Annotated in this window: 50 protein-coding genes, 1 tRNA gene and 1 rRNA gene; 32 read left to right on the forward strand and 20 right to left on the reverse strand. The window is 61.2% G+C overall.

What is annotated here, in order from left to right:
* Positions 1-487: 487 nt before the first annotated feature.
* The 6 genes from HMPREF2674_RS02330 to rrf all read left to right on the forward strand — a co-directional run bounded on the left by HMPREF2674_RS02330 (position 488) and on the right by rrf (position 4146).
* Positions 488-1714 (forward strand): inorganic phosphate transporter, encoded by a 1227-nt coding sequence (locus HMPREF2674_RS02330; RefSeq protein ID WP_070679240.1) that lies wholly within the window; start codon positions 488-490, stop codon positions 1712-1714.
* Positions 1715-1717: 3 nt separating this feature from the next.
* The gene (locus tag HMPREF2674_RS02335) at positions 1718-2023 is read left to right on the forward strand and encodes a hypothetical protein (protein WP_049344507.1); all 306 of its coding nucleotides are present in this window, start codon (positions 1718-1720) and stop codon (positions 2021-2023) included.
* Positions 2024-2076: 53 nt separating this feature from the next.
* A complete protein-coding gene (locus tag HMPREF2674_RS02340) occupies positions 2077-2523 on the forward strand; it encodes a DUF3349 domain-containing protein (RefSeq protein WP_049332253.1) in 447 nt (148 codons plus the stop codon).
* A 185-nt stretch (positions 2524-2708) separates the two neighbouring features.
* Positions 2709-3839: an acetamidase gene (locus HMPREF2674_RS02345; RefSeq protein WP_070824712.1), complete on the forward strand. Its 1131-nt coding sequence runs from the start codon at positions 2709-2711 to the stop codon at positions 3837-3839.
* A gap of 114 nt (positions 3840-3953) precedes the next feature.
* Positions 3954-4026, forward strand: a tRNA-Ala gene (locus HMPREF2674_RS02350).
* Between the two features lie 3 nt (positions 4027-4029).
* Positions 4030-4146 (forward strand): 5S ribosomal RNA (rrf, locus tag HMPREF2674_RS02355).
* 201 nt (positions 4147-4347) lie between these two features.
* On the opposite strand, the gene HMPREF2674_RS02360 is transcribed toward rrf, so the two are convergent.
* Positions 4348-4683 (reverse strand): hypothetical protein, encoded by a 336-nt coding sequence (locus tag HMPREF2674_RS02360; RefSeq protein ID WP_049332256.1) that lies wholly within the window; start codon positions 4681-4683, stop codon positions 4348-4350.
* A gap of 171 nt (positions 4684-4854) precedes the next feature.
* On the opposite strand from HMPREF2674_RS02360, the gene HMPREF2674_RS02365 reads away from it, so the two are divergent.
* The 3 genes from HMPREF2674_RS02365 (at position 4855) to HMPREF2674_RS02375 (ending at position 7238) form a co-directional block, all read left to right on the forward strand.
* Positions 4855-5382, forward strand: a complete 528-nt coding sequence (locus HMPREF2674_RS02365) for a peptidylprolyl isomerase (protein WP_049347600.1) — start codon at positions 4855-4857, stop codon at positions 5380-5382.
* 155 nt (positions 5383-5537) lie between these two features.
* Positions 5538-6368 (forward strand): rhomboid family intramembrane serine protease, encoded by an 831-nt coding sequence (locus HMPREF2674_RS02370; RefSeq protein WP_049347598.1) that lies wholly within the window; start codon positions 5538-5540, stop codon positions 6366-6368.
* A 57-nt stretch (positions 6369-6425) separates the two neighbouring features.
* Positions 6426-7238: a rhomboid family intramembrane serine protease gene (locus tag HMPREF2674_RS02375; RefSeq protein ID WP_049347602.1), complete on the forward strand. Its 813-nt coding sequence runs from the start codon at positions 6426-6428 to the stop codon at positions 7236-7238.
* A 344-nt stretch (positions 7239-7582) separates the two neighbouring features.
* On the opposite strand, the gene HMPREF2674_RS02380 is transcribed toward HMPREF2674_RS02375, so the two are convergent.
* The 5 genes from HMPREF2674_RS02380 to HMPREF2674_RS02400 all read right to left on the reverse strand — a co-directional run bounded on the left by HMPREF2674_RS02380 (position 7583) and on the right by HMPREF2674_RS02400 (position 12176).
* Positions 7583-8401 carry a shikimate 5-dehydrogenase gene (locus HMPREF2674_RS02380; RefSeq protein WP_049347596.1) on the reverse strand — a complete coding sequence of 273 codons (819 nt, stop codon included), beginning with the start codon at positions 8399-8401 and terminating at the stop codon, positions 7583-7585.
* A 1-nt stretch (position 8402) separates the two neighbouring features.
* Complete coding sequence (locus HMPREF2674_RS02385; RefSeq protein ID WP_049332267.1) at positions 8403-8723, reverse strand: glutaredoxin domain-containing protein; 321 nt, start codon at positions 8721-8723, stop codon at positions 8403-8405.
* A gap of 556 nt (positions 8724-9279) precedes the next feature.
* Entirely contained in the window at positions 9280-9483 is a 204-nt protein-coding gene (locus tag HMPREF2674_RS02390) for a hypothetical protein (protein WP_049332269.1), read from the reverse strand.
* Positions 9484-9932: 449 nt separating this feature from the next.
* The gene (locus tag HMPREF2674_RS02395; RefSeq protein WP_049344520.1) at positions 9933-11330 is read right to left on the reverse strand and encodes a galactokinase; all 1398 of its coding nucleotides are present in this window, start codon (positions 11328-11330) and stop codon (positions 9933-9935) included.
* Positions 11331-11573: 243 nt separating this feature from the next.
* Positions 11574-12176, reverse strand: a complete 603-nt coding sequence (locus HMPREF2674_RS02400; protein ID WP_049332271.1) for a TetR/AcrR family transcriptional regulator — start codon at positions 12174-12176, stop codon at positions 11574-11576.
* A gap of 292 nt (positions 12177-12468) precedes the next feature.
* Between HMPREF2674_RS02400 and HMPREF2674_RS02405 the strand changes: the two genes are divergently transcribed.
* From HMPREF2674_RS02405 to HMPREF2674_RS02420, 4 genes are all read left to right on the forward strand, one after another.
* Positions 12469-13413, forward strand: a complete 945-nt coding sequence (locus tag HMPREF2674_RS02405) for a biotin synthase (RefSeq protein WP_070824713.1) — start codon at positions 12469-12471, stop codon at positions 13411-13413.
* A 249-nt stretch (positions 13414-13662) separates the two neighbouring features.
* Positions 13663-15399: a cation:proton antiporter gene (locus tag HMPREF2674_RS02410; RefSeq protein WP_070824714.1), complete on the forward strand. Its 1737-nt coding sequence runs from the start codon at positions 13663-13665 to the stop codon at positions 15397-15399.
* A gap of 174 nt (positions 15400-15573) precedes the next feature.
* Entirely contained in the window at positions 15574-16071 is a 498-nt protein-coding gene (locus HMPREF2674_RS02415) for a hypothetical protein (RefSeq protein WP_049332275.1), read from the forward strand.
* A gap of 9 nt (positions 16072-16080) precedes the next feature.
* Positions 16081-16401 carry an ATPase gene (locus tag HMPREF2674_RS02420; RefSeq protein WP_070483104.1) on the forward strand — a complete coding sequence of 107 codons (321 nt, stop codon included), beginning with the start codon at positions 16081-16083 and terminating at the stop codon, positions 16399-16401.
* 103 nt (positions 16402-16504) lie between these two features.
* On the opposite strand, the gene HMPREF2674_RS02425 is transcribed toward HMPREF2674_RS02420, so the two are convergent.
* The 6 genes from HMPREF2674_RS02425 to HMPREF2674_RS02450 all read right to left on the reverse strand — a co-directional run bounded on the left by HMPREF2674_RS02425 (position 16505) and on the right by HMPREF2674_RS02450 (position 22283).
* Complete coding sequence (locus tag HMPREF2674_RS02425) at positions 16505-17014, reverse strand: hypothetical protein (protein WP_210400118.1); 510 nt, start codon at positions 17012-17014, stop codon at positions 16505-16507.
* Positions 17015-17141: 127 nt separating this feature from the next.
* Positions 17142-17915 (reverse strand): HAD-IIB family hydrolase, encoded by a 774-nt coding sequence (locus HMPREF2674_RS02430; RefSeq protein ID WP_070824715.1) that lies wholly within the window; start codon positions 17913-17915, stop codon positions 17142-17144.
* A gap of 171 nt (positions 17916-18086) precedes the next feature.
* Positions 18087-18941: a PTS system mannose/fructose/sorbose family transporter subunit IID gene (locus HMPREF2674_RS02435; RefSeq protein WP_070824716.1), complete on the reverse strand. Its 855-nt coding sequence runs from the start codon at positions 18939-18941 to the stop codon at positions 18087-18089.
* An 11-nt stretch (positions 18942-18952) separates the two neighbouring features.
* Positions 18953-19819: a PTS mannose/fructose/sorbose transporter subunit IIC gene (locus tag HMPREF2674_RS02440; RefSeq protein ID WP_070680790.1), complete on the reverse strand. Its 867-nt coding sequence runs from the start codon at positions 19817-19819 to the stop codon at positions 18953-18955.
* On the reverse strand, positions 19816-20811 hold the full coding sequence (locus HMPREF2674_RS02445) for a mannose/fructose/sorbose PTS transporter subunit IIA (RefSeq protein WP_070824717.1): 996 nt from the start codon (positions 20809-20811) through the stop codon (positions 19816-19818). The genes HMPREF2674_RS02440 and HMPREF2674_RS02445 overlap by 4 nt, the downstream gene beginning before the upstream one ends.
* A 608-nt stretch (positions 20812-21419) precedes the next feature.
* On the reverse strand, positions 21420-22283 hold the full coding sequence (locus HMPREF2674_RS02450) for a PRD domain-containing protein (protein WP_070824718.1): 864 nt from the start codon (positions 22281-22283) through the stop codon (positions 21420-21422).
* A 285-nt stretch (positions 22284-22568) separates the two neighbouring features.
* Here HMPREF2674_RS02450 and HMPREF2674_RS02455 point away from each other — a divergent pair, with 285 nt between their 5' ends.
* The 8 genes from HMPREF2674_RS02455 to HMPREF2674_RS09235 all read left to right on the forward strand — a co-directional run bounded on the left by HMPREF2674_RS02455 (position 22569) and on the right by HMPREF2674_RS09235 (position 31539).
* Complete coding sequence (locus tag HMPREF2674_RS02455; RefSeq protein ID WP_070483111.1) at positions 22569-23312, forward strand: response regulator transcription factor; 744 nt, start codon at positions 22569-22571, stop codon at positions 23310-23312.
* A gap of 158 nt (positions 23313-23470) precedes the next feature.
* Positions 23471-25132: a sensor histidine kinase gene (locus tag HMPREF2674_RS02460; protein WP_070824719.1), complete on the forward strand. Its 1662-nt coding sequence runs from the start codon at positions 23471-23473 to the stop codon at positions 25130-25132.
* Between the two features lie 153 nt (positions 25133-25285).
* Positions 25286-25987 carry a TetR/AcrR family transcriptional regulator gene (locus tag HMPREF2674_RS02465; protein ID WP_070824720.1) on the forward strand — a complete coding sequence of 234 codons (702 nt, stop codon included), beginning with the start codon at positions 25286-25288 and terminating at the stop codon, positions 25985-25987.
* 210 nt (positions 25988-26197) lie between these two features.
* On the forward strand, positions 26198-28993 hold the full coding sequence (locus tag HMPREF2674_RS02470; protein WP_070824721.1) for an MMPL family transporter: 2796 nt from the start codon (positions 26198-26200) through the stop codon (positions 28991-28993).
* A gap of 93 nt (positions 28994-29086) precedes the next feature.
* Positions 29087-29563, forward strand: coding sequence for a fluoride efflux transporter FluC (locus HMPREF2674_RS02475; protein ID WP_070824722.1), 477 nt, complete (start codon positions 29087-29089; stop codon positions 29561-29563).
* Positions 29563-30015, forward strand: a complete 453-nt coding sequence (locus HMPREF2674_RS02480) for a fluoride efflux transporter FluC (protein WP_070824723.1) — start codon at positions 29563-29565, stop codon at positions 30013-30015. Before HMPREF2674_RS02475 ends, HMPREF2674_RS02480 begins: the two co-directional genes overlap by 1 nt.
* A 223-nt stretch (positions 30016-30238) precedes the next feature.
* Positions 30239-30880: a VanZ family protein gene (locus HMPREF2674_RS02485; protein ID WP_070824724.1), complete on the forward strand. Its 642-nt coding sequence runs from the start codon at positions 30239-30241 to the stop codon at positions 30878-30880.
* Between the two features lie 32 nt (positions 30881-30912).
* Positions 30913-31539: an ArsR family transcriptional regulator gene (locus tag HMPREF2674_RS09235; protein WP_141761786.1), complete on the forward strand. Its 627-nt coding sequence runs from the start codon at positions 30913-30915 to the stop codon at positions 31537-31539.
* Positions 31540-31760: 221 nt separating this feature from the next.
* On the opposite strand, the gene HMPREF2674_RS09500 is transcribed toward HMPREF2674_RS09235, so the two are convergent.
* From HMPREF2674_RS09500 to HMPREF2674_RS02505, 4 genes are all read right to left on the reverse strand, one after another.
* Positions 31761-32048, reverse strand: coding sequence for a hypothetical protein (locus HMPREF2674_RS09500; RefSeq protein WP_246826154.1), 288 nt, complete (start codon positions 32046-32048; stop codon positions 31761-31763).
* A gap of 45 nt (positions 32049-32093) precedes the next feature.
* Positions 32094-32366 carry an aquaporin gene (locus HMPREF2674_RS09505; protein WP_239665959.1) on the reverse strand — a complete coding sequence of 91 codons (273 nt, stop codon included), beginning with the start codon at positions 32364-32366 and terminating at the stop codon, positions 32094-32096.
* Positions 32367-32818: 452 nt separating this feature from the next.
* Positions 32819-34048: an acetylornithine deacetylase gene (argE, locus tag HMPREF2674_RS02500; RefSeq protein ID WP_070824725.1), complete on the reverse strand. Its 1230-nt coding sequence runs from the start codon at positions 34046-34048 to the stop codon at positions 32819-32821.
* Between the two features lie 120 nt (positions 34049-34168).
* Positions 34169-34711 (reverse strand): flavin reductase family protein, encoded by a 543-nt coding sequence (locus HMPREF2674_RS02505; protein WP_070824726.1) that lies wholly within the window; start codon positions 34709-34711, stop codon positions 34169-34171.
* Between the two features lie 407 nt (positions 34712-35118).
* Between HMPREF2674_RS02505 and HMPREF2674_RS02510 the strand changes: the two genes are divergently transcribed.
* The 5 genes from HMPREF2674_RS02510 (at position 35119) to HMPREF2674_RS02530 (ending at position 40904) form a co-directional block, all read left to right on the forward strand.
* Positions 35119-37137: a DUF6541 family protein gene (locus HMPREF2674_RS02510; RefSeq protein WP_070824727.1), complete on the forward strand. Its 2019-nt coding sequence runs from the start codon at positions 35119-35121 to the stop codon at positions 37135-37137.
* A gap of 181 nt (positions 37138-37318) precedes the next feature.
* Positions 37319-38050, forward strand: coding sequence for a glycosyltransferase family 2 protein (locus tag HMPREF2674_RS02515; protein ID WP_049344553.1), 732 nt, complete (start codon positions 37319-37321; stop codon positions 38048-38050).
* A gap of 2 nt (positions 38051-38052) precedes the next feature.
* Complete coding sequence (locus tag HMPREF2674_RS02520) at positions 38053-38430, forward strand: DUF2304 domain-containing protein (protein WP_049332306.1); 378 nt, start codon at positions 38053-38055, stop codon at positions 38428-38430.
* Positions 38431-38480: 50 nt separating this feature from the next.
* Positions 38481-39356, forward strand: coding sequence for a glycosyltransferase family 2 protein (locus tag HMPREF2674_RS02525; RefSeq protein WP_049332308.1), 876 nt, complete (start codon positions 38481-38483; stop codon positions 39354-39356).
* Positions 39357-39458: 102 nt separating this feature from the next.
* Positions 39459-40904 (forward strand): hypothetical protein, encoded by a 1446-nt coding sequence (locus HMPREF2674_RS02530; RefSeq protein ID WP_246826155.1) that lies wholly within the window; start codon positions 39459-39461, stop codon positions 40902-40904.
* Between the two features lie 74 nt (positions 40905-40978).
* Here the strand turns inward: HMPREF2674_RS02530 and HMPREF2674_RS02535 are convergent, their stop codons facing one another.
* The 3 genes from HMPREF2674_RS02535 to HMPREF2674_RS02545 are packed head-to-tail and all read right to left on the reverse strand — an operon-like array spanning position 40979 to position 44180.
* The gene (locus HMPREF2674_RS02535) at positions 40979-42106 is read right to left on the reverse strand and encodes an acyltransferase (protein ID WP_070824728.1); all 1128 of its coding nucleotides are present in this window, start codon (positions 42104-42106) and stop codon (positions 40979-40981) included.
* Between the two features lie 60 nt (positions 42107-42166).
* Complete coding sequence (locus HMPREF2674_RS02540; protein ID WP_049344558.1) at positions 42167-43162, reverse strand: glycosyltransferase family 2 protein; 996 nt, start codon at positions 43160-43162, stop codon at positions 42167-42169.
* Positions 43163-43193: 31 nt separating this feature from the next.
* Positions 43194-44180, reverse strand: a complete 987-nt coding sequence (locus HMPREF2674_RS02545) for a glycosyltransferase family 2 protein (protein ID WP_049347514.1) — start codon at positions 44178-44180, stop codon at positions 43194-43196.
* A gap of 214 nt (positions 44181-44394) precedes the next feature.
* Here HMPREF2674_RS02545 and HMPREF2674_RS02550 point away from each other — a divergent pair, with 214 nt between their 5' ends.
* Positions 44395-45687, forward strand: a complete 1293-nt coding sequence (locus HMPREF2674_RS02550) for an MFS transporter (RefSeq protein WP_070824729.1) — start codon at positions 44395-44397, stop codon at positions 45685-45687.
* Positions 45688-45777: 90 nt separating this feature from the next.
* Here HMPREF2674_RS02550 and HMPREF2674_RS02555 read toward each other — a convergent pair whose 3' ends face one another.
* On the reverse strand, positions 45778-46701 hold the full coding sequence (locus HMPREF2674_RS02555) for a shikimate dehydrogenase (protein ID WP_070824730.1): 924 nt from the start codon (positions 46699-46701) through the stop codon (positions 45778-45780).
* A gap of 314 nt (positions 46702-47015) precedes the next feature.
* Between HMPREF2674_RS02555 and HMPREF2674_RS02560 the strand changes: the two genes are divergently transcribed.
* The 5 genes from HMPREF2674_RS02560 to HMPREF2674_RS02580 all read left to right on the forward strand — a co-directional run bounded on the left by HMPREF2674_RS02560 (position 47016) and on the right by HMPREF2674_RS02580 (position 57446).
* Positions 47016-51887: an NAD-glutamate dehydrogenase gene (locus HMPREF2674_RS02560; RefSeq protein ID WP_070824731.1), complete on the forward strand. Its 4872-nt coding sequence runs from the start codon at positions 47016-47018 to the stop codon at positions 51885-51887.
* Between the two features lie 508 nt (positions 51888-52395).
* A complete protein-coding gene (locus HMPREF2674_RS02565; protein WP_049344570.1) occupies positions 52396-53751 on the forward strand; it encodes a membrane protein in 1356 nt (451 codons plus the stop codon).
* A gap of 89 nt (positions 53752-53840) precedes the next feature.
* Positions 53841-55559 (forward strand): GT4 family glycosyltransferase PelF, encoded by a 1719-nt coding sequence (gene pelF, locus HMPREF2674_RS02570; RefSeq protein WP_070824732.1) that lies wholly within the window; start codon positions 53841-53843, stop codon positions 55557-55559.
* Complete coding sequence (locus HMPREF2674_RS02575) at positions 55546-56742, forward strand: putative glycoside hydrolase (protein WP_070824733.1); 1197 nt, start codon at positions 55546-55548, stop codon at positions 56740-56742. Before pelF ends, HMPREF2674_RS02575 begins: the two co-directional genes overlap by 14 nt.
* Positions 56743-56861: 119 nt before the next feature.
* A complete protein-coding gene (locus tag HMPREF2674_RS02580) occupies positions 56862-57446 on the forward strand; it encodes an NAD(P)H-dependent oxidoreductase (protein ID WP_005504206.1) in 585 nt (194 codons plus the stop codon).
* Positions 57447-57534 lie beyond the last annotated feature (88 nt).

Raw genomic sequence — 57534 nt, forward strand, 5'->3', positions numbered from 1 at the left:
GCACTTTTGTGGGTGTGGGAGAGTAGGTCGTTGCCGGTTTATTTTTTGAGAAAGACCCCGTATCGAGAGATGCGGGGTCTTTTGTTATATATACTGTACCCCTCCTCGGGGCACTCGGTTTAGGGCTTTTGCGGTGGGCTGCTGGGGAATTTGCGGTAAATGCATAACGGGGTACTCAATGCGAGGTGGGTAATAGATGTGCATCACAAATAGAAATCTGGGAACTTCCTGAAGGTGAACACTAGATGAACTCACCTCAGCGTTCAGTGTGTAGTATGTCGCCTACTGCCCCGGTTTAGTGAAGAATCCACATAAAACAACTTAATGATTCTGGTGGGTGCACCCTTTTTGCCTAGTGGTAGCGGGTTTCTCGGGATGATGGACGAACAACCCCACGAAACACGCACCTAATCGTGTGGGTTTGCGTGTTATTTCGTGTTAAAACCGAATACTTTCGATTTTTGGGGAAGCGACAGATAATTCTCTTGTGACTACAGAACTCATTATTCTCGTGATCGTGGTGCTGACCGCGCTCGCCTTCGACTTTACGAACGGCTTTCACGACACCGGCAACGCGATGGCTACGTCCATCGCTACCGGCGCGTTGAAGCCGAAGACAGCCGTGGCTCTCTCCGCATCCCTGAACCTGGTGGGTGCCTTCCTCTCTGTTGAGGTGGCACGCTCGGTCGGTAGCGGCATCGTGAATCTGGACCGTATCGACGTAACCTCGGACGGCCCCGCACTGATGCTCATCGTCTTTACCGGCCTGGTGGGCGGCATCCTCTGGAACGTGCTGACCTGGCTGCTGGGCCTGCCCTCCTCTTCGTCGCACGCACTGTTTGGTGGCCTGATTGGTTCTGCGCTGGTAGCCATCGGCTTCGACGGCGTGCAGTGGATGGGCGTGCTTTCCAAGATTATTGTTCCCGCGGTCCTCTCCCCCGTCATTGCCGCAATCGTGTCGGCAACCGGCACCTGGCTGGTGTACCGCATTGCTGCCCCGGTGGCCGATGAGCGCAAGCACAGCGGCTTCCGCAAGGGCCAGGTGGCTACCGCATCCCTGATGTCTCTGGCGCACGGTACGAACGATGCGCAGAAGACCATGGGCGTCATTTTCTTGGCTCTGGTGGCTTCAGGTTCTCTTAATAGCGACGACGCCATCCCCCTGTGGGTCAAGGCCGCCTGCGCGCTCGCTATCGCCCTGGGAACCTACCTGGGCGGCTGGCGCATCATTCGCACCCTCGGTAAGGGCATCGTTGAGGTGGACACCCCGCAGGGTGTGGCTGCCGACGGTGCCTCCGCCGCGATTATTCTGACCTCTTCCCACTTCGGTATGGCTCTGTCGACCACTCACGTGGCGTCCGGCTCGATTCTGGGTAGTGGCCTGGGCCGTAAGGGTGCCGAGGTACGCTGGTCCGTAGCGGGTCGTATGGTGGTCGCCTGGCTGATTACCCTGCCGGCTGCCGCGATTGTGGGTGCTCTAACCTGGCTGATTGGTCACGGCTTGAATGCTCTGACCGGCACCCAGTTCATTGGCGAAATGACCGTGTTCGCTCTGCTGGTTATCTTCTGCTTCCTGATGTGGCGTCACTCCCAGAAGGACAACATTGACGCTTCGAACGTGACTGGCGACTGGGATGAAAAGGAAGGCGCTGCAGTCACCAGCGCTGAGGCATCCGCAGACCAGACTCTTGCTACTGAGAAGGCAGGTTCGTAAGCCATGGCATATCTGTTGGATATCGTAAACAAGATTATTCCGGTGCTCATGGCCGGTCTCTTCTTCGGTGCGGGTCTTCCGGCGCTGTATGCGCTCGGCCTCCGCCTCATGGCGGGCCGTACCGAGTACACGGCGGATGGTCAGCTGGTGGAGATTGAGCCGCCGAGCACGGTGGCTAAGATTGCCGCCGGGATTGTTTTTGCTATCATCGTAGCAATCGTAATCATCGCCATTCTCTGGGTTGCTAAGGACTTTATTCACCACACGTTCGGCTGGAATATTTTCGGCGTCACCGGTGGAGGTCACTAGAACCGTGAAACACACAGTGAATATGATGATGACAGTATCGAAGGAGGGGCTAAATGCCTGATAAGGGCATCATCTCTCGAGTAATCGACTGGCTGAGCGTTGGGTATCCCAAGGACGTCCCCGTTCAGGACCGTGCAGCCGTGATGGCCATCCTGAAGATGCGTCTGACGGATGAACAGCTGCAGGAAGTGGTCCGCCAGCTTATGCAGTCCCGCGCTGCTCGCGGTGAGGCATACGTGAGTGACCAGCGAATCAACGAGTACATTCGTCGCGTGGTCGACCATACCCCGACCCCGCAGGACATCGACCGAGTAGCTAAAATTCTGGGTGCACACGGCTTCCTGATTGCAGAAAACCATGTGAACGAGGATGCTGAGCCCGCCGGTCGTACGGAGTATGTGCCGTACGAGGACCCGACGACCGGTGAGATTCGTATTGCGGAGCTGGCCGCCGAGTCGGCAAACGTTGCATCACCGCAGATCGCTGAGTCGGATGACTAAAAATTCGAGGGTTGGCTGAATAGACAACCAAGAGGCCTACCGGGCGAATAATTCGTCCGGTAGGCCTCTTCTATGTCCAGGCTCTCGCTCTAGGCTCCGTCACCTTGACGCCCCATCGGTGTATTCTTACTCCGCTATCTCTCACTCTGTGCGGTCCTCGACCGTCGCTCATCCCCGGAGGCTCGATGTCTTCTTCGCAGATTCCCGAATCTCATCAATCGGACAAATCTACCGGCGCGCGAGGCCGCTTCGCGGCCGTAGGAGACGCCGCAAAGCGGCGTGGACGCGACCTGGTGGTTCCCCGACGTTCCCTGCTGCTGACCGGTGGCGTCATCCTGGCGGGTGGTCTTATCGCTACGGCACCGCGCATCGCCGCTACCGGCCTTCTGGGTGAGGATGCCGCCGTCACGGTTTCCGTAGAAAAGTTGCTGGCTCGCCGCGAGCGTCGTGTGCGCGAAAATATCGATACCCGTTACCTGCGCATTGAATCGCTGGAGCGTATTAACGTGGGTAAGGGGAACGAAGAGCAGAATCTGCGACTGGTGGGTTCCCTAGCGCTCACGGAAGCCGCACAAGCGGATTTGCCGGCCGCTGCGGAGGCGCTGGCCCAACTATCGGTTTACGGCTCAATACAGCGTCTGAGCGTCACCTACGGCGGTGTAGACCCGTTTAATGACCCGCATGGGGGTAGCCAGCGCACCAATACTCCGGTCGCCCCGCTGCGTGTGAACGATTCGGCAACCCTTGACCGGGAGCAGTGGCTCAAGCTCCTCAACGCATCAGCCGCGCTGGGAACCAACGCGGACTATACCCAGGGGATCGCCATGGCGGACGAGCTACGCCTAACCGCGGTCATCGAGGAGGGCGAGTATGCCGACGTGGTTCGTCGCTTCCGCGCCCTGGGCAGTCTGGGCACCTCAGAGGAGCGTGTGAAGCAGATACAGCTCTACGCGCAGATTGCCATCTCTAAGGCGGTGAAGGTGCCCTCGGGTGGCGAGACGAAGATTGCTGTGAGCGTTGCGGAACCGGCCCGCGTGGCGGTGGCGGCCGATGCTCTGGATAGGGCGGTCACGCCCGCTGAGTTGAGCACCCTCGCAACTTTCGCGCTAACGTGGAACGCCCGCCAGGAATACCCAGTCGCCGGACGGGACGACGCCCTTAAGCTGGGGTTTAAGAGCCCCTCATCGAAGGATGAGCAGGCAAAAGAGAAGCTGAAGGAAGCCATTCGCCGCTACCTGCAGGAAGAGTCTGGGCCGCTGAACGCGGTGTCCAAGCGTGAGGCGAATGTGCCCGGCGAGGTCATCACGGGAGCGTAGCGCGTCGGCTTCCCTTTGAGGAGGCTTAGCGATGCTGTGATGGGTCTTACGAAAAAAATGTCCGTGAGGATTTGGTGATGTCCGAACCGCTGGTATAGACTGGTAGGGCACCACGGGGGCGTGGCGCAATTGGTAGCGCATCTGCTTTGCAAGCAGAGGGTTAGGGGTTCGAGTCCCCTCGCCTCCACTTTCCGGTGATTATAGCAAGAGGGAAACGCCTGGATCCATTCCGAACCCAGAAGCTAAGACTCTTCGCGCCGATGGTACTGCACTTTTGTGGGTGTGGGAGAGTAGGTCATTGCCGGTTTATTTTTGAACCGAGAACCCCATGTCGAAAGACATGGGGTTCTTCGCGTATCCGGGATATAGCTACGGGGAAGCAAGGTGGCGGCTTCACACGTGACCGCGCCCCCACGCTTATCCCACGCACGCAAAACGGCCGCTCTCCGGAGAATCATCCGGAGAGCGGCCGTTCAAGCTAGATACGCGCTAGAGGCGGGAAGAACGTTTAGGCGTTCTTCCAAGGATCCTCAACGGGGCGAGCAGCGTTGTATGCGGCCGCGCCTGCGACACCCAGCGCCACAACCAGGCCCAGGAAAGCCAGACCCTTGCGGGGGCGCTTACCGCCGTTGCGCTCGATGCGTGCCAGCTCCTTCTCCGCGGCACGAGCGGTCTTTGCGGTGGCCTTGCGGGCCTTCTTCAGGGCGTTCTTCTTGCCGGTCAGCTTCTCGGCGAAAAGCTCAGCAGCCTTGCCCTCAAGCGAGGACTCAGCGGCAGCCAGGGACGAGACGACAGCCTGGGCCTTAGCAGCCTTGCGGGCCTTACGCTTCTTGCAGCAGAACATGGGGTGACCTCCATCGGTTGGGCGCCGCGGCGGTAAGAATCGCCGAGACGCGCGTAGTGTTCACCTCTCAGGATATTCAATTCCGGCCTAAAAAGCCCGCCCGACAGTGCGCCCGGGGCGAAAAAACACGTTGTATGGCGAATGAGCGCCAGCCCGTGCCACAATAGAGCCATGACTAATGCAACTGCTAAGGCAACTATCCACACCAACTACGGTGACATCGTCGTGAACCTGTTCGGTAACCACGCACCCCTGACTGTCGAGAACTTCATCGGCCTGGCCGACGGTTCCCGCCAGTGGAAGCACCCCCGCACCGGTGAAATCATGAACACCCCCCTGTACAAGGACGTCGTGTTCCACCGCATCATCAAGGACTTCATGATTCAGGGTGGCGACCCCCTGGGCATGGGCGTTGGTGGCCCCGGCTACCAGTTCAAGGATGAGATTCACCCCGAGCTCTCCTTCTCCAAGCCCTACCTGCTGGCAATGGCTAACGCAGGCCCCGGCACCAACGGTTCTCAGTTCTTCATCACCACCGTTGAGACCCCCTGGCTGAACGGCCGCCACACCATCTTCGGTGAGGTGACCGACGAGGCGTCCAAGAAGGTTGTTGACGCTATTGAGGGCGTTGAGACCGGCTTCCAGGACCGCCCGGTCAAGGACGTTGTCATCTCCTCGATCGACATCGAAAAGCTCTAATAAACCCCATCAGAAGGCTCATACGAGCATTCTGCTGAAGGTGTTGAGAAAACACGTATAGTTCAGGGGCCCGCCAGGATTCTTCCGGTGGGCCCCTGCGCTTATATGCCCCCACACCACCCCGGTTGATCCGGCACACCACCCCTGGAGGTTCAGTGGAGAACTTTCCCAACTACGCAGGCTACGGGCAGAGCCCTACCGTCTGCGTCAACCACCCCAACCGCGTTAGCTACGCCCAGTGCAAGCGCTGCAACCGCACCGTCTGCGGCGAATGTCAGGTGGCGCTGGATGTGGGCATGGTCTGCCCCGACTGCTACCGCGACCTCACTGATGGCAGCTCGAAAGCACAGGGTTCGAAGGCAAAAGGCTCGTTCCTGGCGCGCCACTGGCACATTACGTACACGCTCATTCTGATTAACGTCGCGGTTTACGGTCTGCAACAGATCATTCCCAACGAATGGGTGGTTAGGCATGGCAACATCTGGTGGCCCTACGTCCAGCACGGCGAGTACTACCGCATCATCAGCTACGGTTTTCTGCACATGCAGAACGACCCGATGCACCTGGTGTGGAACATGATTAACCTCTTCATCTACGGTGTTTCCCTCGAGCGCATGATGGGGCGCTGGAAGTTCCTCCTCGTGTACCTGGGGTCTATCGTCTTTGGCGCCTTCGGCGTGTATGTGCTGGCGTCTGACACCAGCGTGGTGGGTGCCTCCGGTGGTCTTTTTGGTCTCATGGGCTCTTTCTTGACCCTGCTAATCGTCAGGAAGCAGAAGGACACCGCACGAGTGTTCGTCATGATTACTGCCCCGAACATCATCTATAGCATTCTGACCCCGTCGAATATTTCCCACGCATGCCATGCGGGTGGTTTTGTCGGTGGTGTGCTGCTGACCCTGCTGTTTGTCCCGCTTGTGGATAAGCCCGAGTCCTCGGAGCCTCCGCAGCAGAGCCCGCAGCAATGGCAAAACGGCAGGTACTAAGCCTGAAAATACGTGAAAAATCTTCGGAAAATCCGGCACAAAATCCTTGGAGAGGCAGTGGAGAACTTTCCCAACTATATGAATTACGGGCAGAGTCCAACGGTCTGCGTTAACCACCCCGACCGGGTCAGCTACGCCCAGTGTGGGCGCTGCAACCGCACCGTCTGTGGCGAATGCCAGACGGCACAGGGTGCGGGTGTAGTCTGCCCAGACTGCTATCGCGAGCTTAACGGGGGTAACGCGAGACCGAAGCGTTCCTTCATCGCCCGTCACTGGCATATTACGTACACGCTCATCCTGATCAACGTCGTGGTGTACGGTCTGCAACTAATCATCCCATTCCGTTGGATGTACAACCTCGGCATGATGTCTGGTCCCCGTGTTCACCACGGCGAGTACTACCGCTTGATCACGCACGGGTTTGTGCACTCGCAAACTGACCCGATGCACCTGGTGTGGAACATGATTTACCTCTTCATCTTCGGTGTGTCCCTCGAGCGCATGATGGGGCGGTGGAAGTTCCTCTTCGTATATATGGCGGCTACCGTGGGTGCCGGCTGCAGTGTGTACCTCTTCGCCTACTCTCGTGGTGCCGTGGGCGCATCAGGCGGTGTGTACGGCCTCTATGGCGCGTTCTTCGTCCTTCTGCTTCTTCGGAAGCAGAAGGACACAGCGCGCCTCTTTATTCTGCTCATGGGTATTGACGTTGTGCAGAGCCTCTTCCACCCGAATATTTCTCACGCGGGACACTTTGGCGGTCTTGTCAGTGGCGCACTAGCAACCCTGCTGATTATCCCGTTCGTGAAGAAGCCCGAGTCTTCGGAGCCGCAGCAGCAGAGCCCGCGACGGTGGTTCAACGGCAGGTATTGAGCCTGAAAATCCGCGGAAAACCGCCGCAGACGAGGGTTATCCACAGAGGTTTTCCACACTGTGTATAACTACATTCGTGTAATTCCACGAGTGTGAGTACATGTTTAAAACCTGTGAATACAGGCTAAAACAACCGAATTACACGGGGTGAATTACACGGGTGTAAGAGTTTTCCCCAGATTTCTCCACAGATGTGGAAAATCTTAAATACCAGGGTGTGTGTAATTACAAAAAATTCCGGTGCTACGCACCGGAGAAACCAAAAAAGTGCCCGGAAGGATCAATCTTCCGGGCACTTTCACGTATCGAGCCCCTCACGGGGCGAAGAAGCGGCGGGTGCGAACCTAGTTCGCCTGAGCCTCCGCCTCCTCAACCTCCTCGGGAGTGAGCTCCACGCCGGTGTACAGGCGGAACTGCTCAGCAGCCTGCAGAGCAATCACCTCACCACCGTGAATAACTTCCTTGCCGGCCGCACGAGCCGCGCGAATCAACGGGGTCTCAACGGGCATCGCCACCACGTCAAAGACCACCTGAGCCTCGGCGATAGCCTCTTCGGGGTAGGACAGCTCCTCGCTCTCCTCACCGCCCGCCATGCCAATCGGGGTCACGTTCACCAGAATCGGTGCGCGCAGGTTGCCTACCTCCGGCGCCCACGCGTACTCGTAACGCTCTGCCAGCGCCCGGCCGGTCTCCTCGTTACGCGCGATAATCATGCCCTGCGCAAAACCGGCATCGAAGAAGGCACCAGCCACCGCAGCGGCCATGCCGCCCGAACCGCGCAACAGGAACGGCAGCGACGAATCCACATTGTGCGAGCGCAGCAGAGAGGCCACCGCGATCACATCAGTGTTGTACGCCTTCAGGAAGCCGTCGGTGTTCACAATCGTGTTCACCGCACCAATCACCGCAGCCGAGTGATCCATATCGTCCATCAGCGGGATAACAGCCTGCTTGAAAGGCATAGACACCGAACAGCCGCGAATACCCAGCGCACGCACACCGGCGATAGCGCCCTCAATATCGGTGGTGGTCATCGCCTTGTACAGGTAATCCAGCCCGTGCTTCTCGTACAGGTAGTTGTGGAACTTGATGCCGTGATTCGACGGGCGGCCCGACAGCGAAATGCAGACGGTCGTATCACGATTCAGCGGAGGGCGACCCATTTTAGGCCTCGCTACCGGAGTCGAGGGTGTTCTCGATCAGCTTCTTTACCTTGTTGCGGCTCACCAGGTCGGCCACCACGAAGTGGGTGTCGCCGGTGTCGACCGTAGGAACGACGGCGTTGCCCTCGTTGAGCGCCTTGACGTGTTCCTCAGCCTGCGGATCCTCCCAGATGTTGACCCAGGTGGCGTAGTTGCCGAGGTCGCCCAGCTTGGCGTCCAGAGCCTCGCAGTAGGGGCAGCCGGGGCGCCAGTAAATGACGACACCGCCGTTCTTCATAACCTCGCGGGCCTGCTCCTGGCTGGACTGCTGACGTTCGAGCATAGTTCCTCCGTGTGTTGGATGCGCCGGACGGATTATGTGAATCACGCGGGAGAGCCCGGCCCGGGCGCGCTAATACTTACCGTTTAAAGCATATCCCGGTGAGCGGAATTGAGCTTGCGGATTTTCTAAAGGGGAACTTCTGCCAGCGAATGGGAAGACGGGGCGTTAACGGCGCACACCCCGTGCTCCAAGCCGCAGGGGCAGGAACGCGGGGCGTGCACAGGCGCGAGATATCGCGGGCGCTTGCGAGAGTGAGAGATGAGAAGGAGAGCGATACACGGCAATGAGCATGCCGCTGCTGAGTGATGCTTCGGGTGCAGCATCGATGGGAAGCACCCGAAACGAGGTGGGAACCCCACCTTTGGTGGTTGAGTGAAAACCTAGAGGGGACGGCCCGTCTGAAGGCTGCCCGTCGGACGCGGAGTATTCAACCGTATCCGAACAGAAGGATTCTCCAGGGCCTTTGAACCACGCTGATGCGGAGCTCAAAACCCTGGAGAACCGTGGGATGTTTCAAGCCGCATCCCGAAATAACCGCGAAGCGCGGAAAAGAGGCTTACTTGTCGCCGAGCTTCTGAGAAACTTCGTCAATCTTATCGTTGATGACGTCCTCAACCTTGGCAACGTGCTCGTTGCTGACAACGTCCTTGCCGGCCTTGTCGTTGATGGCTTCCTTAGCCTTGTCCAGACCGTGCTCAACTGCCTCCTTGACCTTGTCGAGGTTCTGCTCAACGGTGTTCTTGATGTTGTCGAGGCCCATGCGGGTCTCCTCTCTGCGCAATCGCGCGCTCTCATATGAGGTATATTCCGGATTCAACGGAGAACCGGAATATGATGTGCGAAAGAACCTGTTGCCTAAATCGCCCGGCGCTCGCCGCGGTGAAATTTTATGGCTTACAGACTGGCCTTCTCGATAAGTTTACCCATGTAGGAAAGCAGGAAGAGTCAGGTTGCTGTTTGGCGGGTTATTTTTTGAGTAATGCTCAAACAATCGTGGCTTATCCAGAGGTTACTGCGGGGCGGGGGAGCGGGGCGGTGAGATAAAACTCGCAGGAAACTTTCAGATAAGAGTGGTGTTCAAAACCGTTGTGTGTGCCGCACGCGACGGGCTAACGCCCGAAAGAGCGGGGTTCACCGCCCCGCGCGCATCGCAAGCTCCCCCCTCAAATCGAGGCGCGGGAAACCGTGGCGAGGGTACTCTGCGAGCATCTAGTTCACGGGAATATCGGTCATATCAGTCGCCGCCGACCAGTCGTGCGAAGCCGCAAAGCCCGCCGTCATCGGCAAAAAACGCGGGGCCGCGTAGCCGTGCACGGCGTAGCTCGTCGCCACCGCCTGGGCCGCCTCCTCCAGGCGTTCGGTCGGGATAAGTGCCATGACAGCACCCCCGAAGCCGCCACCCACAATACGTGCGCCCAGCGCCCCGTGCTCCAGGCACACGCGCACCGCCTCGTCAATCTCCGGGCGGGAAACGCACAGCTCATCGCGCATCGACACAAACGACTCCGTAAAGATGCGGCCGGCCTCCTTAAAAGCCGCCAACCCCAGCTCGTCTGCGTGCTGCAGCAGGTAGCTCGCGCGACCCACCAGCGTCATATCGTGGAAAGCGTGACGCACCCAGCCGCGCGGGAACGAACAGGGACGCCCCGAGTCCTCCAGGGCATCCAGCGCGCGGTTTACCGAAGAGTCCACCAGGTCGGCGCGCCACGCCTTCGCGGTACGCGCATCCATACCCTTACAGGAGAGGTCCTCCGGCAGGGCATCGCGCAGGAAACGCAGGCCCAGGGCCTCCGCACATGCCTCGGAGGCCGCGCGGCGAGCCGCAAATCCGCCGTCCGTCAGCTCGTGCGGGGTATTCGTATCAATCACCAAAAAGCTCAGACCGTGCTGGGCGATGTCCACTCGCACCGGCTCAATCGAAAAGTCTCGGAAATCCACCACAAGCGCCTGCTCCGGGAAAGAACGCAGCGACGCCGTCTGATCCAGGCCGCCCGTCTGCGCACCCGCCACCTTATTCTCGGCCGTGATGCACACCTGAGCCAGGCGGGCCCGCAGCGTGTCATTATCGGCCGGGGCTACATCCGTTTCCGAGCAGTCCGGGCGCAGGGGGCACGAAAGCTCAAGCAGTGCGAGCGCCGTCGAGCACTCCAGCGCGGCCGAGGAAGACAGGCCGCCGCCCACAGGAACGCGAGAGTTGATGAGAAGATCCGCGCCGAACGCGTCGGGGAGCATGATGTCGCGCCCGCCCTCCTGATTCATCGCCCAGGCCACGCCCGCCACGTACGTGAACCAACCCTTCAAATGGCCCGGCTGGATATCGCGCACCACAACCGTGCGCTCGTCCCCCGGCATCTGCAGTGAGGAAGCACGTAGCACGCCATCGCGGCGCAGAGCACCCGCAATATACGTGCGGTAGGGCAGAGGCATAGGCAGGCACGAGCCCCCCAGAAAGTCAATGTACTCGCCCAGCAGGTTCAGACGGCCCGGCGCAGACCACACGCCGTCCGGCTCGTAGCCGTAGGCGGTAATGAACTCCTCGCGGACGCGGGCAATCTCCGCGGTGTGGCTGGGGAAGGCCGCCCACTGGGCAGTAGCGGTCATGGACATGGGGACACCTCGCTTACGCCCCGCGGGGCATACGGAATCTGTGCGTACCTCCCCGTGACGAATACGTCCGGAACACGCAACTCGGCGCAGAGGTATCCCCTCTAGACTACGGCAGAGGGACGTTCTGGCTCGAGTCACGGGCGGTTTGGGTGGTGAGCGCTTGGACGCTAGGTGACGCAAAAGCCCCGCGCCGTAGCGGTGCGGGGCCTACGAATAGAAGGCTGAGTGGGGCGAGTACGGAGTTTAGTCCTCCTGAGTGTACGGGGGCTGAACAACCATCATCGTGTCGATGGCCGACTGTAGATCCCTGCGGTAACGGTTAAAAGCATTTTCGATGAGCGGAACATCGCCGCTTGCCACCGCCTCCTGCGGGGAAATGAGCGGTAGCGTCTGGTATTCCTCCACCAGGCTGAGCGCGGTGTGGGTCAGCAGGCGGGCGCGGCGCAATGCCTCAGCATGGCCCATGCCCAGCGACTGAAATTCGTGAGCCATCGCCACCACCGGCTTCAGCTCCCGCGGGTGCAGAGCCAGGCTCAGACGCACCACCTCGGGGCACTCGCGGATGGGGTACAGCAGTGAGAAGAGCGTGTCGCCGCGCTGAATCATGGAGGCACGCACAGCCTCTACCGTCGGCTCGGCCTCCTCCGACATCGACTTCGGGGCGCGGGCCAGGATGTAGTCCGCCAGCAGAATGAGTAGCTGCTGCTTATTCTTCACGTGGTAGTACAGGGCACCGGGAGCCACGTGAAGCTCCTGAGCGAGGCGGCGCATCGAAAGGTCCGCCAGACCGTAGGTCGCCAAGACCTCGTAGGCGGTATCTAGAATCTTTTCACGGGAAAGTACCACGTCTCTATTTTAGGGTGTTTGGCGCTCCGTCATTGACATCATGCACCGGCTGGAAAGCAGAAAAAGCGTAAATTACGTGAGAGAAACGGTGTAATAATTGGTGATTCTCACGGCTCAGAAATAAACGTTTCGCGTTTTAAAAGCGACTTCGCTATTAGGCGCTCCTAAGAAGTTGAGTGGCACGAGATATGCCACGCTCTGGGCATAAAAATGCTCCTGGAGCCCCTAAAAACCGCCAATGCAGGCAAACCTCGCGAGCGCACCCCTGGCGCGCGGGTGTTTAATAGCCGGTATGAGCAATGCATTTTCTGAACTAATCGAGCGGGCGGGCTCCGAACAGCCCCTGACCCGCGATGAGATCCACACCCTCCTGGTGGACGGGGAGGGTCAGGACTTCGCCCTGATTGAAGCGGCCTCCATTCTGCGCCGCAACGAATTCCGCAACATGATTGCTGTCCACACCGAGAACGAGGAACTTGCCGACGCTCTAGGCACCCGCTCCATTGCCGTGGACTCCTACGACGTTCTCGACATCTCCCGCGACATTGATTCTGAGGAGCTGGCCGAGACCATTGAGCGCATTGCCGCTTCCCCCGCTATTGGCGTGACCGTACTGCTGCCGAAGAACGCTGTGCCCATGATGCTCATGCGTGTGCTGTCGATTCTGCGCCTGGCCGCCCCCTCCAAGGTGATTCACCTGCCCGAGGGTTACGACCAGTCCCTGCGCTCGCTGACTTCCCTGGCCATGCACGTGGTCAGCGCCATTACCATTACCGACGATATTGAGCAGTGGCCCATGGTCAACGAGATTCTGAAGTCTCTGCGCCACGGCGGCATTGTCATCTCCGGCACCGGTGGACGCGATGCCCTCGCTGGCTACCTGCGTTACCTCTCCGACCTCGGTGTTGACCTGATGGGTCACCGCGAGGCGCGCGGCTCCGCCTGCGGTTCGGTCGACGGTGGCGGCTGTGGCTGTGGCTCGGGTGGCTGCGGCGGTCACGAGGAGTCTTCCTCCGGCGGCTGCGGCTGTGGTGACGGTGGTTGCGGTTCCTCCGCTGAAGCTCCGGCTGAGGCTCACGGCCACTCCCACGGTGGTGGCGGTTGCTGTGGCGGCCACGACGAACCGAAGGAAGAAAAGGGTGGCTGCTGCGGTGGCCATGACGAGCCGGAACCGGTCGTGGAGGAAGCTCCCGCTGGCGGTTGCGGCTGCGGTGCCGGTGGGTGCGGCTCTAAGTAATCCGCTAGAGGTAGCTACCCCAAGCAATATATTCCAAAAATAGAATTTTCCCCTGAATAACCTGCTGAAAAGTGAGGATATTCAGGGGAAAACTCTATATTCCACATAAAGCATTAGGCTTAGAGGTAAACAACACCACAATAAACGCTGCAGAACCCCCATATCCGAAAAGCGGAATGAGCCCCTCCGGTAGAGTAGAAAGACGTAGCCGACTAACCCTAGCCGTGCGAAAGGAACAACACCGGACCAATGCTTTACCTCTCCGTTATTGTCATCATCCTGATTGCGACCGTGTTCATGGTCAGCATTGGTGATCGACTCAACCTCCCCTGGCCGGTCATGATGACCCTGCTCGGCACTGCCGCGCTCTTCATCCCCAACCGACCGGACATCACCATCGACAGTGACATCATCCTGCCGATCTTCCTTCCGCCGCTACTGTGGGCCATCGGCGTTAAATTCTCCTGGGGCACCCTGCGCCGCCGCTGGAGATCAGTACTGCTCTACTCGGTCCTTCTCACCACCGTCTCCGCCCTGGCAATTGCTGGCGCGGCCATGTGGTGGGTCCCCGGTATGACCATCGCCGTCGCCCTTGCCGTCGGTGCCGCCGTCTCCCCGCCCGACCCCGTCGCCGTGGAAGCAGTCGCTGAGCCCGTCGGTATTCCCCGCCGCCTCATCGGCACCCTGCAGACCGAAGGTAGCTTCAACGACGCTATCGCAATCGTCCTCTTCCACGCCGCAATCCACTCCATGACCAGCGGCCACCACATCGAGCCGCTCTCGGTCGCCAAAGACTTCGTGCTCGGCTCGATCCTCGCGGTCATTATTGGTTACATCTTCGGCTGGCTCGGCGGCTACGTTCGCCAGCGCGCCCACGACGTGGTCACCAGCAACGCCGTGACCCTCGTGATCCCCTTCGGCGCCTACCTCGCTGCTGAAAGCGCGCACGCCTCCGGCGTTATCGCCGTGGTCATCGGCGCTATCCAGTTCACCAGCACCAAATACATGGCGGCACTCGAAGCGGAAGAACGCCTCTCCTCCACCTCCTTCTGGCAGATTATTGAGCTGCTCATGACCGGTGTCGCCTTCGGCCTCATCGGCCTGCAGGCAAGTAGCATCATCGCCACCGCCGACCCCTCCCGTACCGCAGGCCTCTTCGCTGACGGTGCCCTGGTCGCACTGGTCGCCATTCTGGTGCGCCTCATCTGGTTCACCATCGTCTGGCTGGCAGGACGCAAGAACCCCATCCACGAGGGTGCCCCCGAAAGCTTCGCCGAAGTTATCATCATGACCTGGTCCGGCATGCGAGGCCTCGTGACCCTGATTCTTGCCCTGTCCATCCCCGTGGTCAACGGTACCGAACAGGTCCGCCAGGACGCCATCGTCATGATGCTCTCCGTACTCTTCTTCACCCTCGTGCTACCCGGCCTGACCCTGCCCATGCTCGTAAAGGTCCTTGGCGTGCGGGCCAACCATGAAGAAGAAACCGCCGTACCCGAACTGCTCAAGATCGCGCAGATCGCGGCCCTCGAGGCGCTGCAGGCAGAAGCGAAGGCAACCACCGACCCTGAGACCTACGCCCGCGTGAAGGAAATGTGCTCCGCCATTACCCGCCGCGACGAAATCAGCGAGGCACTGCCCGAAGAATACAAGCAGCACATGGAGAAGGTTAAGGGCAAGAGGAACGACTTCGTGCGCCTGCGCGACGCCGCCCTCGTCGCCGCGCAGAACGAGGTTATTTCTGCTCAGGACCGCTACGACTCCCACGACGTGACCCGCGTGGTGCGTAAGCTGGACATCCTGGCGCAGGCCGAAAGTATCCGCTCCTCCGGCATGTTCATTCTGCCCGCAATGACGGCCGGTGCCGTGGCCCTGGAACGCTACAACCTGTGGAAGCAGTATCAGGACGCCCCGAGCACCCAGAACATCCCGGTCGTGAAGAACGCGCCCGCCTCGCCTCTGCCCTCCGTGGGGGAGAGCTCCTAACCTCTCTGGAGAAGGCCGACGGCCGGTTGGTAGGTCTACCGATTCCCGCTCCGGGGTATATATGCCCTGGAGTAGGGAATAAGGAAGACTAACGCTCAACCATCACCTAAAATGGGACAGGAAGCGTTGAACACGCTGTAGCTCTCTCAAACTCACAATGCATTGAAAGTAGACATGGACTTCAAGACTCTCTCGCCCGCGTACCTGACCTCCCTTGGCGCGATTTTTTGTGGCGCGCTCTTGATCGGCTCCTCAACCCCCTGGGTTCTGTGGCTGGGATGGATTCTGCTGATTGCCGCCCTGTGCCTGAACGTTCTGGCCGTGCTGCTCTCGGTGGGTAAGGCAAAGGGTGACCCCGTTCCGGCGCTCGTGACGAACCTGGACGGACTGGAGTCCTCCGTTGAAACCCGCATCCGTGAGCGCGCCGAGCACCGCCGTGAAGAGCGCGGGCGCCGTGAGGAAGAAGACGCCCACGCCGCCGAACAGCCCTCGGAGGCTCACGAGCAGGAGGCGGAGCCGGCTCAGCCCGAAACGGCTCAGGACGAGCCTCGCGAAGAGGAACCCACGGAGTCTCAGCCGGTCGTGCAGGCCCCCGCTGGTCGCCTGGGTGTGCTGCCTTCTCGTTCCCGCGCGGCTGGCCGTGCCCCGAAGCCCCGCTCGAACGTTCGCTAGGTGGGGGTTATGAACACAAAGTTTCTGCTTTCCCCGGCGTACCTGGTCTCCATCGCGCTGCTACTCTCGGGTGCGGTGCTCTCGGGTGGTCGGTTCATGCTCATCGGGTGGATTTTGTGCATCCTTGGTGTGTGCCTGAACGCTATGACCCTGGTGGTGTTGACCAACCGCGAACAGCTCTACGCGATGGACGCTCGCGCGGCCGCCGGCACGCTGCGCCGCGGTTTCTCGGAGCGTTCGGCACCCGTGGTGCGGCGCGTTACCGCCGCCGATGAGCCTGCCGAGGCTCCCGAAGCATCGGATACCCCGGCCGCGGAGGAAAGCCGCTAGACCGTTTTCGGTCGCGAGGCCGCCCAATAGCTAACGTGAAGAACCCCCTCAAACCTTTGGTTCGAGGGGGTTCTTCATATCCTAGGGCGGGTAGTATTGGCGGCTAGGCCCGCGCGTCGAGCCTCTGCGCCGCGTACTCGGCGTACTCCTGCACGTGGGCGCGCGCCTGCTCGGTCAGCGCCTTATTTTCGTTCAGGATGCGCTCGGACTGCGCCGCCATGAGTTCCAGGTACTGGCGATCCCGGGTCTTCTTCCAGGCGGTGAGTGCCGCCTCCAGCTCCGCGAAATCCCTGAGAGCTTGCCGTTGCATCGTGTAGCGCACCCACATGAGCACCAGAATCAGCACCAGCGGAATGAGGCACGCCCAGCTCTGCCACAGCCCGTACAGCGCCGCCGCAATGGCACCCAAAACAATCAGCACCGGGGAAATGGAAACGATGGGGGAGTCCGGGCGGTTCTTCTGGTTCTTCACGAGTGATTCACGCGCCATAGCGCGGAAGGTGTCAGAGAAGCTGGACGGGTCGTAGGACTGAGCAGGCTCGGCCTGCTGGCTCTTCCGGGACTGATTCTTGCTGGGCTGGTTCTTACTGGGCTGAGAAGCGGACGGGCACATGGAAAACCTGACTGGGGTAAAGAAACGTAACGGGTGTTTCACGTGAAACGGGGGAGTGGGCGGCGAGCACGCGGAAGTGGCTGGCAGGCTCAGCGCTCGCCGCGCCTAAATGCTGCCGAGAGAGCTTCTACAGGGAAGCCTCAATAAACTCGTACGCCTTATCCACACAATCGGTGGTGACGGCCTTGACTTCGTCGGGGGAGTAGCTGAACGACGCCGAACGGTCAGCGTAGCGGTGCATGTCGATATCGTTCCACGAGTCGCCAATCGTGTACACCTCATAGGAGGTGCCCGGATGCTCCGACTGCAGGTACTCCACCAGATGCTGCAGACCGGTGCCCTTCGTGCAGGCGGGCGGCACGATGTCCAGGAAATCCTGGTTCTTGTGGCAGTCCACCGAGTTGCCAAAACGCTCCAGAATCCAGGTGTACGCCGCCTCGCGGACCTGCGCATCCGGAATCCACAGGGGCACACCCACGTACTCGTGGTTCTGCAGGTCGTCAGCCGCCAGGGGAGTGAACTCCGGCAGAATATTCGTCGAGGAGCCCACCCGGTCGCACAGGCTGTAATCGTTATCCAGAGTGGTCGCGAACAGGGCCACGCCGTCCACGGTGCTGAAATGCTCGTAGCACGCCTGCACAACACTCACCGGAAGAGGCTGATGGTAGATCACCCGGTACTCCCGGTCGGTAATCACCGCACCCGTGTACAGCACGTGATAGTCGAAGCGGATGGCGGTCGGCTCCAGCGCCAGTTGCGTGGCAAAGATGCTCTTGCCCGTGCACGAAACCGCCAGGTTACCCTCCGCCTGCCAGCGGGCAATCGCCCGCTCATTGGCAGGCTCCACGGCTCGGTTAAACAGGATCGTGCCGTCCAAATCGAAAGCCATCAGCTTGGTCATAAAAACTCCTTCACGGAAGGGCTACGTTGCCGCGAACTGCGCGCCGCAACCCATAAAAAACGGGGCGCGGCCGGTACTTTTAAGTGTACCGACCGCACCCCCGTCACTTGAGATATAGCCCCTGAATCTCACGCCTTCACTGAAGGGTGAAAGGGCTCATTCCTCAGATTTTTAGAGAGCCAGGAAGCCCAGGTACGAACCGAGGATACCCACGGCAAACAGAGCGAAAATCAACCAGATAGCGTTGACCTTCTTCTTCAGCAGCCACATGCACAGGAAGCACAGACCCAGCGACGCAAGGCCCGGCAGCAGGTCGTTCAGCACCGACTGAACGGTCACATCCACCATCGCGCCAGCCTGGTTCTTGTAGCTGGTTAGCGGCAACGGAATGTTCACGCTCGTCCAGCGGTACACCAGCGCACCCATCACGAACAGACCCATCACGGAGGCGCCCTGAGTAATCTTCTGCAGGGTGTTGCCGCCCGCCTCGGTTACAATCTGGGTGCCCTTCTCGTAGCCGTACTTGAAGCCGTACCAGCGGGTTGCCCAACGAATTGCGGTCATGCCGAAGAAGAACAGCAGCGGGCCCAGAATATTGCCGGTCACCGCCAGGGATGCGCCCAGAGCTGCCAGCACAATACGTGCGGTACCCCAGAAAATCGGGTCGCCCACACCGGCCAGTGGGCCCATCAGGCCCACCTTAACGTTGGTGATGGCGGCTTCGTCGATGTCCTTACCGGCTGCCTTCTCACGCTCCATCGCAGCGGTCACACCCATAATCGAGGATGCAACCCACGGCTGGGTGTTGAAGAACTCCAGGTGGCGGGTCAGCGCCTCCGCCTGGTCTTCCTTTTTGGCGTAGAAGCGCTTAATGGCCGGAATCATGGAAACCGCGAAACCGATGGACTGCATGCGTTCGAAGTTGAACGAACCGAGCAGGAAAGTGGAGCGGATGTAGGTGTCGACCTTATCGCGCTGGGTGAGCTCGGGAACTTCAACGAGCTCGACGTTCTTGTTTTCAGTCATGGTGATGCTCCTTATTCGAGCTCGTTGTCGAGGTCATTGGCGGCGGCCGGTGCTACGGCGGGTGCCTCACTCTTATGGAAGAGCGGGTTCAGCTGCGTGTACAGCAGACCCAGGCAGGCGCCGACCAGGCCGATAGCAACCAGGTTGAACTGTGCCGGGGTGGACAGTGCCACGAGGACGTCCTTTGAGCTTCCGCCGGGTAGCGGCACAATCGACTGGGTTGCCGGGATAGCGGCGGCGGCGATGAAGCCGAGGAAGAAGAAGGGCATGAGGGCCTTCGAACGCATCATGTTGATGACCATTGCGAAACCGACCACGGTGATCATGCCGCCGGCGATACGCAGACCAACGGTCACCTCGGCGGGAATCATGTTCAGCAGGCGGGTCAGCTCGTCGGAGCTGATCAGCGCCACAATGGCGGTCGGGATGGCCACGCGCAGACCCTGCAGGGCCATACCGCTGAGATGCATCAGCTCGATACCGCGGAAGTTAGCCGTCTTGGCGAAATTATCGGCCTGGTGCTGGAAGAACACCGTAATGGTACGAACGAAGATGGTCAGAACCTGTCCGGCTGCGGCCAACGGCACGGCGATGGCGATACCGGTGTCGATGTTCTGGTGGCCCTGAATCACGACAAGGGCGGAGATGGTGGAGGCCAGAGCCGAGTCGGGAGCCATAGCCGCACCGACGTTCATCCAGCCCAGTGCGATGAGCTCCAGGAAACCACCGAGTATGATGCCGGTAGTGAGGTCACCCAGTGCGAAACCCATCAGGGTACAAGCGACCAGGGGGCGGTGGAACTGGCGTTCGTCCACCACGGATGCGACACCCGCGATGAACGCCACGAGAACAACGAGAATAAACGTGAGGGCGGTCATGCGTCCAGGCCTTTCTGCTTGAGGATCTTTGCCAGGTCAACCGGGGAGTGGTTGGGTAGCTGTTGCACGGTCAGCTTCACACCGCGCTTGAGAAGCTCGCGGTATGCCTCGAGGTGCTCCTCGGAGGCGTACACGGCGTCGGAGAGCTGTACCATGCCGGTCTTGAAGGTGACGCCACCAACGTTCACTTCGTTGATCTTGACGCCTTCGTCGAGCAGTCGCACCACGTCGACGGGGGATTCCACGACGAACATGGTCTTCATGCCGGTGTACTTGGGGTTGTTGTATACGCGGCCGGCCTTGGCGATATCCAGGACGTTGGTCTTCACACCTGCCGGCGCAACCTGCAGTAGCAGGGACTTGCGTAGCTTGTCGTGTGCCGCGTTATCGGAGGCCGCGATGAAGGTCTGCGGCGCGATGAACGGAACCCAGGTGCCCGCCACCTGGCCGTGAATCAGGCGGGAATCGATGCGGGTGAAGACGGCGTCCATGGTGCCGCCGGGAACCTGCTGGGCGGCCGGAACTTCTGCGGCCTTAGCCTCGGCGGGCTTCGCCTCGGCGGGCTTCGCCTCGGCGGGCTTGGCGGCCGCAGGCTGGTTCGCATCCTGGAAGGAGCGAATACCCTTGGTGCCAGCCTTGTGAGCCTTAGCAACCAGGGACTTGAGGGTTGCGCTCTTACGGCCTGCGCCGGAGATGACCTCGATAAGCATCGGTACGTTGACACCGGAGACGACGTCGACGCCCTCGCGGGTGGCTGCGAACTGCGCACCGGCGTTGTAGGGGCTACCACCGAAGAGGTCGACCAGCAGCAGGGTTTCTTCTGCTTCAGATGCCTCAACGATGCGGGTGTACTCTTCGACGAGATCTTCGGGGCCCTGACCCGGCAGGAAGGTGACCGGGTGGACGTTTTCGAAGTTACCGAGGATCATGCCGGCGGTCTTCAGCAGAGCCGGAGCCGACTCGCCGTGTGCCGCCACAATGATGGTGACCATAATGGTCCTCTCGTATGCGTATTGGGTGTGTGTTATGAACCCCGTTCAGGGCCCTGTAACCCTCGTATGGTAGCATTTTCGGTTTTTATTTTGTGGGTTTTTTCAAGGATGCGCACTTTAGGTTTCCGTGACGTTTTTATCGGTGTTGGAATATGGGTTTCCGGGCTCCAAAACGCTTATTTATAGGGCGTCCGAAAATCTCGAGAAGAAAAGCTTGAAGTGCTCGGAGGATAGTGAGAAGAAGCGCTATTCCGCCCCCAAAATAGAAATATTGATGTTTTAAAGGTGAGTTGCTGGATGAATCTGTCACACGTTTGACATAAAATATCGGAAATCCAAGAAGGCGGAAAAATATTTACAAGGAAAATACCTCGCAGGGGAGGCTGTAATAGTAAAACGTGTGGGATTTAGAAAAATCCAACATTTTTCTGTGGTCTGTCCACGGAATGGTATTTCTGGGGCGCCCCGATTGAAATCGCCACTTTTAAAAATTACTCGACGCGCTAAAGCGCGATGAAGGCACCCGCCAGCATGTATCCTCGTAATCCCGAATATTCACGAACACAATAAACCGCCTTTAACGGCCACGCCCCGGCCGGTGCCGACCGCTACTCCTTGATACCCCACATTTCGCGAGCCAGGCGGGCAATATGAATCGTCAGATAGGTCAGCTCGTCCCGAGTCAGCGAATGATTCAGCTGCATCTGCAACACCAGCAGAACCTTCTGCGCGCAGGCGAAGGCGCGGGGCGCATCCGCACGCAGAGCGGCCAAAAGGCTCGGCTGCGAGACACCATCAATTTCCTGGGGCTCACCCTCTCGACTAGCGCGCACGAAGAGGTAGCGCAGGTGCGTGATAAAGCGGGCCGCGCTCACGGAATCCGGGTTAAGTGTGCGCTCGTAGCTGGCCTCAATAATCTCGAAAACCTGCGCGAACACCTCCGTCATGCGGAAGGCCTGCGACATATCCGCCGTCGCAAATTGCGCGTTGACCAGGTGCAACGCCAGCGGAATGGCCTCGCCGGGATCCATCTGAACCTGCAGGCGCTCGCGCACCGCGGCAATCACCGAACGGCCGTACTCCACCTCGCGCGGGTACAGGAGCGTCACCTCGGGAGCGAGCGGGTAGTCCACGCGCACCCCCTCGCGGGCACGCATCACCGCGTAGTGCAGGTGATCAGCCAGGGGAATGATGAAAGAATTCGAGAGCTCCAGCACCCCGTCAGCACGCACGCGTGATTCCAGACCCGTGGCGATGGACAGAATCTCGGCGGGAATCTCGGAAAGGGTCAGGCTGAGGCGCTCGCCCGATATGCCCCGCTCGGGCACAAAGGTCTGCTCGACCGCGGCAGGATCAATCATCTGCCCCTTGCGCTTGCCAAAGGCGATACCACGGCCAATTACCACGGCCTCCTGGCCGAGGTGATTCACGGTGAGGGCGACATTGTTGTTATAGATGCGGCTGATGCGCATGCGCCCTCCTCTGCGGTGATGCGACGGTCGTGTGGTGGTCGGTTATCGGTGCGTAACGCCCGGAAAAAGAGCCGGTGGCGGCACCACGAAAAGCGATTGAGCGTCACCTAATCTAGTACAAATTTTACAGAAGAGACCGGCCGACTGAAGGGGGTACGGACTGGCCCGAAGAGAAATCCCTGCAATCTGTGTATCAGCTGTGACCGGCACATGCGTTCCATATGTTTGCCGCGAAAATATTCGTTCGGCACGCCCGAGTGAGATTCCTCGCGGTACCCTAGACCTATGAGCAGTAAAGCAACCGAAATCGCAAAGAACCTTCCCGCCCTGGAGCACCCGGATGGTAGCCCCATCCGGGCCCTCGTCGTCGATGACGAGGAGATGCTGAAAGAACTCGTCAGCATGGCTCTGAAGATGATTGGCTGGGAAGTGCAATCCGCCGGCGACGGCCCCTCCGCGCTGAACATTGCCCGCGACTGGCGACCCGATGTGCTGGTGCTGGATATCATGATGCCCGGCTTCGACGGTTTGGAGCTGCTCAACCGTATCCGCAAGTTCTACCCCGAGGTGCCCTGCCTGTTCCTGACCGCTAAGGATTCGGTGGATAACCGTATCGAGGGCCTGGCCGCCGGCGCCGATGACTACGTGACCAAGCCCTTCTCTATGGAGGAAGTCATGATTCGACTGCATCGCCTGGTGCAGCGTTCCGGCGTGGCCGCCATCGATGACGCCGAGCTAGTGGTGGGCGACCTGGTGCTGAACCAGGACACCCGCGAGGTCACCCGCGGCGGCGAGCAGATTAACCTCACCGCAACCCAGTTCGACCTGCTGCGCTACCTCATGGAAAACGCGAAGCGCGTGGTCTCCAAGAGCCAGATTCTGGATAACGTCTGGAACTACGATTTTGGCGGCCAGGCCAATATTGTCGAGCTATACATTTCGTACCTGCGTAAGAAGATTGACGTCGGCCGCGAACCGATGATTCACACGGTGCGCGGTGCCGGTTACGTGCTGCGTCCGGCACTGTAATTCGACGTCGTTTTCAACGTCTCGGAACGGGTAGGTGCTATCCGTTCCGCACTATCTGCTCAGGTGGCGCGGTATGTTCCGGAGTATGCGAGTATTCCCGGAAATACCGCGCCACAGTGGTTGTATTCCGTATTTAGAATATAGAAAGAAAGGTGTTCATGAGCGCCTACACGCCCGGTGATTCCGGCTCCCCCGATGCCGAGCCCACCCGTCGCCTCCGCACCGGTGACACCCGTGATGGCCGCACCGGTCTAGGGCGCATAGCCTCGATGAAGCACCTCTACATTCGCTTCCGCGCGGCTTGGCGGAGCATGAAGAACCCCGACGCCTCCCCCGAGGAAATGGGGTACGTGCCGCACCTGCGTTCGCGCCTCATCGCGATCCTGGTGATGGCGCTCGGCGTGGCCTGCCTTATCATTGGCCTGTCAACCTACGTCACCCTGCAGAACTCCCTCTATCAGCAGGCTGAAAGCAACCTCAAGGAAACCAATCACCGCGTGGTGCAGCCCACCTCGCGCAATGGTAAGCAGGAAGAAGTGGACTGCGACGACCTGAAGAAGGATAAGTCCATCTTCGCGCCCGGCCAGGCCTCGGGAACCCTCATCACCTGTGTGGACTCCGAGGGGTCGGTCGAGATCGCCAGCAAGCTGGGTAGTGACGGTACCATTCAGAGCCTCTCCGCCAACGACCAGGTAACCCTTGGAACCCTGGCCCTGAACTCCACTAAGAGCGAAGAGCGTGAGGTCAAGCTGGAGGCGGGCACCTACCTCATTCGGATTACCCCGAAGGCAAGCAGTGATTCCGACGCGCAGGTGGTTGGCATCCCCCTCCATAACGTGCAGCAGACCCTCACCATCTTTGTGATCGTCGTGTCCATCGGATCAATCGCCGTGATGGTGGGTGCGGGCGTAGCCGGATCCTACATTATTCGCCGCACCATGAAGCCGCTCGAGCGCGTCTCCGCGGTGGCGACGGATGTGGCGCACCTGGATCTTGAGGAACACACGATTTCATCGGCCGTGCGCGTGGAGCCCCGCGATTCTGACCCTCGCACCGAGGTCGGCGCGGTGGGCTACGCCCTCAACCAGCTGTTGGATAACGTGAACTCGGCGCTGGAGGTGCGCGAGAGAACCGAACATCAGATTCGCGCCTTCATTGCGGACGCCTCGCACGAGCTCCGCACGCCGCTGGCGGCCGTTAAGGGATACTCCGACATGCTGCGCTGGACCGAACCGCTCAGCGACTCCGGGCAGTCCTCGCTCGCCCGCATCGACTCGCAGACCGAGCGCATGTCTCGCCTCGTGGAGGACTTGCTGACCCTCGCGCGCCTGGATGAGGGGCGTGAACCCAAGCTGGAAACCGTGGACCTGACTGAATTGCTCGTCGAATGTACCTCGGATATGCAGGCGGCTGCCCGCACCCACGTGTGGCACCTGGATGTGCCCCATGAGCCCGTCGAGGTGGTTGCGGACCGCTCGCAGATGCAGCGCGTCATCCTGAATCTGCTCTCGAACGCGCGCAAGCACACGGATGAGGGAACGCGTGTGATTGCGGGGCTTTCTGTGGACCACACCCGCCGTGAGGCGGTGATTTCGGTGGTTGATAACGGCCCGGGTATTGCCCCGGACTTCCTGCCGAAAATTTTTGACCGCTTTACGCGTGCGGATAAGGCGCGCTCCGGCTCGGACGGTACGACCGGCCTGGGGCTGGCTATCGTGCAGGCTATCGTGCAGGCGCATGGCGGCTCAATTCAGGTGCAGAGCCAGCCCGGACACACCGTCTTTACGGTGCGATTACCGCTGGAATCCGCCGAATCGTAGGGTGCGGCGGGGTCGGGGCGGTAAATCCCGGATGAACATTGCCGTGTAAAGTTTCAAGCTACACCTGAGAGTTATTTCCTCCAGTGCAGATATGTGGTGAATCTAACCCGCTTATTATTTGCTGGCAGTGCAAATTGCACGTATTGTGAAACTATGGCAAAACTCGTTGAATCCCCCGCAAACATTGCAGATAAGCGCTCTGCCCGCAAGGCGGAGAATCGCATCGCAATTGTCGAAGCTGCAGAATCCCTCATTCTTGAAGGCGGCTACGGCGCGCTGAACGCCGAAGCGCTCGCCGAACGCGCCGGCGTCTCCCGCCGCACCATCTTTAACCATTTCGCGTCCGTCGACGACGTGTTGGTTACCCGCCTTAACCAGTACTTCAACCGCATCTTTGAAGAGAGCGACTTCACTGTCTCCGGTCAGAACCTCAGCATGGAGACCGAGATGCTCTCCATCGCCCGTAACGTTTTCATGAGCAGCACCCTGGAGGAGTACATCGCTCCCTTCGCCCAGCTGCTCTACGCGCTCGAGATGGACAGCCCCGCAAAGTTCGAGGAGTACTCCCACGTCATCCTAGAACGCACCTACGACATCTTCCTGGAGAAGTACCTCGAGGCCTACCCCGACCTGCCCTACCTGCGCGTCGCCGTGTTCGCCTCGAACCTCTCCGAAACCATCGGTGAGGGCGTGTACTACTACCTCACCCGCGCTGAAGAAGTGACGGCCAAGGTCGCGGCAGAAGCACCCGAAGGCACCCACCTTGAAACGCTCGCTATCGAAGCGATGCGCCAGTGCGTTCTCGAGGCCCTCGACTACCTGGGTCGCCTGGTCCAGGGCGAATTTGCAGCCTAAAAACGTAAAACACTAGTAGACGGATACTCCCGTTCCGGGGTCTTCCGACAGGTGGCCACACGGCGCCTAACGGGGGCATCTGGAGCGGGAGTACGCGTCTGTTTTGTCTCTACAGCTGACCTTCCTGACGATGCATTCGCAAGACCTGGAAGTCGCACGCCGCGACCCGCTTATTCACCGATCCTTCTACCCCACCTCAAGGAATTCATCATGGCAACATGGCTTTATCGCATCGGCAACTTCGCCGCCCGCCGAGCGTGGGCCGTTATCCTCACTTGGGCGCTTGTCATCGCGGGTGTGGCCGGCGCCTACACCGCGTTCCACGGCAAGCTCAGTAACACCTTCACCATGCCCGGAACGCAGACCCAGCAGCTCTCCGACGAGCTCGCCCAGCGCTTCCCGAGTGCCAACCGCGGCTCCGGGCAGATCATCCTCACTACGGGCGACGGCACCGCCCTCACCGAGGAACAGAAGCAGGCGTTCTCTACCGCGCTGAACAAGCTCACCGGCGAGGTTTCTTCCGTGGATGCGGTCACCGACCCGTTCACTACCACCTCCAAGCTTGCCGAGGCAAAAACCCAGCTCGACGAGGCGCACGCCAAGATTGACGCCGCCCCCGCCCAAATTGAGGACGGTAAAAAGCAGCTGAGTGGCGCCGCATCCCAGATTGAAGAGGGCACCAAGCAGATTGCCGAGAATGAGAAGAAGCTCGACGACTCGCAGGCGCAGATTACCTCGGGGCAGGAGCAGCTAGCCTCCGCACAGAAGCAGCTGGACGATGCCCAGGCGCAGCTGAAGAACGGCTACGCTCAGGCTGAGGCGGCAGGCTCACCCGCCGAGATGATGGAACAGCTGAACGCGCAGCAGGCGCAGCTGACCGCGCAGCAGAACGCCCTCAACCAGCAGCGTGAAACCCTGACTGAAAGCCAGAAGCAGGTCGATGCGGGTCGCTCGGAAATCGCCTCCAAGAAGGAGGAACTGGCCGAGGGCCAGAAGAAGCTGGACGAACAGCGCACTCAGTTGCAGAAGACCGAGAGCGAGCTGCCCGCCCAGCGTGAGCAGCTGGAGCGCCAGCAGAAGCTGTACGACTTCGCCTCCGGCTACCGTATGGTTTCGGAGGATCAGTCCACGGCGATTGCGACTGTCTCGTTTAAGAAGAAGATTTACGAGGTGCCGTCCGCCGAATTGCAGAAGGTCATGTCTGATATTGAGTCAGCGGACCTGCACGGGGCGACCGTCCAGTTCGACGCGAACCTGAGTGAATCCGCGCTTGGGGGTGGCTCGCACACCGGTGAGGTTGCGGGTATGGCCATCGCCTTCATCGTGCTCATGGTCATGCTCGGTACCCTCGTGGCGGCCGGCCTGCCGATTCTGATGTCTCTGGTGGGCGTGGTGGTGGGTGTGCTCGGCACGCTCTCCCTCTCGTCCGTCGTGGAGATGAGCTCTACCGCCTACACCCTGGGCCTGATGCTTGGTCTGGCGGTCGGCATCGACTATTCCCTGTTCATTCTGAACCGATACCGCACGAACCTGCTGGAGGGCATGCCGAAGGTTCAGGCGATTGCCCTGGCGAACGGAACGAGCGGTAATGCCGTGATTTTTGCGGCGACCACCGTGATTATTGCGCTGGTGGCGCTGAACGTGACCGGTATTCCCTTCCTGGGCGTGATGGGTAACGCCGCCGCGTTCTGCGTGGTCGTTGCCGCCCTGATTGCGGTTACCCTTACCCCGGCGGTGCTGTCCGTGGTGGGCACCAAGATCATGCCGAAGAAGCTGTGGGCTTCCATCGATACCCCGCAGAAGATTGCGGAGCGCCGCGCGCAGGATGCCGAACGCACCGAGAAGTCCAATGGCTGGTTGCGCCTCGTGCTGGCGCGTCCGCTGCTGACCCTGGTGGTCGGTACTGTGGCGCTGCTGGCGGTCGCCGCCCCCATGTCGCAGATGCGTCTGGGCCTGCCGGATGCCTCGAACTACCCTTCCGATAGCGCCGCGTATAAGTCGTACGCACTCATCAAGGACAAGTTCGGTGAGGGTATGAGCTCTCCGCTGGTTGCGGTCGCGCACACCCCCGCGAACATGAGCGAGGAGCAGGCGCAGCAGGCGCAGATTGATATCGCCTCTGCGGTGAAGGAGCGCGGTGGTGCGAACGTGCAGGCTGTGGTTCCCGGCGGCATGACGGACGACCGCACCCTCATGATTTTCCAGGTGATTCCTGCCCACAGTGCAAGCTCCGTGGAGACCGAAGAGCTTGTCCACGAGCTGCGCGCCGTGACCGTACCGGTGCAGGGCTCTGAGGTGTCTCTCGGTGTTGCGGGCCAGACCAGCGGCAATATCGACGTCTCCGAGGTGCTCGCCCAGAAGCTACCCCTGTACCTGGGTGTGGTGATGGGCCTGTCCTTCCTGGTGCTGATCCTGGTGTTCCGCTCGATTCTGGTTCCGCTGGTTGCCTCGATGGGCTTCCTCTTCTCGGTGCTGGCAAGCTTCGGTGCCGTCGTGTCGATTTACCAGCTGGGCTTCATGAGTTCCCTCTTCGGGGTGGACCACCCGGGCCCGGTGCTGTCCTTCCTGCCGACCCTGCTCATTGGTATTCTCTTCGGCCTTGCCATGGATTACCAGATGTTCCTGGTGACCGGCATGCGTGAAGCGTACGTGCACGGTAAGGACGCGGCGACCGCCATTGTGAGTGGCTATAACCACGCGGTGCGCGTGGTGGTGGCTGCCGCGATCATCATGATTTCGGTGTTTGGCGGCTTCATCTTCGCTGAATCGACCATGATTCGCCCGATGGGCTTCGGCCTGGCGTTCGGTGTGCTGGTGGATGCGTTCATCGTGCGCATGACGCTGACCCCGGCGATTATGGCTCTGCTGGGCGATAAGGCGTGGTGGATGCCGAAGTGGCTGGACCGCCTCACCCCGAATATGGACGTTGAGGGCGCCGCACTGAGTGAGAAGATTCAGCACGAGCGCGAGTCTGCCGGTGCAGGCTCGGACAACAAACTCAGGTGACAAGCTCGAGTATCCGCTAAAGTATTAGTATGCGTTTACGCACCACGGCGCACACTGAAGACTAATACGACTCGAAAGGGCAGGTACACGGTGATGAGGAACCGCGTGAGTATCCGGCAGAGGATAGGGGCCGTTCTAAACCGTGTACCTGCCCCTTTTCTTGTCTTTTTGGGCGGCGGCCTGGGTGCGCTGTGCCGCGTGCACACCCCAGGTGGCGTACTGGTGGCGAATCTTCTGGGCTCGTTCACCATGGGTTTGCTGACGGTTCTATGGAACGCGTACGCGGCGCGCGATGGTGAGGATCGAATTCACTCCTTCCGCCTGCTCTTTGGTGCCGGAATGATGGGTGGCTACACGACCTATTCGTCTATTGCCGCGGTCATGGCGCAGACGATTTTTCTGCCGTATACGGTGCACGGCGGGTACATGGTGCTGGCGATTCTGGTGCTGCTGGTGGGTGGCCTGGCGGCCGCGGCCTCCGGCATGCTTGTGGGCCGCATGCTGGCCGCGAGGCAGGTGCACGTCTTACCCAATGAGGAGCCTGGGACCGAAAACGAGGAGGGTCGCTAATGTTTTTCTCCCTGATGATTTTTATCTGCGGCGGTCTGGGAGCGATGACCCGCTTCTTCCTGGATAAGGCGATGTCTCCTCGCCTGCGCACGGAGTCCTCGATTATTAGCCCGGTGTTCGTCATTAACCTGGTGGGTTCGTTCCTGTACGGCCTGCTGATTATGCCGGTTTCGAATCCGCGTGCGCTGGGCGTGCACTACAACGCTACGGATCAGGTGGCGTTTTGGTGCACGGTGATTACGACCGGTCTGCTGGGTGGTTTTACGACCTTCTCGACCGCCATGGTAGAGGCCTTGACGGCTCGCTCCGAGGGGAAGACCGTCAAGTTCCTGATGCTGTGGCTGGTGCAGGTTTTGGGCGCCATGGTGGCCGCGATTGTGGGCGCCTGGCTGTTTAGCCTGATTTTTGGGCGCTATATCGCGCCGGTGTTCCCGCCGGATGTTCTGTACTGATGCGCTGAGTCGTTAGACGGTTTAACGGTGAACGGCTACCGCACAGCTTTTTCACAGTTTTACTAAGGGTAACCCATAGAGCCGTCTTTTACACTGGTGGTGAACGATATGCGACGGGCACGAACGGAAGCCCGCTATATACCACCTAAAATATATGAATGAACAGATATATATGCGGGTGGAGTGCGTATATTTCAATCTCACGACACTAGGGATACACGGCATGCAGGAACTACTGAATAAGCACATGATAGGCACCTTCGCCCTTGAAATTGCGATGCTCACAATCGCTCTGACCCTCATCGGGTTTGTGGCGATGCGCCTGCGCGCCAAGAAGACGGGACGAGCGCATCACGCAAAACAGTACGTGATAACGGCCCTGTTCGCGCTGTTCCTATCCTCGATTCTTTCGCTGACGCTCACCCCAATCGGTAGCGCAAATAGCGTCACAAACCCCGAGCTGTACTACCCGCGCTTCTACGTGGGCTGGAGCTGGCAGCAGGCCTGGAACCTGACCGAAGGCATGGGTCTGCGCCGCTTCGCGACGACCGTGTACGCACAGCTCTTCTTCAACATCGCGATGTTCATTCCGCTGGGCTTCTTCACCGCGGGCTGCCTGCGCTGGGGACTACGCGCCACGGCTCTGAGCGGCTTCGCACTGTCGACCTTCATTGAGCTGAGCCAACTGACCGGTAACTGGGGCCTGGCAGGCTTCACCTACCGCACCTTCGACGTGGACGATATCGTGAACAACACCACCGGTGCGGTCCTTGGCGCGGTCTGCGTCTGGACGGTGCGCGCAATTCAGAAGCACCGCGCGGCTAAGCACGAGCGGGCGTTGTTGGTGTCTGCCGCCTCGGCGTAGCAGATTCTTGGATTGCCAGACGTTTTCATAACATGATTGATATAATTCATGTTATGAAAACATCTGCTCCTAGCCTCCTTCCCATCTTGCGTAGTGACCTGCAGGGTGAAGTGATGGCATTGCTGTTCTCTCACCCTGAGCAGCAATACACGGTGTCACAGATTGCTGATGCGACACGTGCATCATTGCCGACTGTTTCCCGAGAAGTGAATCGTCTAAATCAATCTGGTCTGGTGACTGTCCAGAATGTTGGTAGGACCCGTATGGTGCAAGCCAAGGTTGATAATCCGGTGGGCCAGGCGATGCGTCAGTTGATTCTGGTAACTTATGGTCCTGTTCCGGTGCTCCGGGATACTTTGCAGGGTGTTTCCAATATTGAGGGTGCCGCTATTTATGGCTCGTGGGCTAGCCGTCGTTCTGGGGTGGCTGGGCACGTGCCGAACGATATTGATGTGCTGGTTGTGGGCTCCCCTTCACGGCAGAAGCTGTATGAGGCTATCGATGATGCTGAGCAGAAGCTTGGGTATGAAGTAAACGTGAAGCGGCTATCTCCTGAGGCTTGGAACTCGCAGGATGGCTTCGTGCAGACTGTGCGGTCGCGTCCTATGGAGGTTCTCTTTGGGCAGCTGGAGGTGAACGATGTCGACGCTGAAGCCTAAGCTGGGACCTTTCTAGACTGTATTTCTTTTCGGCACCCCTGAATGAACCTCCTTCCGTGAGGTAGACGCAACGAACCCCTCATTTTCATAACCTGACCGATATTGTGCAGGTTATGAAAATGAGGGGTTCGCTGTTTTTAGATGAAACCTCGCCGGATATATCTATTCAGATAAACCCGGCTCGATGAAACCCTAGACAGGGAAGTTCTCGGGCGGGAAGACTACTCGTCCTCGGTTACCCGGTTCATGACGCGGGTGCTACGGTTTGCCTTCACCTCTTCGGGGAGTAGGACCGGCATGGGACCGGTCGGGGTGTAGGTTGCCGCGCGTGCCGCCGCGGTAGCGTGGGTGTCCTCAAACTCGGGGATAACCTCGGCGCTGGGTGCGCGGTACAGGTGGCTATTTGCCCACCATGCGAAGAGCAGAACCACAACCGCCAGGGCGGTGGAAACGAACAGCCACGGGCTGACCTGGCCCTCGTAGTAGAGCTTGAAGAACGCACCGCCCATGAAACCACCGGCAATGGGGCCGCAAATCGGCACCCACGCGTAGAACTAGCGCGAGGAGCCCTTATCGTGGATGGGCAGCAGGGCGTGCATGAGGCGCGGGCCAAAGTCGCGGGCGGGGTTCAGGTGGCCGCCGGAGTAGGCGTGGGAGGCGTAGACGCCGAAGGTGACGGCGAAGCCCCAGCCGAAGGCGATGGTGAAGAAGTTGTCGCCGTGGCCTTTGGACCGGCGAAATTCGACGTTGGCGATGACGCCGCAGCCGATGGTGCACATGATGAGCGTGCCGAGGAACTCGGCAAGGTAGGGGCTGATGGTGTACACGGGATGTCCTTCAGGTCATGAACTTCAGATGATGAGTCAGTTGTTCGTCCGGAGGGTGTTATATTGCGGGGTGCGAGAGCGGTACGAGAGTGAATCGGTTTCGCGCGGGCTGTGGCCCGATAACGGCGTGTCTAACCTTTGACATCTATGGAACCCCGAAGGTTCCCGCGTGGCAATACTTTTGTGTTATTTCACCCTTATGCATAAGCCGTTTTACGGGGTTTTGGCTTAAAAATAACCGTGGTGATTTAGAGGACATATAGAGCGCGGTCCACGCCTTGGACCTATGGTTGAAGCCCGCGTCTCGGAACCGCCTTCAACACGGAAAACTGCCCGGACACCCTCACAGGGGTGCCCGGGCAGTTTTCTGTCATCTCTTTATGGTTTTTGTGCGGCTTATATGAGCCGCAGTGAGCTGAGTTTTACGCCGCTACACGGTTGCTATTTGGCCGCTACTTTGCGCTCGCCCAGCCGAGGATGGCCTCGAAGAAACGCTCACATTCGCGCAGCTGCTCCAGCTCAATCCACTCGTTGGGGGAGTGAGCCTGCGCAATATCGCCGGGGCCGCAGATGATGCTCTCCACACCGGCGCGCTGGAACTGGCCCGCCTCGGTGCCGTAGGTGACCTTCTGCGGCGCATCGTTGGTGCCGAGCCACTCGTGGGCGAGGCGCACGATGGGCGCATCGTCTTCGGTGCCCAGGCCCGGCACGGTGGCTAGCAGTTCGTGCTTCACGCCCACGCGGGAGGTGAGGCTACCGGGCTCCGCGCCGGTCAGCTTCTCGGCGCGTGCGGCGCGCGCCTGCAGGTCGGGCAGGATGACCTCGGAAATCTCGCGGTCGATGCGCTCGACGAAGGATTTGGTGGTCACCCGCGGCAGGGTGCGCACATCGTACTCGAGCACGGCCTGCTCGGCGACGATGTTGTACTGTAGGCCGCCGTTTGCCAGGTTCACGCTACCGGTGGAGTGGGGGATGATGAACGACTCGTCGTAGGGGCCTTCTTCTTCCCACTGGTCCGCCATGTCGGTGAAGAAGGTGATGAACTCGCCGGCGGCAGCGACCGCGTTCACGCCGTGGGTGGCCAGGGAGCCGTGCTTGGGCACGCCGGTGAAGGTGACGCGGCCGCGGTGGGCGCCCTTGTGCGCGTCGATAATGCGCATGCTGGAGGGCTCACCCACAATCGCGTAGTCGGGGGCGAGGTCGCGGGCCACGAATTCCTCGATGAGGGAGGGAGCGCCGACGCAGCCGATCTCCTCGTCGTAGGAGAAGGCGAAGTGCAGGGGCACGCGCAGCTTCGCCTCGGCAACGCGCGGCAGCAGCCAGAGCGCGACAGCGATGAAGCCCTTCATATCGCACACGCCGCGACCGTAGGCGCGGGTACCCTCCACGCGTAGGGTGAACGGGTCGCTGGCCCAGTCCTGACCGGCGACGGGCACGACGTCGGTGTGGCCGGAGAGGACGAGCCCGCCGCGAGTGGTGCCGTCCGCGGCGGGGACGGTGATGAAGAGGTTAGTGCGGGTGCGGTCCTCGTTGTAGGTGCGCACGCCGCTGTAGCCGTAGCGGCCGAATTCGGCTTCGAGAAGCTCGATGAGTTCCAGGTTGGAGCTGCCGGAGACGGTGGGGATAGCGACAAGCTTTTCGAGCCAGGGGAGGGACGCCGGCTGAGTGGTCTGTGCGGTCATGAGGAACCTTTCTGCTGTGCGTTTGTGCCCGGGGTGGCTACGTTCAGGGTACGCCGCGGGGCGGTATTCGTCGCGTGGTCGCCGCCGAATACCGCCCCGTGAATGGCCTGAGCGGCCGGACTAGATGACGTAGTTGTTGACGTTGGAGTGATCGCCGAGCGCGTGGAAGTTGCGCGAGTGGTAGACGAGCGGGGTGCCCTCGCAATCGTTGCGGATAAACTCCTCAACCTGGGCGGTGAAGACGAGCGCGGGGCCCGCCTCAACGCGGCTGAGGGGGGTTGCGCGCAGCACGCGGCGCACGCCGTGGACGAGGGGCTCACCGGTGTGGACGAATTCCCACGCGGCCGGGTCGGCGAAGCGGGGGTAGTCGTGGGTCGCGAAGTTCTTAGCGAGGGTGACATTCTCAGCGTCGAGCATGTGTACGAGGAAGGAGGAAGCCGCAGCAATCTTTGCCGCGGAGCCGCTATTGGCCTTGAGGGAGAAGGCGATGATGGGCGGTTCGGCGGCGACGGAGGTCAGGGAGGAGGCGGTGAAGCCTGCGGGTTCGCCGTTTTCGTCGGTTGCGGTGATGATGGCGACGCCGGCGGGCTGGTGGCCGAAGGCGAGCTTGAACTGCTCGGAGGTGTCGGCGAGGGTCGCCTGTGCTGCAATGGTTTCGGTCATGATCGACCCTTTCTTCTGCGGCTGCGTGGGTTCGGCCCGGGTTGTGTGTGCGGGCGGTTCCCGTGAGTAGGGGAGATATGTTCAGGGTAAAGCTTTGGTGTAGCGAATACCTTATTTATTGCCCTATGTTTCTTAGGCCTACCTTTCATGACGGGAGGGGCGAAATATTACGTCATATTCGAGGGTGTGCAGGGGATGCGGAGGCACCCGGCGGGGTTTGCGCGGGAGAGCCCCCTGCTTCACCTCGAGGGTCGCCTCCGCGGGGCCTTAGACGGGTTTTGCGGGGGTCTTCTGGGGGTTTCTCGGGGGTGTAGAGGCCTCTAAGGTATCCTTGCTTGGTACACGAAAGCGCACCGGGCCCCCGCACGAGGGGTTTCAGGGCGTTCACTGTGGTGAGATGAGGGTTTATGAGCTGGTTGGCAACTATTCCGCTGCTGCTTTTCGCGGTCGTGGTGGCATTCGTTCCCGGATACGCGATGGGCTGGGCGTTACGCATCCCCACGCGTCTGCGCATCTTCCTCTCCCCGCTCCTGACTTTTGCCCTGGTGGCTGTCTCGGCGATTGTGCTGGGTAAGACCGGCATCGCGTGGAGCCTGATTTCCTTCGTCGTGGTCGCGGCCGTGCTAGTGGCTGCGGCGGCGGGCCTGATGTGGTTGGTGGGCCGCCGCTGGCCCTCGGCCGTAGCGGGTTCCGACGAATCCTCGGTGAGCTGGCCGGGTAACACGGTGCCGCTTTCCTGGCCCGTGGTGGGCGCCCTGCTGGGCGGTTTCTTGACCCTGCACACGACCCAGCATATGGTCTTCGGCCCGGAGGCCTTCTCTCAGACCCTGGACAATTCCTTCCACCTGAACGCGATTCGCTGGATCCAGGAGCACGGCGACGCCTCGAGCCTGACCATGGGTGCGGTTTCCGGAACGAACCAGGAACCGTACTTCTACCCCGCCGGTTGGCATGATTTCGTGTACCTGATCTACAACACGACCGGCACGAGCATCGCGACCGCAACCATCGTCATGGTGCTGCTGGTGGCGGGCGTCATCTGGCCCTGCTCCCTGGTTGCGATGTGCCTGAGCATCCCGCATCTGCGTCGCCTGCAGGCGCTCGCTATTCCGGCGTTGACCTGCGGTTTCTTTGCCTTCCCCGGTCTGCTGCTGTTCTGGGGTGTGCTCTTCCCGAACCTTTTGGGCTATGCCCTGCTCCCCGCCTTTGTGGCGCTGCTATCGCACATGATTCAGGTCATGGTGCATCGCGAGTACTCCGTCGTTCTCTCCCTGTCCCTGACGATTCTGGTGGGCCTGGGCGGCCTGGCTCTGGTGCACCCGAACGCGGTGGTTTCTGCGGCGGTATTCGCCGTGCCCATGCTCCTCGGCGGTGTGGTTCAGATGTGGCGCGTCCACGACGCCTCCGTGCGTGAGCGTCTGGTGGGTACCGGCGTTCTGGTTGCACTGATTGCCGGATGCGTGACCGCCTGGTCCGTGCTACGCCCGAGCGAGGACGCCAGCGACCTGTGGACCGCCGTCATGAGCGAGGGTGAGGCGGTCTACCAGTTCCTGTTCCTGGGCCTGGAGAACGCGAACCCGCTGGGCGGTAATTTCGCTCCCGCCTACCTGATGGGTTTCCTGGCCCTGTGGGGCGTGGGGTACCTGCTGTACAAGCGCCGCAACCTGTGGCTGATTGGCAGTTGGATGCTCGTTGGCTACATGTGGATTATCGCGGCTTCGGTGCCGCGCGGTGACTTCCGCCTGCTGATGGTGGGCCCCTGGTACACGGACCACTTCCGCCTGGCGGCCCTGGTGGTGTTCCCCTCGGTGCTTCTGGCCGGTATCGGCCTGGGCGGCGCCCTGGAGGGTGCGCTCTCCTGGGTGGTTCGTCGCGTTCCGCGCACGGCACGCCTGAACGTGGCGACGGCCGGCATGGGTGTCACCGCGGTGCTGGTGCTGGTGGTCGCCGGCCTGTCCTCGCGAACCCCCGCGATGCACGACGCGACCCTGGTGGTCGCTCAGCGGTACCAAGTGACCCCGACCTCCGAGGTCTTGAACCAGGACGAGATGAACGTCATTAACGAGATCCCGAAGATTGTGCCCAAGGGCGACACCATCGTGAACAACCCCTGGGACGGCAGCGCCTACATTTACGCGCTGGCCGACCGCCACCTGACCAGCTACCACTTCGAGTTCAAGACCTCCCCGAAGTACGCGGCAATCATCAACGATTTGAAGGATGCCCGCACGAACCCGGAGGTCTGCCGCGAGGTGAACGAGTACAAGGCCCACTGGTACGTGCACCTGGAAAACCAGGGCAACTTCGGCCCCAGCGAGCAGAAGAACTACGACGGCTTGGTGGCCGCTATCGATACGGATGTTCTGACCCCGGTGTACTCCTCCGGCCCGATGACTCTGTACCGTATTAGCGCCTGCGACAACTAGACGCAGACAGCAACTCCGCCCGGGATGTATGCGCCCGGGGAGGGGCCGCATCGCGGTCTTGATTCTGTGACGAATCCTAATGCCGCTGAAGCACTGATATGATGAAAGCCGGTATGTCCACTGGACATGCCGGCTTTCGCACGCACGGTATGACACATTCGTTAGGAGGGGTAGCAGCCCTATGGGATCTCCCACATCGCCTCATACCCCTCGCACGCTGGTGATTATGCCCGCCTGGAACGAGGAAGAAGCACTGCCCGGCACCATCGCCGAGCTGCAGGAGACGGTGCCCTACGTGGACCTGGTGGTGGTCAATGACGGCTCCACCGACAACACCTCCGCCGTGGCTCGTGAGGCGGGTGCCTTCGTGATTGACCTGCCTTACAACATGGGGGTGGGCGCCGCCATGCGCACCGGCTACAAGTACGCGCAGCGCACGGGCTACGACTACGCCATGCAGGTGGACTCGGACGGCCAGCACCACCCCGAGAGCATCCCCTCGCTGATTGATGCGGTGCAGGATTACGATATTGTGATTGGGTCCCGCTTCGGTGAGGGCTCTGATGACTACGAGGTGTCCGGCCCGCGCAAGTGGGCGATGAGCCTGCTGTCTTTCCTGTTCACCCGCTCGGCGGGTACCCCGTTCACGGACGTGACGAGCGGCTTTAAGATCGCTAACCGTCGCGGTATCGACTTTTACTGCCGTAACCTGCCCGCCGAATACCTGGGCGATACGATCGATATCACCGCCATGGCCATTAGCAATGGCCTGCGGGTGCGTCAGGTGCCGGTGCACATGCGTGAACGCCAGGGAGGTACGCCCTCCTCCGGTCCGCTGAAGTCTGCCATCTATCTGGTTCGCTCGCTGTTCTCCTACGGCATTTCGGTGAGCCGCCGCCGGGAGGAGAAGTAGCCGTGAGCGCCAGTGTTTTCTTCTTGATTCTCGCCATCCTGGTCTGCACCTTCGTGGTGGTTCAGGTGCGTCATCAGCGCATGAAGGAACGGTACGCCGCCCTGTGGCTGATTATCGGTGCCATCATCATCGTGCTGGGTGCCTTCCCGAATCTCCTCAACGGTGTGGCGGACTTCGTGGGCGTGGCCCTGCCGGTGAATCTGCTGTTCCTCCTGTCGATTCTGTTGCTGATGGGCGTGAGTATTCACCTGACCCTGGAGCTGTCACGCCTGTCGGAGAAGACCCGCATCCTGGCCGAGGAAGTCGCCATCCTAAAGGCGCTTCAGGAGCAGCCGGAGGGCGCCTCCGGTGCGAGGAAGCGCGACCAGCAGGACTCTTAAAGCTTTACCGTCGAGACTTTTCACCCCTTTGTGAGTTGGAGTAATACCCCATGACCGTTGATATTTTGTTCCCGTACTACGGCGACGTTGCCATGATGAAGCAGGCCGTGCTGTCCGTGGTCGGTCAGACCAACCCGGACTGGCGCCTGATCGTGGTGGATGACGGCTACCCGGACGACTCGATTCCCGGCTGGTTCGAGTCCCTGAAGGACGAGCGCATCACCTACATGCGCAACGAAACCAACCTGGGTGCGAACGCAAACTACCGCAAGTGCCTGACCTTCGTGGAGAACGAACTGGTCACCGTCATGGGTGCCGACGACGTCATGCTCCCCAACTACGTGCAGTGGCTCGTGGATGCGGCGGCTAAGCACCCCGAGGCCTCCATCTTCCAGCCCGGCGTGGTCGTCATCGACGAGCACAACGGCCTGTCGAACACCCTGGTGGAGCAGACTAAGGCGTTCTACCGCCCCAAGGGTGAGGCCGTGCTGAAGGGCGAAGAGCTGGCCGTCTCGCTGCTGCGCGGCGCGTGGTTCTACTTCCCGTCCCTGGGTTGGCGTGCGGACGCCATCGTGGGCACCGGCTTCCGTGAGGGCCTGAACGTCATCCAGGACATGGCGCTGATTCTGGACATCACGATGCGCGGCGGCTCCCTGTACTACGACCCGCAGGTCGCGTTCATGTACCGCCGTCACGGTGGTTCCGACTCGTCCTGGCGTGCCCTGGAGGGCACCCGCTTCGAGGAGGAGCGCCGCTACTACAACACCATGGTCGAAGAGATGAGCGCCCTGGGCTGGAAGAAGGCCGCCCGCGTGGCTCGTATTCGCTTCTCCTCGCGCGCTCACGCGCTGACCCTGCTGCCGAAGGCGGCCCTGGCGAAGAAGTGGCAGGGCGTGAAGAACCTTGCCGAGCACGTGGTGAAGTAAACCCTATACGTGTGCGATGCGTCGTACATCCTACGGTGGATGTGCGGCGCATCTGCGTATGGAATGATTGGTTGAGTGACAGCTAGGAGCGAGGAGGACGCGGTGAGCGAGCCGGTACAGAATCCTGATGCAGGCGAGGCACGGGAGCGGAACTCTCGAGAGACTCAGCCTCAAGAACCCGCGGATGCCCGGGACACTGCGGAAACCCGGGACACTGCGGAAACCCAGCCTTCGGGCACGGTCAACCGCTACCAGTCCCTGGCGCTGCTGGGATCGTCGGTGCTGGCGGCGGCGTCCACGCTGGTCGTGACCATGATTGCTCAGCGCGCCCTGACCGGGTCGGAGCTGACGGAGTTCCTGCTCTTCTGGTCGGCGCTTTTCACGGTGACGGGTGTTATTACCGGCCTTCAGCCGGAGATTACCCGCGCGGTGGGTACGGCGCGCACTTACGCTGCAGCTGACGGGGTAGCATCCGCCCACCCCGTATCCGTCGGGGCGCCCGCACCGCAGGGTGCCCGCGTGGTGACGGTTGCGGCCGCGCTCGGCGCTGTCGCCGGTGCGCTGGTTCTGGTGAGTTCTCCGCTGTGGGCGGGTCAGCAGATTCCACATTCGGCGGCGGTGGGCGTGACCGTCATGGCCGTGGGCGTGTTCCTCTACGCCCTGCAGGCGACCATCAGCGGTGTGGCCGCCGGTGAGGACCGCTGGTACCTTTTCGCGACGGTCGGTGGCCTGGAATCTGCCGGGCGCCTCCTCCTCATGCTTGCGGTGGCCCTACTCATTCCTTCCCTGGCGGGTCTTGAAGTGGCAACGGTCATTCCGATGGGTCTGTGGCTCATCCTGGCGCTCGTGACGTTCTCGGGCCGCCGCCTGTGGGTTGCCCGCGCGGATGTGCCCGCGGGCCGTTTGACGGTCAATATCCTCTGGTCGTTCCTGTCCTCTGCCGCCGCAGCGATGCTGATGATGGGCTTCCCGAACGTACTGAAGGCCAGTGGCGCCGCGGAGAGCGAACCGGTCGTGCTGGGCACCCTGATTCTGGCGATTTCCATTACGCGCTCGCCGATTATGATTCCCCTGCAGGCCTTTCAGGGCGTGGCGGTTTCTGCCTTCTTGAAGCAGCGTCACCGCCCCGTGGCGGCGTTCATTAAGCCCGCCGCCGCGGTGGTGGCGGTGGGTGCTGTGGGCGCGTTGGCGGCCTACCTGGTGGGTCCGCTGCTCTTCCGCCTGATTTACCCGCCTGCCGCAGGAACCGAGTCCGCGTACGAGGCGGCCGCCTCCGGCCTCTCCCTGGGTGCGCTGGTGTTTGCCTCCGCGCTGCTGGCGCTCATGACCCTCTCGGGCAATATGGCGCTTGCGGTGAACCAGCACCGCATCTACCTGGCTGGCTGGGTGGTTGCCGCGGTGGTAACCCTGGGCCTGGCGTTCCTGCTGCCCGCACCGCTGGTGCCGCGCGCCGTGGTGGCTTTGGCGGTCGGCCCGGTCTGCGGTTTCGTGGTGCACATGGTGGGTGTGTCCATGGCCTCCCGCGCGGAGGAAACTCGCGCCGAGTAGCTTTAAAACTTATGGGAGGGGCACGTACGTCACGTACGCGCCCCTCCCGTTTTCGTTGCGGAGCGGATAGCCGGCTAGGGCACCAGCCACTTGCGGACCGGCGGAATCCACCGCAGCAGCCACACCAGAATCAGCGAGGAAGCCCACACCATCAGAGCGTAGGGAGCCTCCAGCCGGTAATCCACCAGCGGCCAGCCGTAGGCTGCGAGGCCCTGAATAATCAGCAGATGAATCAGGTACACGCCGAAGGTCAGCGCCGACAGCTTACGCAGACCCGTCTGAGCCGCCTGCGGCAGACGATTCAGTGGCAGAGACTTGAAGAACACGAAGACCGCCGAGGCCCAGAAAATCGTCGGGATGGACAGATACGACATCGCCAGACTCTCAAGGCCGTGGTGGTTCAGGGTCAGGTAGGGGCCGTACAGGATGTGCGTCAGGGAACCGGCAACACCCAGCACGTAGATGACGAGGCGCCACGGCAGGCTAAAGCTCGTATTCGCCAGCGCATAACCCAGGAAGCAGAAGCCCACGTACCCCACGATAGGGGCGGTGAACTCAGGCATAATGTGCGGGTTAATCTTATGCACCGTGGTGGTCGCGATGGGCATGAAAAGCCCCAGCACGGCCATGAGCCACGCCAGGCGCACCTTCTTCTCGCCGGCACCACGCAGGGCGTAGGAGAAGATGGGGAGCACCAGGTACACGCCGATGAGCGCCTCCAGGTACCAGAGGGTCACGCCCACGGTGCTCGGTGCCAGCAGTACAGCCAGAATCTCCTCACCCTTTGGCAGGGGAGTATGGGTGAACCAGCTACGCGCGAAGAGGTAAATCTGCCCCCAAATCAGCAGGGGAACCAGGATTTTCGTGAAGCGCTTCTTGTAAAAGGTGCCGACGCTCTCCCGCTCGGTGAAGTTGAGGAGGGTGATGCCGGAGGCCATGAAAAAGAGGGGGACGGCGGCAACCGCGGTACCCGAGAGGATATTCTCGAGGACCCAGCCCGGCGAATCGTAATCCACCCGGTAGTTGAACCGGTTGTGCAGGGCGACGACGCCGATGATGGCGAGGACGTTAATGCAGTCCAGGTACACCTTTCGCCCGGGCTTGGGGCGGTGCGCGGTGGACCCGCGAGCCGGTCGGCCGTCGGGCTGGGCATCCTCGGAGGGAGAGGACGCCACCTGCGCCGATGCAGGCAGAGAGGACATAGATTTGCTCCAATCTGGGTGAGTGTGATGAGAGAGAACCCCGGAGTCGGGGCGTGAAACCTAAATGTTGTAGACCCGCTTGACGTACGCGCCGTAGAGAACCCGGTACAGGGCCGTGCTGGTCTTCAGGAGCAGGCCGGCGGCACCGAAGACCGGGCGTCGGCGGAGGACGAGTAGCGCATCGCGCACCGAGAAACCGCGACGGCACCCGGCGAGGGTTGCCGGAGCATCCTCACCGCCCACGATGAGCGCCTGCTGGGCGTTATTCAGGTACGCAAGAACCCGGGCGACGGTCAGCGCCTCCTGACCTTCGGGCAGGTGGTACGTGCTCGTGCGCTGCAGGGATTTCGCGAAGTAGTCGAGCAGGCGGCGGGTCTCGGCCAGGGGAGTGATGCGGCTCCAGGTCAGGCTTCCGGCGTTCACCGCGTAGGCGTAGAGCGGCTCGTCGATGACGGTCACGCTCTGCGCTCGCAGGTAGCAGTCGAGGATGACGCACTCATCCTCGGCGCGGCGAATATCCTCCGGGAAGTAGACGCCTTCCAGTAGGGAACGCTCGATGAGCTTATCCCACGGGTAGGGGGACAGCTCGTCCTTGAGTAGAGCGAAGGCCGCCTGCTGCCCGGTCAGGGTGCCGGGGGCACCCTTCAGGCGCTGCGTGGTCGTGCCGTCGGTTGCCACCATGGTGTGGGCGCAATTGACCACCTGCGCGCCCGTGCGCTCCGCGTGGTGGTGCAGCCGCTCCAGGAAGGTGGGGTAGAGCGTGTCGTCGGAGTCGAGGAACGCCACCCATGCGCCGCGCGCCGCATCCAGGCCCTGATTGCGCACCGCGGAGGGGCCCCGGTTCTCGGGGTTGTCGAACACGCGCACGCGTTCGTCCGGGTTCCGCTGCAGGTAGTCTGCAATCAGCTGCGCCGAATCGTCCGGGGAGCCGTCAATCATGACCAGCAGCTCAAAGTCGGGGTCGGTCTGCGCCAGCACCGACTCAATCGCCGCAATGACGGTGGAGGCGGTGTTGTAGACCGGCATGATAATGCTCGTGCGAGGGGTGGAAGACATGTGCATAAAACCTTGAGGGAGTGCGGAGGACTTACATGCCGTAGGCGCGTCGAACGTACACGCCGTACAGGGTGCGGTACAGGGCGGGGGAGAGCTTCAACAGCAGGCTCGCCGCACCCATCACGGGGCTCGAAAGTAGGGCCTGGCCGACCCATTCCCACCTAATCTGACGGCGACATTCACGAATTACCGCGGCGGAGTCGGCGCTATCGCTCATGAGCGCCTGCTGGGCGTTGTTGAGGTAGGTGACGGCCGAGGATGTGTTGAGGGCGCGGCGTCCCTCCTTCGTGGAGAGCAGCTCGGCACCGGCCTGGCGCATGTAGCGGGTGTGGCGAATACTTTCCTCCACAGGGGTGACGCGGCCCCAGGTCAGGCCTTCGGCACCCATGTAGTACACGTAGAGGCAATCCGGAATCACCTCGAGAGTTTTGGCCTGCATGAGGCACTGGAAGACGGCGAGGGCGTCCTCCGCGCGGTGAATATCGGTCGCGAAGCGCACCGACGAGAAGAGCGAGGCGCGGAAAATCTTATCGGGCGTGAAACCCGTGAAGCGGTCCTGCAGGTAGTTAATCGCAATATCGCGGCCCGTGTAGGTGCCGGGGGAGTTCTGCGGGCGGTCCAGGGTGGAGCCATCCGCCCGGTGGATGGTGTGACCGCAGGTTGCCACATCCGCGCCGGTACGCGCCGCCGCAGCGTGCAGGCGTTCCAGGAACTCGGGACGGTACGTGTCGTCGGAGTCGATGAAGGCAATCCACTCGCCGCGAGCCTCATCCAGGCCCTGGTTACGTGCCGCGGAAACGCCGGCGTTCCGTTCGTTGTCGAACAGGCGGATGCGGGGATCGGGGTTGCCCTCCAGGAACTCGCGAATTACCCGGGAGGAGCGATCCGGGGAGCCGTCAATCACCACCAGCAGCTCAAAGTCGGGGTCGGTCTGCGCCAGAACGGATTCAATTGCGGCGACGACGCTATCAGCCGTGTTGTAGACCGGCATGATGATGCTGGTGCGCGGTGATGACATGGTACCCCTTTGGAGCATTGATGACGGAATTACATATAGATACATCATACGGGGGCTAGGAGCATCTGACCCCTATTCCAGCTTCACACTCTGGGAACTTAGGTAACCCTATGGAAAACGCATGGGGTGCTTCCTAGACTGGAAGGGCACATTAATGACCGAGGGGTTGCCCACCCCGCACCACCCGCCAGGTGTACCACCGAAGGAGCCGCGCATGAGCCGACGCACCGACGCGCCCGCCCGATCACCACGACGAGCTGCCCTCGCCAGCTGGATAGGCTCCGCCCTCGAATACTACGACTTCGCCGTCTACGGCACCGCCGCCGCAATTGTGCTCAACCGCATCTTTTTCTCCGAGGACACCGCCGCCATCGGCATCCTCAAGTCCATGGTCGTTGTGGGTGTTGCCTACGTCGTGCGTCCCTTCGGCGCTATGATCGTCGGCCCCCTCGGTGACCGTTACGGCCGCCGATTCGTCCTGATGCTCACGCTCTTCCTGATGGGTAGCGCGACCTTTGCCATCGGCTGCCTGCCGACCTATAGCCAGGCGGGTATTCTTGCACCCATCCTGCTGGTGGCCTGCCGTATGCTTCAGGGCCTTTCCGCCGCCGGCGAGCAGGCAAGCTCCATCTCCATTTCTTTGGAGCACGCCCACGAGCACCAGCGCGCCTTCACCACCAGCTGGACCCTGCAGGGCACCCAGTTCGGATCTCTGCTGGCGACCGCCGTGTTCATCCCCTTCGCGGCCCTGCCGGATGAGCACCTGCTCACCTGGGGCTGGCGCGTACCCTTCTGGCTCTCCGCATTCGTGGTGATTACCGCCTGGCTGATTCGCCGCACCCTCTCCGAGCCGCCCGCCTACCTGCAGCGCGAGAAGCTCACCGAGCCCCCGCTCGTGCTGGTCTTCAAGCACCACAAGCGTGCCGTGCTCACCATTGCTGTGTGCGCCATGGTTAACACCGTGAACATGGTCTTCACGACCTTTGCGCTGTCCTTCGCCACCAAGGGTTACGGCCTCGACCGAAGCACCATGCTGCTGGTGCCGGTCGCCTCGAATACTCTCGGTCTGGTTGCGATTCCGCTCGCCGCCATGCTTGCCGATAAGGTTGGCCGCAAGCCCGTGTTCATCACCGGCGCGGTGGCCTCCTCACTGGTGATGTTCCCGTACCTTGGCGCGATTGCCGAGGGTAACTGGGTGGGCATCTTTGTCTACGGCGTGCTCATGCACGGCGCGCTATACTCCATGGCGAACGGCGTGTGGCCCGCCTTCTACGCGGAGATGTTCCCGACCCGCGTGCGCGTGACTGGCCTGGCGCTCGGAACCCAGATTGGCTTCGCAATTTCTGGAGGCGTTGCCCCCGCCGTGGCGACGAGCCTCGCCGGCGCCGACCTGCATAACGCGGTGCTGCCCGCCGCGTTCACGGTCGCCATGTGCGTGCTCGTGGCGCTGGGTGCACTCACCGCTCGCGAGGGTTACAAGAAGTCCCTGGCTGAGCTGGATGCATAGCCCACGCAATATATTCTGTATGTAGAATAAATACGGGTGGGGTTGGATAGTTAGCTATCCAGCCCCACCCGTATTCTATGCTCTGGCGTTTCAGGCGTTAGTTACCCCCTGCTGGGCCGCAATCAGCGCCTCAAAATGCGCCGCCATACGCTCGGCGTTCGGTTCCAGTCCGGTGAAGAGGCGGAATGCATCCACCGCCTGGCCCACCGCCATGTAGCCACCCGTCAGCACCTCGCAACCGGCGGCCCGCGCCGCGCGCACCAGTTGCGTCTGTTGCGGCAGGTAGATGACATCCGCGACCCACAGGTCTTCGCGCAACACCCCGGCAGTCTGCACCGACTCACTCAGCGGCATGCCCGGATGCACGTGCATGCCCACCGGGGTCGCGTTCACTAAACCCTGAGCCTCCAGTAGAGCCTCAATAAGGCGCGTATCGTCGGTCAGTACCTCGATCCGGGTCTGCGGGAAGAGCCCGCCCAGCTGCTCCGCCAGGCCCTGCGCCTTCGCCGCGTCACGCTCGAAGAGGCTCAGGCGTTGCACCCCCAGGCGGCACAGGGCGTACGCCGTGGCGCTACCGGCACCGCCGGCACCCAACTGCACCACGTGCTCCAGGCGCGCCGGGTCCTCCGCCACCTGCGGCAGGCCGCGCTTCAGCCCCGCGATGAATCCCGAATAGTCCGTGTTGTCCCCGTAGAACGTGCCGTCCTCGCGGATCACCACGCAATTGACCGCGCCCAGGGCACGCGCCGCATCCGAGAGTTCGTGCAGGTGCTCCATGACGGACTGCTTGCACGGGTGCGTGATGTTGAAGGCGTTAAAGCCCAGCAGCGCCGCCGCATCCAGGAGCGCCGGTGCGGATGCGCCGTCCAGGTTCAGGGCGTCCAGGTCGACGGGGCGGTACAGGTAGCGCACCCCGTGCGCGTCGGCCTCGGCCTCGTGCATGGGAGGGGTGAGGGAAGAGGTGATGCCATCGCCGATGAGGCCCACCAGGAAAGATTCAGTACGCAAACTCATGGTTTCACTCTACGGGTCGGCGCCGGGGGAGGGGAACCGGGGGCCGGACAATTTCACGGGTAACCCCGCCGAACCGCCCCGTCGAGCCGTCGGGCGAGGGGGCAGAGGTGCGGAGCGAGTATTTTTCGATAAGATTTTGGGCCCGTCGAGCGAATATGGCGAATATATCTGACATCTTCACCGGTAAGGGTATAAGCTGGATATAACCCATTTGGGTGGTGCCGTCCGCGCGACCCGCGTGGAGTTGCACAGACACCGTCACAGTGAAGTGATACCTACCTTCGGAGGATAGATTGTCAACGACTGACAAGGCTATGGCACGCTTCGCTGGCGCCGATGCATGGATCGAGCAGTATTTTCTGAACAGTCCTGACGATGAGCGTGAAGAATTCACCCCGGCAGAATTAGAGGATTTGGCTCGCACCCATCGTGCGCTAGCTGAAATCCGCGCCCCCAAGACGCCCGTCGTTGCCGCGCGCAATGATGACTACAACACCACGCTGTACGTCGCCACGGACGACATGCCCCATATCGTAAGCTCCCTGACCGCCTATCTTTCGGCGCATTTCGGCGGATTCCTCGCGATTTTCCACCCCATCTTCCTTGCCGAACGCAATACGGATGGCAAGCTCATCAGCCTGCGCGGCACCGGCAACCGAGCCAACCTGGCCAGCGGCGACACCGCCGCCGTCGGTATGCCCTCCCTGCAGCTTTCCGAGGGTGCTCCCGAGGGGTCCACGGTCACCATTGAATCCTGGATTGCGATTCGCCTGACCCGCTACCTGAACGAAGACGACCTGCGCCTGCTGGAGCACGAGGTGCGTCGCGTGCTCGCCGATGTGTACGCCTGCTACACCGACCTGGAGGGCATGGTCACCGCGGTCTTCGACATCTCCCAGGCCATGTACGAGTTGCGCGGCGCCACCCTCGGCCACGGCGAGGAATCCTACGCCGCCAACCCGCACGGTGTGGAGCCCGCCTCCCGCGTGGAGGTTGCGCAGGACTTCCTGCGCTGGCTCACCCGAGGCAACTTCGTGTTTATGGGCGTTAAGGAGCGCGTGCTTGACGGCACCTCCGGCGCTATCGCCCTGGTGGACCGCCCCGGTTCGGCGCTCGGCATCCTGCGTTCGACCGAGGGCAAGAGTCGCATCCCGCTTTCCGGCGACACCCTGGACCGAGCTCTCTTCCCCCGCCCCGTGTACATCACGAAGGCTAACTCCCGTTCCACGGTGGCCCGCAACGACTACCTGGACTACATTGGTGTGCGCCGCTTCGATATGAGCGGCCGCGTCATCGGTGAGTACGTGATTCTGGGCCTGTTTACCCGGCAGGCCTACTCGCTACCCGCCATCGAGACTCCCCTGGTGCGTGAGCGAATCGCCATGGTGCGCCGCCGCCTGGGTTACCACCCCGGTTCCTACTCGGATAAGGCCCTGCTCGGGGCGCTGGAAGATTACCCGCGCTTGGAGCTGCTGCAGGCCTCGGTCAACGAGCTGACCGAGACGTTCAGCGGCATCATGGGCCTGGAGGAGCGCCGCAAGACCCGTCTCTTCCTGCGCGCGGATCGATTTAATCGGTTCATTACCGCCGTGGTGTACCTGCCCCGCGATCACTACAACACTGACGTGCGGTACCGCATCGAGCGGGTGTTCCGACAGGAATTTGATTTGAGTGCCATCGACTACGAGGTGTACCTGTCCTCCTCGTCGCTGGCCCGCCTATTCTTCCGTATTCGGCTCACCAACCCCAACGATGTGCCGACCACGGATTATCAAGCTCTCGAAAAGCAGATGCAGCGGGTCACTCGCTCCTGGGTGGAATCCACCGCAGCTGCCATTGAGGCATGGAAACCCGGTGCGGAAGGCCGCCGACTCGCGTCAGCCTGGGCCGACGCAAGCAGCGCAGCTTACCGAGCCGATTACACAGTAGAACAAGCAATCGAGGATATCGTGATTCTTGAATCTCTCTCGGGCAAGAAGCCCGCCGCAATCAAGGTTGAAGCCGGCGAAGCCAACACTACCCGACTGAAGACCTACCTGTCCGCACCTCACACTCTCACCGAGCTCCTGCCGGTGATGCAGAACATGGGCCTGGTCGTTGTGGATCAGAAGCCCTACGAGTTCAAGCCTGAGGACGGCGAAGAGTACGGCTACCTCTACGACTTCGGGGTCGAGTTCCCCGAGGGCGTGGACCCCAACGCCGTCGCATCCCTCTACGAGGATGCCCTGAACGCCTACCTGCTCGGTGAGCGCGAGTCCGATACTCTGGACCGCCTGATTCTCTCCGAGGGCCTCACCTGGCAGGATGTACGCCTGTTCCGCGCCCTGAACCACTACCTGATTCAGCTGGGCCTGGGCTACACCCCCTCGTTCATGTCGAACACCCTGCTCGCCAACCCCGGCATCACCAAGCACCTGGTGGAGTTCTTCAACGTCAGCTTCGACCCGAACAACGGCCTGAACGACGAGCAGCGCAACGCACGCCGCGAAGAGATTGAGGTGGCCCTGGTTGAGGAACTGAACAAGATTCCCACCCTGGACGCCGACCGCTACCTGCGCTCCCTGAGCAAGGTTATTCGCGCCATCCTGCGCACCAACGCCTACCTGGGCCGCGAGGCATTCGCCATCAAGGTTGCACCGCAGCAGATTGACTTCGCACCCCTGCCGCGCCCCAAGTTCGAGATTTTCGTTTACTCCCCGCGCGTCGAGGGTGTCCACCTGCGCTTCGGCGACGTCGCACGAGGCGGCCTGCGCTGGTCCGACCGCCGCGATGACTTCCGCACCGAGGTTCTGGGCCTGGTCAAGGCTCAGATGGTGAAGAACGCTGTCATCATCCCCACCGGCGCAAAGGGCGGTTTCTACCCCAAGCAGCTGCCCGACCCCGCCGTGGATCGCGACGCCTGGATCACCGAGGGCCGCGAGTCCTACAAGGTCTTCATCCGCTCCCTGCTGGATGTCACCGATAACCTTGAGGTTGGCACCGACGGCTCCGAGACCGTCGTTCGCCCCGAGGGCGTCATCGCACGCGACGAGAACGACTACTACCTGGTGGTCGCAGCGGACAAGGGTACCGCTGCATTCTCCGACACCGCGAACGCTATCAGCCTCGAGCGCGGCTTCTGGCTGGGCGACGCCTTCGCATCCGGCGGCTCCGTCGGTTACGACCACAAGGCAATGGGCATCACCGCACGCGGTGCCTGGGAGTCCGTCAAGCGTCACTTCGCCGAGCTCGGCCACGACGCTCAGACCGAAGAGTTCACCGCCGTCGGTATCGGCGACATGTCCGGTGACGTGTTCGGTAACGGTCTGCTCCGTTCCAAGGCAACCCGCCTGGTCGCAGCGTTCGACCACCGCGACATCTTCCTGGACCCGAACCCGGACGCAGCCGTCTCCTTCGAGGAGCGTCAGCGCCTGTACAACCTGCCCCGTTCCTCCTGGCAGGACTACAACCGCGAGCTGATTTCCGCCGGTGGTGGCGTGTACTCCCGCGGCCTGAAGTCCATCGAAATCACCCCCGAGGTGCGCGAGGTTCTGGACCTGGACGAGTCCGTCACCGAGCTCGCACCGACCGAGCTGATTTCCGCCATCCTCAAGGCACCGGTCGACCTGATTTACAACGGTGGTATCGGTACCTACGTGAAGGCCTCCACCGAGACCAACGCACAGGTAGGCGACAAGGCTAACGACGCCCTGCGCGTCAACGGCAAGGATTTGCGCGCCAAGATCGTGGGCGAGGGCGGTAACCTCGGCTTCACCCAGCTGGGCCGCATCGAGGCCGCACGTAACGGCGTCATCCTCAACACCGACGCTATTGACAACTCCGCAGGTGTGGAGACCAGTGACCGCGAGGTCAACATCAAGATCCTGGTGGACCGCCTCGTGGCTCGCGGTGAGCTCTCCAGCGAGGAGCGCGCCTCCTTCATCGAGTCCCTGCAGGACGAGGTTGGCGGCAAGGTCCTCGAGACCAACGTCAACCAGAACGTACTGCTGCAGGGCGAGTTCCACGGTTCCTTCCTGGGCACCAACCTGTACAAGCGCCTCATGCACGACCTGGAGGAGCACGCCGGCCTGAACCGCGCCGTCGAGTTCCTGCCCACCGACGAGGAGCTGGACGAGCGCCTGGAGACCACCGGTGACCGCCTGACCCGCCCCGAGCTGGCTGTCCTGGCTGCGTACGTGAAGATTTACCTCACCCACGCCCTGGAGCAGACCGACTTCGCGGACGACCCCTACCTGGAGGGCGTGCTGCGCAGCTACTTCCCGGCAGCACTCGTCGAGCGCTTCGGTCAGCACCTGGACTCGCACCCGCTGCGTAAGGAAATCATCTGCACCCGCGTGGCCAACGAGCTGGTCAACATTGGTGGCATCACCTTCGCGTACCGCATCATGGAGGAGTTCAACGTCGGTATCGACTCCGTCGCCCGCGCCTTCATCGTGGCCCGCGAGCTCTTCGAGCTCGGCACCGCCGCTAAGCTGCACAGCGAGCTGTCCCCGAAGACCCCGCTGGATGCATGGTTCACCGTGCTGCGCGACAACCAGCGCGTTCTGGACCGTGCAGTCCGCTGGTTCATCACCGAGCGTGGCGTGGTTGCCGGCGCAACCATCTCCGAGCTGCTCGAGAACTTCGGTTCCGTCGTCGAGATGCGTCGCAACCTGCCCGAGTACCTCTCCGGCAGCTCCCGCGACCGTGTTCGTGCAAAGCGCGACGCAGGCGAGGCATGGGGCCTGCCCGAGGAGCTCATTGTCATCTGGATCCGCGGCTTCGAGGGCTACGCCCTGCTGGACGTGATTCGTTCGGCCGCCGATCACGACTTCGAGGCAACCTCGCTGGCACCGGTCTACTTTGCCACCTACGACCGCTTCAAGGTGGACGAGCTGCTCGGCCTTATCACCGAGCTGCCCCGTAGCGACCGCTGGGAGATTCTGGCACGCCAGGCAATGCGCGGTGCCCTCTACGAGACCGCCGCAGAGCTGGCACTGTCCGTGGCTGAAGGCGCGAAGGGTGACTTCTCCACCGTGGACGGTGCACAGCAGGCTCTGGCCAGCTGGATTGAGGAGCACCCGACCCGTGTGGGTAACATCGACCGCATCCTCGACGAGATTGCTGAGGCAGCTCCGGATGCAACCGGTCACCCGCGACTGGCTGTGGTCTCCGTGGCCCTGCGCACCCTCGCTAGCGCATCCTAAACGCGAGGCGGTAGCCGCGCCGTACCGTCGCACAGCGGTGAATGCGGTACGGTAACCGTACATTGAGCATCCCGGCTTCCTCCTGCTGGAGGGGCCGGGATGCCTTGCATATGCACCTAACGGCATATGAACATGAGAGCAAAATGTGTTCCAAATCGCCTAAAATTCAAGTTAGGGTTGAATAAAAGTTCAACATTTTGCTTGACGCGTACAGTATATTGATGACGGCGGCATCGTTGCGTGCGCAAGCTCCGCGCTAAATTAGGCGTAGGGGAGGGGCTCCACACGCGATGTCTTGGATGCTTGCCCGGCCAAATAACCCCCTCGGGTGGATGAGGCTGATCCGGCTTGCATTGACGGTACGAATCCGATGGCCCACCTGGCCGCCGCGAGGGGTGCCATCTCTGTACGACATAACGCACGACACCATCACTCACTCAACGTTAATCTCCGGCCCGTTTGCGGGCCGGGCCCGCATACTCTCTATTTCGACTGAAAGTCTTCAACGTTGTCCACCAACCACGGTAGCGAGGAACAGCGCGCTAGCGCGTGGCGCCTCCTCATTAACTTTCTGCTATACGTTTCCCCGGTCGCGCTGCTGACCACTGTCTTCCCCATCGTCACGCCCACCATCAACAGGTACAACTTGGGTGGCGTGCCCCTGATTCAGGTGATTCTGGCTGCATCCATCACCGTGCCCTGGCTTAGCCAGGCCGCCTGCCTGCCGCTCTATCGAGCCATTCAGATGGAGCATAAGAAGATTGCGGATGCCCGCGAAACCCTGCGCATCCAGGCTGAGACGCTCGAGAATCAGCTCAAGCGTGCCGAGGCGAAGGCTACCCGCGAGCGTCTGAACGAACCCCAGTTCCAGGACATTACCGACCTGGCCGCGTTCAGCCGCAACTGGATTTACCTCTTCTTCGTGACCATGCCGCTGGTGTTGCTTTTCGCAATTCCGGTTGCCCTCGTACTGAAGTGGAACGCGACTGCCGTCGGTGCCTTCTTCGTACTCGGCGTGCTCAACATTGCCTTCGCGCAGCTGCTGGTCATCCCCAACCTCGCGAAGAACCGCGTTATCTGGTTCATCGCCTGGCTCGGCTACACCCTGGCCCTGTACTTCTTCCCCATCATCTGGTTCCTGCCGCCGCTCGTTGGCTCGCTTATCCTGCTGATTGGCCTGGGTAAGAACTTTGTGCACCTCTTCCGCTTTGCGCATATTCCGCTCAAGGACGTCGCAAAGGATGCTCTGCGTGGCTTCCTGACCGGCTCCATCATCTGGGCCGATAAGTACATGCTCTTCCTGGCCACCTCCGGTGAGATTAACGTCGTGGCCATTTACATGAGCCTGATTCCCGCCGTGATCGCTTACAACTACTTCTTCGTGGTAGAGGCCGATCGCGTCAACGACGCAATTCAGTACCTGTGGACCGTGTTCGAGCGCCTGCCCTACAACCGCGTTCGCGAAGAGGCTCATAAGGCCACCCGTGCCTCCGACCGTTCGATTCGCAACTCGCTACTCGTCTACATCGGTAGCGGCATCATTACCGGCATCCTGATGTTTATCTTCATGCCGGATTCCTTCCCGCTGGCGCTGATGGGTCTGGTCGTCGCGTTCCTCTTCGTGGCCGTCGCCCTGCTTATCTACCAGATTGAGTACATGACCATGTTCAAGACCGTGCAGGTGCTCTCCGCGGCGCACCTCATTCTGCTCATGATCTGCTTCGCAATCCTGCCGAACGAGACCGGATACCTGCCCATCATCGTGGGCGAGGCAGTCCTTGCGTACGCCTGCTACCGGGTGTACCGTCAGGCTTGGCAATCACCCGAATACTCTCTCTTCTGGCGCCGCGCACTCGCCTGGTAACGCCTGCCCGCACACCGGGTCCGCAGACATCGTTCTGCGGGCCCGGCCAAGAACACACCACGTAGCACGGCCCGCGAAAGACACAACCAATGACTGAACAGATGTACCGAAACCACTATGCTCCCCTGCAGCTTCCGGAGCCCGGAGAGCACTACACCGATCCCGAGTACCCGGATGTCGATGTCGCCATCATCATGGAGTCCACCTACCCCTACCTCAAGGGTGGCGTCTCCGCGGTGGTGCACGATATCGTCTCTGAGAACCCCGACCTTTCCTTCGGCATTATCCACATCGCGTGGGATAAGAACTCGCCGCACGAGGATCTCTACGGCATGCCCAAGAACGTCAAGTGGGTTAAGGTGATCTACCTGAGCCTCGACGTCAACCGTGCTGCCTTCGCCGCCGAGTGCGATCCCGACAGCCTGCACATGAAGATGCCGCAGCGTCGAGAGCTGGCTGATCGACTCATCCAGGGCTTCAACGCGCTCATCGCCGGAGACGTCAACCCCCTCTGGAAGCTCTACGACGAGGGCATCAACCCCGCCACCCGCACCTACAACCTCTTTGGGCTCTTCGGTACCCGCGAGTTCATGCAGGTTATCGCCAACCTCGGGTTCTTCAGCAAGGTTCCCTTCGGCGAGCTCTTCTGGAAGGTGCGCGACTTCGTTTCCATCCTCTTTGCGCTGCTGCACGAGCGGATGCCCCACGCCCGCGTGTACCACGCCCACACCACCGGCTACGCGGCTCTCATTGCCGCCGCTGCCGCCCGTGACCACGGCACCAGCTTCCTGCTGACCGAGCACAACCTGTACATTCGCGACACCATCAACACCAAGCTCGAGCGCAACATGGCGAAGCCGATTACCACCGACTACGCCTTCCTCGCCGAGGAGCGCGAGCACCCCGGCCTGGGCCCCATCACCCTTGACGAGCGAGCCTGGTCCGTCTGGTTCCTGGAGATGGGTCGCTTCTGCTACCCGAGCGCCGATATGGCCACCTACCTGTACCCCAAGGCACTGGAGGAGGCGCGCGGCATCGGTGCGCCCATCGACCAGATGAACGAGGGCGAAAAGGACCGTGCGATCATCCTGCCCAACGGCATGCTCATCGAGTCCGTTGCCGAGGCCTACTACGCCCGCCAGGCGGCCCGTGCACGCATCCTCGCCGAGGGGCGCGGCCACGTGTGGCGCTTCGTGTTCATCGCCCGCGTGGTGCCCATTAAGGGCCTGACCGACCTGATTCGATCCCTCGCGGTGCTGCGCGACCAGGGCCTCGTGAACTTCCACCTGGATGTGCTCGGCCCCAAGGACCACCTGCCCGAGTACTACGAGCTGTGCCTGCGCACCATCGAAGAGCTCAACATGGGCGAGTACATCACCTTCCACGGCACCGTGAACGTGCGTGCGATGCTCGACCGCTTCGACCTGCTGCTCATGCCCAGCTACAATGAGGGTCAGCCGATTGTGGCGCTCGAGGCGATGGCTGCGTCCATCCCGCTGGTCAGCACCGACGTGGGCGGTATGTCCCAGCTCATCGACGATGTGCTGGTCGCCCCCGACGGCCACGAAATCGGTAACTGCGGTATCTTGACCATCCCCGGCGATATTCACGGCTTCGCGGCGGCGCTGCGCACCCTCATGGAGGAGCCCAGCATCTACGAACGCTACTGCGTGAACGCCTACGACCGTATCGTCAGCTTCTTCCAGCTGCGACTAGTCATGGACCGCTACAACACGATCTACCGCGAGCTGGGTAAGATGCCTCCGCGCGACCCCGAGTTCTCCCCGGAGTACGATGGCGACGAGTAAGTTCGAACGGCTCGGCGGCCCGGGAAAGTTTGGTGCCTGGGTCCGCTACGGCGGAAAACCCATCACCCAGCAGCAGCTCGACTTTGCGGTCAAGAATTACTCCGTGGCGATTCTGCAGCCCTGGGAGCTGGAGGCTGCCCGCTACCTCAAGAAGCACGCCCCGCAGATGGTGGTCCTGGCCTATAAGTGCCTGTCCTCCACCCGCTCCTACGAGCCGGGTCCCATCTACTCCTCGGGTCTGTCTTTCGCGCAGGCCGTCTCGCTGGCGAATTCCGGTAAGGATTTCTTTGCGCATCGCCTCAACGGCGACCGCATCGAGTGGAAGGGTTATTCCAAGCACTATCAGATGCAGGTGTGGAACCCCGGCTACCGCTGGTACTGGGTGGATTCAGTGGTGCGCGAGATGCGCGACTCGCCCTTCGACGGCGTTATGGGCGATAACGACGTGGAGAACGACTACTACGGTCTGAATCTGCCCATTCAGGGCGTGCAGTCTATGACCACGATTCGTGAGGGCCTGGACCGCCTGGTGGCTTCTGCCGGCGCCGAACTAAATGGCATCGGCAAGATTCTGGTGCCCAATATTGCCGAGTCGCGCCTGCGCTGGGGCAAGTGGGAACGCCACAGTGCCTACGGCGGCGGTTTCGAGGAGGTGTGGCTTGGCTGGGGCCCGAACGATTACCTGGCTTCGCCCTACGCCGTGATGCAGGGCCGCGATATTGCGCGCGGTTCCGGTGGCGACGTGTCGCTCGGGGTGTACCTCACCGGCCTGAAGCGCGGTGCCTCCACGCAGAAGAAGGTGACGATTCTGCGCACCCCCCTGAGCGACCGGAAGTCGCCCCTGACCGGCACGGACGAGAACTTCCTCTACGGCCTGGCCGGCTTCTGGGTCTTTGGTGGGGGAAACTTCACCGGTATTAGCGCGACCCACCATGACGCCTACGACGAGATTCCCCACGCCCCCGAGCTCACCTTTGATCTGGGGGATGCCGCGGGCGGCATCGTGGTTCAGGGAACGGTTCAGACCCGCACCTTTACGCGCGGTTGGGCTGCCCTGAACACCGGCTCGAAGGATGTGACCGTGAAGGTTCCCTCTAATCTGGTGGATGCGGCAAACCGCCCGGTGCCTTCGAGCTTCACGCTGCGGGCGCATCAGGGTGTGGTGTACCGCCGTAAGGCGTAATTTACCGTAAGCGGTAATTTTAAGGGCTGTTTCACAGCGTAGCAGCCCTGTACTGTGGAACAAGCGGCTGGAATACAGCCAACCGTTCTCGCGGTGTTGAGTTTAAGGAGTGAACTACAGTGAATATTCTTTTGATTGACGGCGGTAAAGCATTCGCCCACTCGGCGGGTCGTCTGAACCACACCCTGCATCAAGTAGCCCGTGATACGTTATCGGCGCTCGGTCATCATGTGCGAGAAACTGTGATTGACGACGGGTACGATATTCACCAGGAAGTAGAAAAATTCCAGTGGATGGATGCGGTCATCTGGCAGATGCCCGGTTGGTGGATGCACGAGCCGTGGACCGTGAAAAAATATATGGACGAGGTGTTTACCGCCGGTGCGGGTACCCTGTACGCTAATGATGGTCGCCACAGGGTCAGCCCCACTGAAGGATACGGCACGGGCGGTCTTCTTCAGGGGCGGCGTCATATGCTGTCGCTGACGTGGAACGCGCCTCGCGAAGCTTTTACCCGGGAGGGCGACTTCTTTGAGGGACTCGGGGTAGATGCCCTCTATATGCACTTTCATAAGGCCCATGAGTTCATGGGGACTACCCAGTTGCCCACCTTTATTTGCTATGACGTGATTAAAAATCCGCAGGTCGAACAGTATCTCGCTGACTATACTGCCCACCTCAACGAGGTCTTCGGTCAGGCGTAAGGGTTTTAAGCCTGCATGCCTTCATAAGCATGTCTGAGGTGGATGCGGCAAACCGCCCGGTGCCTTCGAGCTTCACGCTGCGGGCGCA

It is taken from the genome of Rothia sp. HMSC062F03 (assembly GCF_001836905.1).
In the GTDB taxonomy this organism is placed as follows: Bacteria; Actinomycetota; Actinomycetes; order Actinomycetales; family Micrococcaceae; genus Rothia; species Rothia mucilaginosa_A.

What these genes read in the sequence shown, in the direction of transcription:
- HMPREF2674_RS02435 (WP_070824716.1), bottom strand. Translation starts at nt 18,941, where the DNA reads ATGACTGAAAACAAGAACGTCGAGCTCGTTGAAGTTCCCGAGCTCACC.
- HMPREF2674_RS09500 (WP_246826154.1), bottom strand. Translation starts at nt 32,048, where the DNA reads ATGGGCGGTGCGTTCTTCAAGCTCTACTACGAGGGCCAGGTCAGCCCG.
- pelF (WP_070824732.1), top strand. Translation starts at nt 53,841, where the DNA reads ATGACTGAACAGATGTACCGAAACCACTATGCTCCCCTGCAGCTTCCG.
- HMPREF2674_RS02455 (WP_070483111.1), top strand. Translation starts at nt 22,569, where the DNA reads ATGAGCAGTAAAGCAACCGAAATCGCAAAGAACCTTCCCGCCCTGGAG.
- HMPREF2674_RS02525 (WP_049332308.1), top strand. Translation starts at nt 38,481, where the DNA reads ATGACCGTTGATATTTTGTTCCCGTACTACGGCGACGTTGCCATGATG.
- HMPREF2674_RS02465 (WP_070824720.1), top strand. Translation starts at nt 25,286, where the DNA reads ATGGCAAAACTCGTTGAATCCCCCGCAAACATTGCAGATAAGCGCTCT.
- HMPREF2674_RS02575 (WP_070824733.1), top strand. Translation starts at nt 55,546, where the DNA reads ATGGCGACGAGTAAGTTCGAACGGCTCGGCGGCCCGGGAAAGTTTGGT.
- HMPREF2674_RS02450 (WP_070824718.1), bottom strand. Translation starts at nt 22,283, where the DNA reads ATGCGCATCAGCCGCATCTATAACAACAATGTCGCCCTCACCGTGAAT.
- HMPREF2674_RS02385 (WP_049332267.1), bottom strand. Translation starts at nt 8,723, where the DNA reads ATGCTCGAACGTCAGCAGTCCAGCCAGGAGCAGGCCCGCGAGGTTATG.
- HMPREF2674_RS02505 (WP_070824726.1), bottom strand. Translation starts at nt 34,711, where the DNA reads ATGACCGAAACCATTGCAGCACAGGCGACCCTCGCCGACACCTCCGAG.
- HMPREF2674_RS02535 (WP_070824728.1), bottom strand. Translation starts at nt 42,106, where the DNA reads ATGTCCTCTCTGCCTGCATCGGCGCAGGTGGCGTCCTCTCCCTCCGAG.
- HMPREF2674_RS02340 (WP_049332253.1), top strand. Translation starts at nt 2,077, where the DNA reads ATGCCTGATAAGGGCATCATCTCTCGAGTAATCGACTGGCTGAGCGTT.
- HMPREF2674_RS02430 (WP_070824715.1), bottom strand. Translation starts at nt 17,915, where the DNA reads ATGACCAAGCTGATGGCTTTCGATTTGGACGGCACGATCCTGTTTAAC.
- HMPREF2674_RS02395 (WP_049344520.1), bottom strand. Translation starts at nt 11,330, where the DNA reads ATGTCCATGACCGCTACTGCCCAGTGGGCGGCCTTCCCCAGCCACACC.
- HMPREF2674_RS02445 (WP_070824717.1), bottom strand. Translation starts at nt 20,811, where the DNA reads ATGGTCACCATCATTGTGGCGGCACACGGCGAGTCGGCTCCGGCTCTG.
- HMPREF2674_RS02485 (WP_070824724.1), top strand. Translation starts at nt 30,239, where the DNA reads ATGCAGGAACTACTGAATAAGCACATGATAGGCACCTTCGCCCTTGAA.
- HMPREF2674_RS02405 (WP_070824713.1), top strand. Translation starts at nt 12,469, where the DNA reads ATGAGCAATGCATTTTCTGAACTAATCGAGCGGGCGGGCTCCGAACAG.
- HMPREF2674_RS09235 (WP_141761786.1), top strand. Translation starts at nt 30,913, where the DNA reads ATGATTGATATAATTCATGTTATGAAAACATCTGCTCCTAGCCTCCTT.
- HMPREF2674_RS02345 (WP_070824712.1), top strand. Translation starts at nt 2,709, where the DNA reads ATGTCTTCTTCGCAGATTCCCGAATCTCATCAATCGGACAAATCTACC.
- HMPREF2674_RS02390 (WP_049332269.1), bottom strand. Translation starts at nt 9,483, where the DNA reads ATGGGCCTCGACAACATCAAGAACACCGTTGAGCAGAACCTCGACAAG.
- HMPREF2674_RS02415 (WP_049332275.1), top strand. Translation starts at nt 15,574, where the DNA reads ATGGACTTCAAGACTCTCTCGCCCGCGTACCTGACCTCCCTTGGCGCG.
- HMPREF2674_RS02425 (WP_210400118.1), bottom strand. Translation starts at nt 17,014, where the DNA reads ATGTGCCCGTCCGCTTCTCAGCCCAGTAAGAACCAGCCCAGCAAGAAT.
- HMPREF2674_RS02440 (WP_070680790.1), bottom strand. Translation starts at nt 19,819, where the DNA reads ATGACCGCCCTCACGTTTATTCTCGTTGTTCTCGTGGCGTTCATCGCG.
- HMPREF2674_RS02365 (WP_049347600.1), top strand. Translation starts at nt 4,855, where the DNA reads ATGACTAATGCAACTGCTAAGGCAACTATCCACACCAACTACGGTGAC.
- HMPREF2674_RS02545 (WP_049347514.1), bottom strand. Translation starts at nt 44,180, where the DNA reads ATGTCATCACCGCGCACCAGCATCATCATGCCGGTCTACAACACGGCT.
- HMPREF2674_RS02540 (WP_049344558.1), bottom strand. Translation starts at nt 43,162, where the DNA reads ATGTCTTCCACCCCTCGCACGAGCATTATCATGCCGGTCTACAACACC.
- HMPREF2674_RS02470 (WP_070824721.1), top strand. Translation starts at nt 26,198, where the DNA reads ATGGCAACATGGCTTTATCGCATCGGCAACTTCGCCGCCCGCCGAGCG.
- HMPREF2674_RS02560 (WP_070824731.1), top strand. Translation starts at nt 47,016, where the DNA reads ATGGCACGCTTCGCTGGCGCCGATGCATGGATCGAGCAGTATTTTCTG.
- HMPREF2674_RS02475 (WP_070824722.1), top strand. Translation starts at nt 29,087, where the DNA reads ATGAGGAACCGCGTGAGTATCCGGCAGAGGATAGGGGCCGTTCTAAAC.
- argE (WP_070824725.1), bottom strand. Translation starts at nt 34,048, where the DNA reads ATGACCGCACAGACCACTCAGCCGGCGTCCCTCCCCTGGCTCGAAAAG.
- HMPREF2674_RS02550 (WP_070824729.1), top strand. Translation starts at nt 44,395, where the DNA reads ATGAGCCGACGCACCGACGCGCCCGCCCGATCACCACGACGAGCTGCC.
- HMPREF2674_RS02360 (WP_049332256.1), bottom strand. Translation starts at nt 4,683, where the DNA reads ATGTTCTGCTGCAAGAAGCGTAAGGCCCGCAAGGCTGCTAAGGCCCAG.
- HMPREF2674_RS02555 (WP_070824730.1), bottom strand. Translation starts at nt 46,701, where the DNA reads ATGAGTTTGCGTACTGAATCTTTCCTGGTGGGCCTCATCGGCGATGGC.
- HMPREF2674_RS02335 (WP_049344507.1), top strand. Translation starts at nt 1,718, where the DNA reads ATGGCATATCTGTTGGATATCGTAAACAAGATTATTCCGGTGCTCATG.
- HMPREF2674_RS02510 (WP_070824727.1), top strand. Translation starts at nt 35,119, where the DNA reads ATGAGCTGGTTGGCAACTATTCCGCTGCTGCTTTTCGCGGTCGTGGTG.
- HMPREF2674_RS02460 (WP_070824719.1), top strand. Translation starts at nt 23,471, where the DNA reads ATGAGCGCCTACACGCCCGGTGATTCCGGCTCCCCCGATGCCGAGCCC.
- HMPREF2674_RS02515 (WP_049344553.1), top strand. Translation starts at nt 37,319, where the DNA reads ATGGGATCTCCCACATCGCCTCATACCCCTCGCACGCTGGTGATTATG.
- HMPREF2674_RS02420 (WP_070483104.1), top strand. Translation starts at nt 16,081, where the DNA reads ATGAACACAAAGTTTCTGCTTTCCCCGGCGTACCTGGTCTCCATCGCG.
- HMPREF2674_RS02480 (WP_070824723.1), top strand. Translation starts at nt 29,563, where the DNA reads ATGTTTTTCTCCCTGATGATTTTTATCTGCGGCGGTCTGGGAGCGATG.
- HMPREF2674_RS02380 (WP_049347596.1), bottom strand. Translation starts at nt 8,401, where the DNA reads ATGGGTCGCCCTCCGCTGAATCGTGATACGACCGTCTGCATTTCGCTG.
- HMPREF2674_RS02410 (WP_070824714.1), top strand. Translation starts at nt 13,663, where the DNA reads ATGCTTTACCTCTCCGTTATTGTCATCATCCTGATTGCGACCGTGTTC.